This is a genomic window from Geodermatophilus sp. SYSU D00815, from assembly GCF_054050035.1.
This window is the reverse complement of sequence record NZ_JBJGYO010000006.1, coordinates 166604-220089: the sequence shown is the minus strand read 5'-3', so window position 1 is coordinate 220089 and position 53486 is coordinate 166604. Positions and strand designations below refer to the sequence as shown.

The following is a 53486-nucleotide window of genomic DNA, read 5'->3' as shown; positions in this document are numbered from 1 at the left end:
CGCGACGCAGGGTACGGCCCGGGACCGACGGCGGGTCAGGCCCAGAGCTGGCCCTCCAGCGCGGAGGTGGCCTCCTCGAGCGTGCCGGCGTAGGCGCCGGTGGAGAGGTACTTCCAGCCGCCGTCGCACACGATGAAGCAGATGTCGGCCTTGCGGCCCGCGGCGACCTCCTTGTCGGCGATGCCGAGCGCCGCGTGCAGGATCGCCCCGGTGGAGATGCCGGCGAAGATGCCCTCCCGCTCCACCAGCTGGCGGGTGCGGTGGACGGCGTCCTCGGGGCCGACCGAGAACCGCGAGTCGAGCAGCGAGGGGTCGTAGAGCTCGGGGATGAACCCCTCGTCGATGTTGCGCAGCCCGTACACCAGCTCGCCGTAGCGCGGCTCGGCGGCGATGACCTGCACGTCGGGCTTGTGCTCGCGGAAGTAGCGCGAGCAGCCCATGAGCGTGCCGGTGGTGCCCAGCCCCGCGACGAAGTGGGTGATCGAAGGCAGGTCGGCCAGGATCTCCGGCGCCGTCCCGGTGTAGTGCGCCTCGGCGTTGGCCGGGTTGCCGTACTGGTAGAGCATCACCCAGTCGTCGTGCTCGGCGGCCAGGCCCTTGGCCACGGCCACCGCCTGGTTCGACCCGCCCGCGGCCGGCGACGAGATGATCTGCGCGCCGTACATCTCCAGCAGCTGCCGCCGCTCCACGGAGGTGTTCTCCGGCATCACGCAGATCAGCCGGTAGCCGCGCTGGCGGGCCACCATGGCCAGCGAGATCCCGGTGTTGCCGCTGGTGGGCTCCAGGATCGTGTCGCCCGGCTTGAGCTTCCCCTCCTTCTCCGCCGCCTCGATCATCGAGATGGCGGCGCGGTCCTTGATGGACCCGGTGGGGTTGTGGTCCTCCAACTTGGCCCACAAGCGCACGTCAGGGGTCGGCGACAGGTTGGGCAGCCCGACGAGGGGGGTGCCCCCGAGGGAGTCGACGAGCGAGGCGAAGCGGGCCATGGATCTCTCCGGAGAAGGCGGGCGGGCGAGCGGCGAGCCGCTCAGCAGCCGCCCGCGACCGCCGGCAGGATCGTCACCGAGTCGCCGTCCTTGACCGCGGTGTCCAGCGCGCCGGTGAACCGCACGTCCTCGTCGTTGACGTACACGTTCACGAACCGGTGCAGCTTGCCCTCCTCGGTGACCAGGCGGTTCTTCAGGCCGGAGTGCTTGCTGTCCAGGTCGTCGATGAGCGCGCCCAGCGTGTCCCCGGCGCCCTCCACGGTCTTCGCACCGCCGGTGTGGGTGCGCAGGATGGTCGGGATCCGGACCTCGATGGCCATGGGTCGGTGTTCTCCTCGGGGGTGTCGGGCTCGCTGCTCCGGGCGCAGCGGTCTCGTACGTCTGCAGGGTGGCAACGCCTGCGCCGCGCCGTCGATTCCGGACGGCGCGGCGGCCCTCCTGCGGGCCCCGCCGCGAGCCTGCCGGCGGTGGGGGCAGGAGGGTCCTCGGTCAGTCGTAGACGACGGTGGTCGGCGTGTGGCCGAACTTGTAGGACTCGACGACGTCGACGTCCTCCTCGGTGACCTCGCCGTCGACGATCCGGAAGCTGCGGAACTCGACCTCGTCGCCGGCCAGGCCGGTCTGCGCGCCGTGGTGGCGGGTGGAGACCAGCACGTAGTGGGCGTTCGGCTCGGAGGCGTAGCTGATGTCGGTGCGCGAGGGGTAGGCCTCGGTGGCGGTGTGCGAGTGGTAGATCACCACCGGCTCCTCGTCCCGGTCGTCCATCTCGCGGTAGAGCCTGAGCAGGTCGCCGGAGTCGAACTCGTAGAACGTGGGCGAGCGCGCCGCGTTGAGCATCGGGATGAACCGCTCGGGGCGGTCGCTGCCCTCGGGCCCGGCGACGACGCCGCAGGCCTCGTCCGGGTGGTCCTCCCGGGCGTGGGCCACGATGGCGTCGTAGGTCGCGCGGTCGATGCGCAGCACGATTGCCCAGTCTAGGCGGCCGGTGCGGCGCCGTGCGGGCCGCCCCGGGTGGACACCGGCCGCCCCTGCGTGAACAGGGTGCGGCCGGCGGATGATCACCCGATACGGTGCGGTCTCGTGCTGATCGAGTTGCTCCTGGTGGCCGGCGTGGTGGCGCTCCCGCTGCCCGCGCTGGCGCTGGGGGTGCGCGGGGTCGGCCGGCGGCGCGGGCTGTCCGCCGACGACCGCGCCTCGATCGTCGTGCTGGTCGCCCTGCGGGTGCTCACCCTGCTGCTGGTGGTCGCGCTCTCCGGCGTCGTCCTGCTCTCCGCGGTCGGGGCGATGGTCCGCGACCTCGAGCTGCCCAGCCTCGTCTACACCTTCTTCGGCCTCGACCTGCTGCTGGGGCTGCTGATCCTGCTCACCTTCGGCCGCCGCGACCGGCGGCCAGCGCGTCGACCAGCGAACCCTGCAGCGAGGTGAGCCAGTAGTAGACGGCCAGCTGCTGGGCCTCCTCGCCGGTGAGGTCCTCGGGCGGCTCGGTGTCCTCGGTGATCTCCAGGCGGGTGCCCAGCGCCAGGCGCAGGTCGTTCGTGCTGCGCAGCCAGGCGGCCGCCTGGTCCGGGTCCAGCCGCACGTCGCCGCCGCCGGGCGGCAGGGTGGCGCGGACCGTGGCCAGGTCGTCGGCCTTGCCGCTGCGCAGCGACGACTCGGTCAGCTCGCGGTAGTCGGCGGCCAGGCGGGGATCGCCCCGGTGCCCGTCGGGCAGCAGCCGCGCCAGCACCGGGTCTCCCGCGACGTCGTCGGCGTCGGCGGTGAGCAGCTGCTCCAGCTGGTCGAGCAGCAGCCCGACGATGCCCGCCTCGGCCGGCTCCAGCCGCGCCACGACGTGCTCGCCCCTGCGCCGGAACGGCCTCACGAGTCGCGCTGGTAGCTGGCCCACAGCCCGTAGGCGTGCAGCCGGCTGGTGTCGTGCTCCATGCGTTCCTTGGGCCCCGAGCTGACGATCGCCCGGCCCTCGTGGTGGACCTGGAGCATGAGCTTCGTGGCGGTGGCCTCGTCGTAGCCGAACAGCTCCTGCAGGACGTAGGTCACGTAGGTCATCAGGTTGACCGGGTCGTTCCAGACGACGGTGACCCACGGCCGGTCGAGGTCGTGCTCCTCGTCGACCGTGGTGTCCGGGGTGCTGACAGGCGCGAGCGGTCCGGCCACGGGTCAACTCTAGGACGCCGAGCGCCGGACCGGTCCGGGTGCTTACGCTCCCGATCATGGCGATCCCGCAGGCCGCGCCCACCCACCCGGCGCTGCTCACCGACCGGTACGAGCTCACGATGGTCGCCGCCGCGCTGGCCGACGGCACCGCCGACCGGGACTGCGTCTTCGAGGTGTTCGCCCGGCGGCTGCCCCACGGGCGGCGCTACGGCGTGGTCGCCGGCACCGGCCGGCTCCTGGAGGCGCTCCCCCGCTTCCGCTTCGGCGACGAGGAGCTGGCCACGCTGCGGGACCAGGGGCTGACCGACGCCCGGCTGCTCGACTGGCTGGCCGGGTTCGAGTTCACCGGCGACGTGGAGGGCTACGCCGAGGGCGACCTGTACTTCCCGGGGTCGCCGGTGCTGACGGTGCGGGCGCCCTTCGCGCAGGGGGTGCTGCTGGAGACCCTCGCGCTGTCGGTGCTCAACCACGACAGCGCCATCGCCTCCGCGGCCGCCCGCATGGTGGGCGCCGCGTGCGACCGCCCGTGCATCGAGATGGGCTCGCGGCGCACCCACGAGGAGGCCGCCGTCGCCGCGGCCCGGGCGGCGTACCTGGTCGGCTTCGCGTCGAGCTCGAACCTGGAGGCCGGGCGCCGCTACGGCGTCCCCACGACGGGCACGAGCGCGCACGCCTTCACCCTGCTGCACGACAGCGAGCGCGCCGCCTTCGAGGCGCAGGTGGCCACGCTCGGCACGGGGACGACCCTGCTCGTGGACACCTACGACGTCGACCAGGGCATCCGGACGGCGGTGGAGGTCGCCGGCCCGGAGCTCGGCGGGATCCGGCTGGACTCCGGCGACCTGCCCACGCTCGCCTCCCACGCCCGCGAGCTGCTCGACTCCCTCGGCGCCACGCGGACGCGGATCATCGTGACCAGCGACCTCGACGAGTACGCGATCGCCGGCCTGATGGCCGCGCCGGTCGACGGCTACGGCGTGGGCACCTCGCTGGTCACCGGCTCGGGCGCGCCGACCATGGGCATGGTCTACAAGCTCGTCGAGCGGGACGGCGTCGCCGTCGCCAAGCGCAGCGAGGGCAAGAACTCGGTGGGCGGGCGCAAGCACGCCGTCCGTCGGCACGACCGCCACGGGACGGCGACCGCCGAGGTGATCAGCGCCGCGCCGATCGAGCCGCAGGACGGCGACCGCGACCTGGTGGTCCCGCTGGTGCAGGGCGGCAAGGTGCTCGGCGACGCCACGCCCGCCGAGGCGCTGGCGCGGGCGCGGGCGCACCACGAGCGGGTGCGCGCGACCCTGCCGCAGGAGGCGTGGGCGCTCTCGCGCGGCGAGTGCGCGCTGGAGATCATGACCGCATGACGCGTGCGCTGATCGTCGTCGACGTCCAGAACGACTTCTGCGAGGGCGGCAGCCTCGCCGTGGCCGGCGGCGCCGCGGTCGCCGCCGCCATCAGCGAGCACGTGCGCTCGGGCGCCGGCGGGTACGCGCACGTCGTCGCCACCCGGGACCACCACGTCGACCCCGGGGACCACTTCGCCGAGGAGCCCGACTTCCTGGAGACCTGGCCGGCCCACTGCGTCGCCGGCAGCGACGGCGTCGAGCTGCACGAGAACCTCGACCGCGGCGCGATCGAGGCGGTGTTCGACAAGGGCCACTACTCGGCGGCCTACTCCGGGTTCGAGGGCAACGCCGAGGGCGTCGAGCTGGTCGACTGGCTGCGCGAGCGCGGGGTGGACGCCGTCGACGTGGTCGGGATCGCCACCGACCACTGCGTGCGGGCCACCGCCCTCGACGCCGCCGGGCACGGCCTCGCCACCCGGGTCCTGCTGCCGCTCACCGCGGGCGTGTCGGACGCCTCGACAGAGGCCGCGCTGGAGCAGCTCCGGGCGGCCGGCGTGGAGCTGCAGGGCGAGCCCTACCGCCCTCGCTGACCGCCGCTGACCCCCGCGATCACGGCGCCGCGACCGCTCAGGCGCGCCTCGCGGTGGTCGGGACGCCGTGATCGTCGGTGGGGACGGCGTCCAGGACCTCCTCGCGGGTGAAGCCGAGCACCTGCAGGACGGCGTCGAGGTAGGGCTGGTTGAGCGCGGCGTGCGCCTGCTCGCGCACCACCGGCTTGGCGTTGAAGGCGATGCCGAGGCCGGCGGTGTTGAGCATGTCCAGGTCGTTGGCGCCGTCGCCCACCGCGACCGTCTGCTCCAGCGGGATGCCGTGCTCGTCGGCGAAGCGCACGAGCGCCTTGGCCTTGCCCGGCCGGTCGACGATCTCGCCGACCAGGCCGCCGGTGAGCCGGCCGTCGGCCACCTCGAGGGTGTTGGCCGCGGCGAAGTCGAGCCCCAGCTGCTCGGCCAGCGGGTCGGTGATCTGCGTGAAGCCGCCGCTGACGATGCCGCAGCGGAAGCCCAGCCGCTTGAGGGTGCGGATCAGCGTGCGGGCGCCGGGCGTGAGCACCAGCGCCTCGCGCACCTCGTCGAGCACCTCGACCGGCAGCCCCGCGAGGGCGGCCACCCGCTTGCGCAGCGACTCGGCGAAGTCGAGCTCGCCGTTCATGGCCGCGGCGGTGATCCGGGCGACCTCCGCCGCGCGGCCGGCGCGCGCGGCCAGCTCGTCGATCACCTCGCCGCGCACGAGGGTGGAGTCGACGTCGAGGACGATCAGCCGCTTGCTGCGCCGGGCCAGCCCGGCCTGCTCCACGGCGATGTCCGCGCCGGTGGCGGCCGCGACCGAGGCCAGCTGCGTGCGCAGGGCGGTGGAGTCGGCGCCCGAGACGGTGAGCTCGAAGCTGGTCACCGGGTAGTCGGACAGCCGCCGGATCGCGTCGATGTTGCCGCCGATGGCGGCGATCGCCTGCGCCGCGCCGGCGACCGCCCCGGGCGGGACGGGCCGGCCGAGGACGATCACGTGGTGCGGCAGCCCGGGCCGCTCCGGCTCCGGCCCGGACGCCGGCTCGACGCGGACCTGCACGCCGGTGGCCGCGGACACCTCGCCGGCCAGCCGGACCAGCCGGGCCAGCAGCGCGTCCTCGCCCTCCGGGTCGGCCCCGGCGGCCGGCAGCGCGCCGACGACGACGCCGAGCACCAGCTGCCCGTGCACGACGACCTGCTCGACGTCGAGCACCTCCAGCGGCGGGGCGGCTCCGTTCGCGGACCCGGCCAGCGTCCCGAACAGGCGGGCGGTCACGCCGGGGCGGTCGACCCCGGTGACGGTCAGCAGCGCGCGCGGGCCCGTCCCGGTCGCGGCGACCGGGGACGGCTGGTCAGGGTGCAGCGACACGTCGTCATCGTGCCGCACCGCCCCGTGGGCACCCGGCACCGCCCCGGGAACGCGCCCGCCCCGCCGGCCAGGCGGCCGGCGGGGCGGGGCGTGCGGGGAGGGTGGTCCTCCCTCAGCTCGGGTCGGGGTCCTTGGCGCCGGCCCGCGGGCCCTCGGTGAGCCCGATCTCGCTGACGCCGGCGTACGGCTTGTGCCGCTTGCCCATGTGGGCCTCGGCCTCCAGCCGGTCGACCAGGTGCGGGTAGTGCGCCTCGAACGCCGGGCGGATCGAGCGGATCCGCGGGATCTCCGTGAAGTTGTGCCGCGGCGGCGGCGACGACGTCGCCCACTCCAGCGAGTTGCCGTGGCCCCAGGGGTCGTCGCGCAGCGCCAGCTGCCCGTACTTCCAGGACCGCACCACGTTGTAGACGAACGGGATCGCCGAGGCGCCGAGCACGAAGCTGAAGATCGTCGAGATGGTGTTCAGCGTCGTGAACCCGTCGGAGGGCAGGTAGTCCACGTAGCGGCGCGGCATGCCCTCGTTGCCCAGCCAGTGCTGCACCAGGAAGGTGCCGTGGAACCCGACGAAGGTCAGCCAGAAGTGGACCTTGCTGAGCCGCTCGTCCATCATCCGGCCGCACATCTTCGGGAACCAGAAGTAGATGCCGGCGTAGGCGGCGAAGACCACGGTGCCGAAGACGACGTAGTGGAAGTGCGCCACCACGAAGTAGGTGTCGGAGATGTGCCAGTCCAGCGGCGGGCTGGCCAGCAGGACGCCGGTGAGGCCGCCGAGGAGGAAGGTGACCAGGAAGCCGATGCACCACAGCATCGGCGACTCGAAGCTGATCGAGCCCTTCCACATGGTGCCGATCCAGTTGACGAACTTGATGCCGGTCGGGACGGCGATCAGGTAGGTCAGGAAGCTGAAGAAGGGCAGCAGCACCGCACCGGTGGCGAACATGTGGTGCGCCCACACGGCCAGGGAGAGGAACGCGATGGACAGCGTCGCGAAGACCATGCCCTTGTAGCCGAACAGCGGCTTGCGGCTGAAGACCGGGATGACCTCGGTGATGATGCCGAAGAACGGCAGCGCGATGATGTAGACCTCGGGGTGGCCGAAGTACCAGAACAGGTGCTGGTACAGCATCGGGCCGCCGTTCTCGTCCGAGTAGATCAGCGCGCCGAGGTTGCGGTCGGCCAGCAGCGCGAACAGCGCCGCGGTGAGGATCGGGAACGCGAGCAGCACCAGGATGCTGGTGACCAGCGTGTTCCAGGTGAAGATCGGCATCCGGAACATGGTCATGCCGGGCGCCCGCAGGCAGACGATCGTCGCGACGAAGTTGACGCCACCGAGGATCGTGCCCAGACCCGAGACGGCCAGGCCGGCGATCCACAGGTTGGCCCCGGCCCCCGGGGAGTTCACGACGTCGGACAGCGGCGTGTAGGCCGTCCAGCCGAAGTCGGCCGCGCCGCCCGGGGTCAGGAAGCCCGAGACCGCCGTCAGGCTGCCGAACAGGAACAGCCAGTACGAGAACGCGTTGAGCCGCGGGAACGCCACGTCGGGGGCGCCGATCTGCAGCGGCATGATCAGGTTCGCGAAGGCGAAGAACAGCGGGGTGGCGAAGAACAGCAGCATCACCGTGCCGTGCATGGTGAACAGCTGGTTGTACTGCTCCGGCGACAGGAACTGCAGCCCCGGCCTGGCGAGCTCACCCCGCATGAGCAGCGCCATCAACCCGCCCACCAGGAACCAGGTGAACGAGGTGGCCAGGTACATCAGCCCGATGGTCTTGTGGTCCGTGGTCCGCAGCAGGTTCGAGAGCCGCGACCCCTTCTGGGCCACGTGAACCGGGCTGGGCCGGCTCACGATGGGCGCCGGTGCGATCGTCACAGCCGGAGCTTAAACGGTGCCCAGGACACAGCTGGTGGATGGCCCGTGGCACGCCGTGGTCGCGACCGGGTCGTTACGGCCGACGGCGGTAGCGTCCCCGGCCGTGACCCTCGCCGGCCTGGCCCTCGTCCTCGCGATCGGCTTCGTCGCCGGCCTCGTGGCCCGCGCCGTCGTGCCGGGCAAGCAGGACCTCGGCGTCCTCGCGACGCTGCTGCTGGGCCTCGTCGGGTCGGTGGTGGGGAACCTGCTCGGCGCGCTGCTGCGGGGTGAGCAGGCCCGCCTCGACGTCGGCGGCTGGTGGGCCTCGATCGCCGGGGCGGTCCTGGTCCTGGCGCTGTGGGTCCTCCTCGGCCCGGGCCGGGGCCGGAGGTCGCGCCGCCGCTGAGCGCGCCGCGCCGTCAGCGCGCCCACGTGGTGACGTCGACGGCGACCGTCACGCGCACCGGGTCGGGCAGCCGCGCCACCGCCGCCGCGAGCGCGTCCGGGGCGAGGTGGCGGGCGTGCGGGCCCATGCCCACCAGGGTGCGCACCGCCCCGGGGCCGAGCGCCAGCTCCTCGCGGTGGGACGCCGCGTCCACCGGCCGCAGATGCGGCTCCAGCGCGGCCGCCGTCCGAGTCCCCTTGTCGGGGTCGACGCGCAGCAGGCCGAGCGGCGCCACGAGCTCGGCGAGGTGGTCGGCGGCCGGGGTGACCACCACCAGCCGGCCGTCCGGGCGCAGCACGCGGGCGGTCTCCGCGCCGTTGCGCGGCGCGAAGACGACGAGCACCCGGTCGAGGGCGGCGTCGCGGACCGGCAGCCGGGCCCACGTGTCGGCGACGACGGCCATCGCCCGCGGGTGGGCCCGCGCCGCCCGCCGGGCGGCGTACGGGGAGGAGTCCAGCACCACCCCGGCGGCGCCGGGCAGCCGGTCGAGGACGGCGGCGAGGTGGTGACCGGTGCCCCCGCCCAGGTCGAGCAGCGTCTCGGGGAGGCCGTCGGCCAGGACGGCGGCGGTGAGCGCGGCCGTGACGCCGGCGTAGCCACCCGAGTCGAGGAACGCCACCCGGTCGGCGACCATCGCCGCGGAGTCGCCGGACGGCGGGCGGTGCCCCGGCGGGAGCAGGGTCACGTGCCCCTGCCGGGCTCGGTCGAAGGCGTGCCCGGCGGCGCAGCGCAGCCCGGCGGGCGTCGCGGACATGCCGGCGCCGCAGACGGGGCAGGCGAGCAGCCCGACCGCGCGTCCCGGGAACGGCTCCCGCCCGGCCATCTCAGCGCGGCACGGGGTGGAACGTGACGTCGCGCAGCTCCCCGTCCGCCGCGACGGCGGTGACGAAGGTGCCGTGCGGCTGGCGCCGCCGGTCCGTGGGCGAGCCGGGGTTGATCAGCCGCAGCCCGGTGCCCGCCCGGGTGTCCCAGGGGATGTGGCTGTGGCCGAAGACCAGGAGGTCGGTGTCGGGGAACCGCGCCGCGCAGCGCTGCTCGCGGCCCTTCCGGTCACCTGTCTCGTGCACGACGGCGATGCGGATGCCCTCGATCTCGGCCCGGGCCACCTCGGGCAGCCGCTCGCGGAGCGGGCCGTGGTCGTTGTTGCCGTGCACCGCCAGCAGCCGCCGGGAGCGCGCCTCGAGCCGCTCGAGGAGCGCGACGTCGACCCAGTCGCCGGCGTGCACGACGACGTCCGCGGCGTCGATCGCGGCCCACAAGGAATGAGGTAGGTCACGCGACCGCTTCGGGACGTGCGTATCTGCGGTCATCACCAGCGAAACAGGCACGACGGGATGCTCCCAGGCCGATACCTTCCCCGATCGGCCGAGACGGCCTCCGCGCCACCACGACGACGAGACGAGACGAGAAGGACGAACCGTGACAGACCCCGCATCCGCACCCCCGACCCCCGGCGCGGGCCCGCTCACCGACGAGCCCTACCCCCGGCGGTGGCTCGCGCTCGCGGTCATCGCCGTGACCGTGCTCATGATCATCCTCGACGCGACGATCGTGAACATCGCGCTGCCGGCCGTCTCCACCGACCTGGAGATCAGCGCCGCGGCGCAGCAGTGGATCGTCACCGCCTACACGCTGACCTTCGGTGGCTTCCTGCTGCTCGGCGGCCGGATCGCCGACTTCTGGGGGCGCAAGCGCACCTACCTGGTCGGCGCCGCCGGCTTCGCCGTCGCCTCCGCGCTGGGCGGCATCGCCCAGAACGAGGCGCTGCTGTTCGCCGCGCGGGCGCTGCAGGGTGCCTTCGGCGCGCTGCTCGGCCCGGCGTCGCTGGCCCTGCTCACCGTGCTGTTCACCGACGCCAAGGAGCGGGCCAAGGCGTTCGCCGTGTACGGCGCGATCGCCAGCGGCGGCTCGGCGGTCGGCCTGCTGCTCGGCGGCGTCCTCACCGAGTACGTGGACTGGCGCTGGTGCTTCTGGGTGAACGTGCCGGTCGCCGTCGTGGCGATCGCCGCGGCGATCCCGTTCGTGCCCGAGAGCAAGGCGCCCGGCGAGACCAGCTACGACATCCCCGGCGCCGTCCTCGTCACCCTCGGCCTGACCTCGTTCGTCTACGGCTTCACCCGCGTGGCCGAGGCCTCGCAGGAGAACGCCGCGGCGGGCAGCAGCGAGACCGGCTGGAGCGAACCCTGGGCGCTGTTCTTCATCGGCGCCGGCGTGCTGCTCGTGGCGCTGTTCGTCGTCGTCGAGCTGCGGGTGCGCAACCCGCTGCTGCCGATGCGGCTGGTCCTCGACCGCAACCGCGGCGGCGCGTACCTCACCTCCACGCTGGTGGGCGCCGGCCTGATCGGCGCCTTCTTCTTCCTGAGCCTCTACTTCCAGCAGGTGCTCGGGTACAAGCCGGTGGAGGCGGGCTTCGCGTCGCTGCCGTCGACGCTGGGCGTGCTGATCTCCGCCGGCGCGGCCAGCGCGCTGGTGCCCAAGGTCGGCCCCAAGCCGCTGATGGTGGCCGGTGGCGTGATCGCCGCGGCCGGGCTGTTCCTGCTGTCGTTCCTCGGCGTGGACAGCGGTTTCTGGGCCCTGGCCTTCCCGGGCCAGCTGCTGCTGGGCCTGGGCCTCGGGTTCACCTTCGTGCCGCTGGCCAACCTGGCCCTGGTCGGCGTCGGGTCGCACGACGCCGGCGCGGCCAGCGCGGTGCTGCAGGCCGTGCAGCAGGTCGGCGCCTCGATCGGCACCGCCCTGCTGGCGACCCTGTCGGTGTCGGCGATCACCGCCTCCTTCGCCGACCAGGCGGCCGAGGCGGCGGCGACCGGGACCGACCCGCGGGACCCGGCCGTGGCGCAGGCGATCAACCTCAGCGCGCAGGTCGAGGGCTACACGACGGCGTTCACCTGGGCCGCCGGCCTGCTCCTCGTGGGCGCGCTCGTCTCCGCGGTGCTCATCAAGGCCACCAAGGAGGACCTCCCCGCCGACACCGAGGCGATGGTCCACGCCGGCTGACGGTCGCAGCCACGATCAGCTGACCTGATCCCCAGGGGTCCTCCCTCACGGCCCGGCGCGAGGGAGGACCTCCCACGATCAGGTCAGCTGATCACGGCGGCGCGGAGGGAACGCGCGTCAGGGCCGGTTCTGGGCGGCGAGGGCGCGCAGGTGGGCGTTGTAGGCCTCGAGCTCCGCGTCGCCGTCGCGCCGGGCCTGCCGGTCCTCGCGCTGCCCGCGGCGCTCCTCGGAGCCGACCCACGAGAGGAACACGACCGCCAGCACCAGCACGGTGGGCAGCTCGGAGAACGCCCACGCGATGCCGCCGGCGGTGCCCTGGTCGGCCAGGGGGTCGACGCCCCACGACACCGGCGGTCGCGCGAAGGACTCGACCACCAGCGAGCCGGCCATCATGATCGCCACGCCGAAGAAGGCGTGGAACGGGACCGGGACGACCAGCTCGACGATCCGCCCGGCGTGGCCGAGCGTCCGCGGCCAGGGGTCCTGGCCGAGGATCGGCCCGAAGAACAGCAGCCCGGTGACCAGGAAGTGGGCCAGCATGAACTGGTGGCCCAGCGGGTCGGCCATCAGGTCGTCGAAGACCGGCGTGAAGTAGACGCCGTAGAGGCTGCCGAGGAACAGCGGCAGCGTGAAGAACGGGTGGGACAGGAACCGGGCCACCCGGCTGTGCAGCGCCTCGAGCAGCAGCGCGCGGGGGGCCCCCGCCGCCCCCCTCCCCCGCGGCAGCGCCCGCAGGGCCAGCGTGACCGGTGAGCCGCACAGCAGGAGCAGCGGCGAGATCATGGTCAGCACCATGTGCTGCACCATGTGCACGCTGAACAGGATCATCCCGTAGCCCGACAGCCACGTGCCGGTGACGGCGAACAGCGACACCGCGCCGGCGACGAAGGACGCCGTCCGCCACCACGGCCAGGCCACCCCCGACCGGCGCAGCCGCACGACCCCCACCAGGTAGGCCAGCAACGCCACCAGGCTCAGGACGGCGACGATCGACCAGCCGTCGAGGTGCGGCAGGAACACCCGCCCCCACGTCGGCGGCCGGTCCGGCATCCACATGCCCGAGTGGTCGTGCTCCACCGGCCCAGTCTCCCACCGGCGCGCGGGGCGGGAGGCGGCCGTGCCGCAGGGCCCGGCGCAGGGGCGGCAGGACCCCGGTCCTCAGTCGTGGACAGGGGCCTCGTGGGCGGCGTGACCGGCCGCCTCCAGCTGGAAGGTGCAGTGCTCGACGTCGAAGTGGTCGCCGAGGCAGGCGCACAGCGCGTCGAGCACCCGGCCGCCGTGCCCGGCCTCCAGCGCCTCGTCGGAGACGACGACGTGCGCGGAGAGGACCGGCAGCCCGGAGGTGATCGTCCAGGCGTGCAGGTCGTGCACGCCGACCACGCCCTCGACGCCGAGGATGTGCGCCCGGACGTCGTCGAGGTCCACCCCGCGCGGGGCGGCCTCGAGCAGCACGTCGAGCGCCTCGCGCAGCAGGCGCCAGGCGCGCGGCACGACGAGGAAGCCGATGGCGAGGGAGGCCAGCGCGTCGGCGTGGCCCCACCCGGTCGTGGCCACGACGACGCCGGCGACGAGGACGGCGACCGACCCGAGGGCGTCGCCGAGCACCTCGAGGTAGGCGCCGCGGACGTTCAGCGACTGCCCGCGGCCGCGGCGCAGCAGGGCGAGGCCGATCAGGTTGACCACAAGGCCGGCACCGGCGACGGCCATCATCAGCCCCGAGCCGACCTCCACCGGGTCGCCGATCCGCCGCACCGCCTCGACCAGCACGTAGCCGGCCACGCCGAGCAGCAGCAGCCCGTTGGCGACGGCGGCCAGGATCTCCACGCGCTGCCAGCCGAAGGTCCGCCGTCCGCGCGGCGGGCGCTGGGCCAGGGTGACCGCCCCGAGGGCGAGGGCGATCCCGGCCGCGTCGGTGGCCATGTGCCCCGCGTCGGCGAGCAGGGCCAGGGACCCCGACAGCACCGCCCCGACGACCTCGGCCACCAGGACGACGAGGGTCAGGACGAGCACCACCACCAGCCGCCCGCGCTGGGCGGCGCCGGCCGTGCCGGCGTGCGCGGCGTGGTCGTGGCCCATGGCCGCAGTGTGCCCCACGCACGACGCCCCCGGCCGCGAGGCGACCGGGGGCGTCGGGAGGGGGTCAGATCTGGACGCCGCGCTCCCGCAGCCACGGGACCGGGTCGACCTTCTCGCCGTCGATCCCGCCGACGTGCACCTCGAAGTGCAGGTGCGGGCCGGTGGACTGCCCGCGGTTGCCGAGCAGGGCGATCGTGTCGCCGGCCTTCACCACCTGGCCGGGCTGCACGAGGATCTGCTCCATGTGGCCGTAGACGGTCACGTCGCCGTTCGCGTGCTGGATGTAGACGACGTTGCCGTAGCCGGAGGCCGGGCCGGCCTCGAGCACGACGCCGTCCATCGCGGCGTACTCCGGGGTGAGCATCGGGGCGGCGAGGTCGATGCCGGCGTGCAGGGAGCCCCAGCGGAGACCGAAGCCGCTGGTGAGGCGGGCGCCGTTGACCGGCAGCACCGCCTTGGGCCGGTTGGCCTCGGCGATGGCCTCGGCGGCCAGCCGGTCGGCCTCCTGCTGGGCGGCGACCGCCTGCGACTGCTCGGCCTCGCGGGTGGCGCGGCTGGCCGCGAGCTCGCGGAGCCGCTCGGTGTCCTCCACGTCGGGCGCGGTGACCGTCTGGGACGAGATGCCCAGCTCGGCCGCCACGCTCATCGAGTGGCTGGGCTCCTCGGCGGGGTCGGCCTGGGCCGTCGACCCCAGGTGGATCGCGCCGACGCCCAGCGCGCCGGCCAGCGCGGCGGCGAGGTACAGGGCGGGCCGGCGGCGCAGCAGCCGCCGGGCGCGCCCGCCACGCGCGGCCGCGGGCGCCGCGTCGGCGTCCTCGGCGGGGTGGTCGAGGTCCTTGACGACGACGTCGGCGCCGTCGGCGCCGTCGGTGACCTCCCGGACCGCGGCCAGGCCCGCGGCCTCGCCGGCCGCGACGAGCTCACCGGCGTCCTCGACGTCGCGCACCTCGTCGGCGTCGACGACGGCGGCGACCGCGGAGGGCGCCTCGGCGGCCGGTTCGGCGGCCGGACGCGGGCGCGGGGTGGGGCGGGGGCGCGGGCGCGGTGCGGGCTCCGACGCGGCGGCCTGCTGCGGGGCGGCCGGCTCCGCGGCCGTCGTCCTCGTCGCGGTGGAGGTCGTGCGGGGGCGGGTGGACCGGGCCGGCTGCGCCTCCCCGTGGCGCGGCGCCGGAGCACCCTTCGGGGCCTTCTCCCCGGCGCGGGCGGCCGGCCGCCGCCGGGACCGCGTCCCACCGGCTGGAGCGAGGGAGGTCCCGGCGCGCTTGCGGCGCTCCGGGCCCTCGTCGAGGAGGCGGTCGTGGTCGTGCGAGGACATGCACCTGACTTCCGTCGGCGGACAAGTTCGTTCGCCCCGGGAAGGAGGGCGTGCGCCCAGCCGGCGGAGGCGGGCGGGAGCCATGTAAACACGTCGTGTCCGTTTCGTGATCTGGACGGCTGGGAATAGGGCCTCAGATCATGAGCTGGGTCACAAAGCCTCATCGATGTGATTCGGCGGAGAGTCGACCGGTGATTTACGGAGCGTGATCGACACGCCGACTCCGGCCGTCGGGGCGGGCGACGAGCGTCACGAAGGGGCAGGAGCCCTCCTCGGAGGCCGATCCGCGGCCCGATCGAGGGAGTACTCCTTACATGCGAGCAGTGACGTGGCACGGCCGTGCCGACGTCCGGGTCGACACCGTCCCGGACCCGACGATCCAGGAGCCGACCGACGTGGTCGTGGAGATCACCTCGAGCGGCATCTGCGGCTCCGATCTGCACCTCATCGAGGTCATGGCGCCGTTCATGACCGTCGGCGACGTCATGGGGCACGAGCCCATGGGCGTGGTCCGCGAGGTCGGCGCCGAGGTGACCGCGGTCAAGCCCGGTGACCGCGTCGTCGTGCCGTTCAACATCTCCTGCGGGACCTGCTGGATGTGCGCCCAGGGCCTGCAGTCGCAGTGCGAGACCACGCAGAACCGGGAGCAGGGCTTCGGCGCCTCGCTGTTCGGCTACACGAAGCTGTACGGGCAGGTGCCCGGCGGCCAGGCCGAGTACCTGCGGGTGCCGTTCGGCAACACGCTGCCGATCAAGGTCCCCGACGGCCCGCCGGACGACCGCTTCGTCTACCTCTCCGACGTGCTGCCCACCTCCTGGCAGGCCGTGCAGTACGCCGGCATCCCGAAGGGCGGCAGCGTGCTGGTGCTTGGCCTGGGCCCGATCGGCGACATGTCCGCGCGGATCGCCCAGCACCTGGGCGCCGAGCAGGTCTTCGGGGTGGACGACGTCCCCGAGCGGCTGGCCCGCGCCCGGGCCCGGGGCGTCTCCACGATCGAGACGACGAAGAAGGACGAGGTGGTGGCCGCCGTCCGCGACGCCACCGACGGCCGCGGGCCCGACGCGGTCATCGACGCCGTCGGCATGGAGGCGCACGGCTCGCCGCTGGCCACCATCGCGCAGAAGGCGACGGCGATCGTGCCGGACGCCGTGATGGAGAAGGTCATGCAGGTGGCCGGCGTCGACCGGCTGGCGGCGCTGAACACCGCGATCGAGGCCGTCCGGCGCGGCGGCACGATCTCGCTGTCGGGCGTCTACGGCGGGGCCACCGACCCCCTGCCGCTCATGCGGATGTTCGACAAGCAGATCCAGCTGCGGATGGGCCAGGCGAACGTGTGGCGCTGGGTGCCCGACATCCTGCCGCTGCTGGAGGAGGACTTCCTCGGCGTCGACGAGTTCGCCACCCACCACGTGCCGCTGGAGGAGGCGCCGCAGGCCTACGCCAACTTCCGGGAGAAGAAGGACGGCGCGGTCAAGGTGCTCCTCAAGCCGTGAGGTCCGGCGCCCGGGCCCGCTTGTCGCGGCCCGGGCGCACGGCCGGTTCTCCGGCCCCTGGCGCGCGGCCGGGATTTCCCGGCCCTGGCGCATGGCCCGGTCCGGGCGGGGCAGGAGCGGGGCATGACAGTTCCCGCGGAGAAGTCCGGCCAGTTCCCCCTCGGGGACCGCAAGGTCAACCGCATGGGCTACGGCGCGATGCAGCTGGCCGGCCCGCACGTGATGGGCCCGCCGCCGGACCGCGCCGCCGCGGTCGCCGTCCTCCGCCGCGCCGTGGAGCTCGGCGTCGACCACATCGACACCAGCGACTACTACGGGCCGCACGTCACCAACGAGATCATCCGCGAGGCGCTGCACCCCTACCCGGCCGAGCTCACCCTCGTGACCAAGGTCGGGGCCCGGCGGACCCCGGACGGCGCCTGGCCGGAGGCGCTCTCCCGCGACGAGCTGCGCCGGGCGGTGCACGACAACCTCGACCACCTCGGCCTCGACGCGCTGGAGGTCGTGAACCTGCGGATGCCCGGGTTCAGCGAACCGGTGCAGCGCTCGCTGGCCGAGCCCTTCGAGGCCCTCGCCGAGCTGCAGCAGGAGGGGCTGGTCCGGCACCTCGGGGTCAGCAACGTGACGCCGCAGATGCTGGCCGAGGCGCAGTCGATCGCGCCGGTCGTGTGCGTGCCGAACCACTACAACTTGGTGCACCGCGACGACGACCCGCTGGTCGACGCGCTGGCGCGGGAGGGCATCGCCTACGTGCCCTACTTCCCGCTGGGCGGCTTCAGCCCCCTGCAGTCGGCCGCGCTGGAGACGATCGCCCGGCGGCTGGAGACCACGCCGATGCAGGTGGCCCTGGCCTGGCTGCTGGCCCGGTCCCCCAACGTCCTGCTGATCCCGGGCACCCGGTCGGTCGCGCACCTGGAGGAGAACCTGCAGGCCGCCGCGCGGGTGCTGGGACCGGTGGAGCTGCAGGAGCTGGACCGCATCGGCGGCACCGGGGAGCCCGACGTCGACCTGTGAGGAGCCCCCTCGGCGCTAGCCCCGCTGCGGGGCCGGCCCGAGGACCCGGTCCAGGTACGCGTTGCCGAGCACGCCCCCGGGGTCGAGGCGGTCGCGGACCGCGGTGAACTCGTCGAACCGGGGGTAGCGCTGCCGCAGCGCGGCGGCGTCCAGGCCGTGCAGCTTGCCCCAGTGCGGCCGGCCGCCGACCTCGCCGGCGATCCGCTCCAGCGTCTCGAACCAGCGGCCGGGATCGGTGCGCGCCGGCACGTGCGCGGCGACGTAGGCGCTGTCGCGGCCGGACGCCGTCGACAGCGGGATGTCGTCGCCGGCGGCCACCCGCACCTCCACCGGGAACGCCGCGTGCCAGCCGCCGGCCTCGTGCGCGCGTCGCAGCTCGGCGAGCACGGCGGGGGCGGCCTGCCGCGGCACCGCGTACTCCATCTCGAGGAAGCGCACCCGGCGGCGGCTGACGAACACGCGGTGCGCGTGGTCGGTCCAGGCGCGCGGCCCCAGCGCCCGCGCCGAGATGCGGGCCAGCGGCGGCACGAGGGCGGGCAGCCGCCTGCCGGCGGCCACCACCCCCGCGAAGGCGACGTTGGAGAGCACCTCGTCGTCCCAGATCGCGCGCCAGCGGGGCAGCGGGTCGACCTCCTCGACCGGCACCCGGGTGTTGCGCTTGAGCAGCACCGCGTCGGTGTGCGGGAACCAGTAGAACTCCACGTGGTCGGTGGAGGTCATGAGTTCGTCGAACCCGGCCAGCGCCCGGGTCAGGGTGCCCGGGCCCTCCACGGCGCGCAGCGCGAACGCCGGCACGGCTTGCAGCGTCACCGCCGTCACCACGCCCAGCGCGCCCAGGCCGACGCGCGCGGCGGAGAAGACGTCGGGGTGCGTGGCGGCGTCGCAGCGCAGCACCTCGCCGGCCACGGTCACCAGCTCCAGGCCGCGCACCTGGGTGGCGAGGCCGCCGAAGCGGGCGCCGGTGCCGTGGGTCCCGGTGCTCAGGGCGCCGGCGACGGTCTGGCGGTCGATGTCGCCGAGGTTGGTCATCGACCAGCCCGCCCGGGCCAGCTCGGCGTTCAGCCGGTGCAGCGGGGTCCCGGCGCCGACGGTCACCAGCCCCGAGTCGGTCACCTCCCGGATCCCGGTCAGCCGGTCGGCGACGAGCTGGACGTCCTCGGGACGCCCGATGCCGGTGAAGGAGTGCCCGCTGCCGATCGGCCGCACCCGCCGGCCCTGCGCGGCGGCCCGGGCGAGCACCTCGGCGACCTCGTCGGCGGCCCGAGGGTGGACGACGTCGACGGTCGCCCGCTGGTTGCCCGCCCAGTTGCGCCACCGCGCCCGCTCGCTGCCCGGCACCGGCTCGCCTCCGTCCACGGCGCCGCACTCCAGCACGGCGGATGTCCCCGGGTCAACGGCCCGGCCGGTTGACCCGACGTGCCGCGGCCAGCACGCTGCGGCGTCATGGTCACCATGACGCGGGCGGAGGCGGATCCGGCGGAGGCGCGGCGGCGGCTCGACCGGGCGACCGCCGACCTCGACCCGCCGTTCGCCGTGGTCGACCTCGAGGCGCTCGACGCCAACGCCGCCGACCTCGTCCGCCGGGCGGGGGGCAAACCGGTGCGGGTGGCCAGCAAGTCGGTGCGCAGCCGGGCCGTGCTGCGCCGGGTGCTGGCCCGGCCGGGGTTCGCGGGGGTCCTCGCCTACACGCTGCGCGAGGCGCTCTGGCTGGCCGGCGGCGACGACCCCGTGAGCAGGGACGTCGTCGTCGGCTACCCCACCGCCGACCGCGGGGCGCTGCTCCGGCTCGCGGCCGACGTGCAGCTCGCCGCCCGGGTCGCGCTCATGGTGGACTCGGTCGAGCACCTCGACCTGGTCGACTCCGTCGTCCCGCCCGCGGCCCGCCCGCCGCTGCGCGTCTGCCTCGACCTCGACGCCTCGTGGCGGACGGCCGGCGGCCGGGTGCACGTGGGCGCGCGGCGCTCGCCGGTGCACGCGCCGGCGGACGCGGTGGCGCTGGCCCGCGCGGTGGCCGCCCGGCCCGGCTTCACCCTGGTCGGGGTCATGGCCTACGAGGCGCAGATCGCCGGGGTCGGCGACGCCCCGGCGGGCCGGCCGCTGCGCGGGCTCGCGGTCCGGGGGGTGCAGCTGCTGTCCGGCCGCGAGCTGGCCGGGCGGCGGGCGGCGGCGGTCGCCGCCGTCCGGTCGGTGGCGGACCTGGAGTTCGTCAACGGCGGCGGCACCGGGAGTCTGGAGCGCACGTCGGCCGAGGACGCCGTCACCGAGCTCGCCGCCGGCTCCGGGCTGTACTCCCCCGGCCTGTTCGACGGCTACCGCGCCTTCCGCGGGCGGCCCGCGGCGCTGTTCGCGCTGCCGGTGACCCGCCGGCCGGCGCCCGGCGTGGTCACCGTCGCCGGCGGCGGGTGGATCGCCTCGGGGCCGGCCGGCGCCGACCGCGTGCCGATCCCCACCCACCCGGCCGGCCTGCGGCTGCTCGCCTCGGAGGGCGCCGGCGAGGTGCAGACGCCGCTGCGCGGGACCGCCGCCGACCGGCTGCGGATCGGCGACCGCGTGTGGTTCCGGCACGCCAAGGCCGGCGAGCTGTGCGAGCACGTCGACGAGCTGCACCTGGTCGCCGGCAGCGGGGACCGCGCAGCCGTCGTCGACGCCGTCCCCACCTACCGGGGCGAGGGCAGGGCCTTCAGCTGAGACCCGCGACGATCACCGGCGGGTGGTCGACCCCGCCGGCGTGCCGCCCGGCCACCCACCGGTGGTCAACCCGGCTCGGGGCCCGCCAGCTCTCGCGCGGCGGCGGCGTCCTCGTCGTCGAAGCCGATCTCCCCGACGCTGCCGTGCCCGGCGGCCTGCTGGTCGATCCAGCGCCGGTGCGCCTCCCACGCCGACTGCCGCGTCGTCCCCAGCGCGCTGCCGATCGCCGCCCACGAGGCCCCGCGGGCGCGGGCGGTGCGCACGGCGAGCTGGCGCCCGTGGCCGGCCTTGCGGGCGATCACCTCGCCGAGCGCCAGCAGCTCCAGCGCCTCGTCGTGGCTCAGCGGCGGATCGTCCAGCGAGTCCCGCAACCCCAGGTCCGCGAAGCGCGCCACCGCAGCGGTCAGCGTGAACCGCCGCTCCAGCTCCCCGAGGTCGACCATGCAGCCAGTGTCTGTCAGGACAGCCTGACGTTCAACGGGCGCGTTGCACCCGCGTCTCGTCGAAGACCGGCTCGCTCGACTCGTACACCCGCCCGTCGGCGCCGAACACCAGGAAGCGGTCGAAGGACCGGGCGAACCAGCGGTCGTGCGTGACGGCGAGGACCGTGCCGTCGAAGGCGGCCAGCGCCTCCTCCAGCGCCTCGGCGGAGAGGACGTCGAGGTTGTCGGTGGGCTCGTCGAGCAGCAGCAGGGTGGCGCCGGAGAGCTCGAGCAGCAGGATCTGGAACCGCGCCTGCTGACCGCCCGACAGCGTGCGGAACGGCTGGTCGCCGGAGCCGGCCAGCCCGTAGCGGCGCAGCGCGGCCATCGCCCGGCCGCGGTCGACGCCCGGCCGCCCCGGCTCGCCGTGCCAGAGCAGGTCGACCAGCGTGCGGTCCAGCCACTCGGGGTGGGCGTGGGTCTGCGCGAAGAAGCCGGGGACGACGCGGGCGCCCAGCCGCCAGCCGCCGGTGTGCGCGACGTCCTGCCCGGCGAGCAGCCGGAGGAAGTGCGACTTGCCGGCCCCGTTGGCGCCGAGGACGCCGACCCGGTCGCCGTACCAGACCTCCAGGTCGAACGGCCGCATCAGCCCGGTCAGCTCCAGCTGCTCGGCGATCACCGCCCGCACCCCCGTGCGCCCGCCGCGCAGCCGCATCGCGACCTTCTGCTCCGGCGGACGGTCCGGCGGCGGCCCCGCCGCCTCGAACCTCGCCAGCCGGGTCTGCGCCGCGGCGTAGCGGGAGGCCATGGCCTCGGAGTTCTTCGCCTGCTGCTGCAGGGTGCGCACCAGGTCGACCAGCCGCTGGTGCTCCTCGTCCCAGCGGCGGCGCAGCTCGGCCAGCCGCTCGTGCCGCGCCGTGCGGGCCTCGGCGTAGCCGGCGAACCCACCCCCGTGCACCCACGCCGTCCCGCCCTCGACGGTGACCACCCGGTCGGCCACGCGGGCGAGCAGCTCGCGGTCGTGGCTGACGAACAGCACCGTCTTCGGGGTCTCCAGCAGCCGCTCCTCCAGCCACCGCTTGCCGGGGACGTCGAGGTAGTTGTCGGGCTCGTCGAGCAGCAGCACCTGGTCGGGCCCGCGCAGCAGCGCCTCGAGCGCCAGCCGCTTCTGCTCCCCGCCCGAGAGCGTCGACAGCTCGCGGTACTTGCAGCGCTCGTACGGCACGCCGAGGGCGGCGGTGGTGACGGCGTCCCAGGTGACCTCGGCCTCGTAGCCACCGGCGTCGCCCCACTGCGCCAGCGCGTGCGCGTAGGCCAGCTGCGCGGGCTCGTCGTCGGTCTCCATGAGGGCGAGCTCGGCGGCCTCCAGCGCGTCCCAGGCCGCGCCGACCGCCGGCGGCGAGAGGTCGACCAGGAAGCGCTGGACGGTGGTGTCGTCGCGGACCGAGCCGATGAACTGGCGCATCACCCCGAGCCCGCCGCTGCGGACGACGCTGCCGGCCTCCGCGGTCAGGTCGCCGCTGATGATCCGCAGCAGCGTGGTCTTGCCCGCCCCGTTCTCGCCGACGAGGGCGGCGCGGACGCCGTCCCCCACCCGGAACGACACGTCGTGGAGCAGCACCCGCCCGTCGGGCAGGGTGTGCCGCACACCGGAGACGTCGACCGAACCCACCCGGTCATCCTCCCGGCGCGGGCAACCGGTTTCCCCGGCCGTCGAGGGCCGAGAGGGCGTTCCGTGCACGCGACACCGCGGGACACGCCGCGCAGCCGTGCACGGATCGCGTGGTCGGCGGGGAGCGGCGACGCGGGTCCGGCCGGTCAGCCCGCGTAGTAGTCGTTGTCGCCGGCCTTCGTCACGGCGACGGCGTCGCGCAGGACGGCGGTGAGCGCGCCGGTGTCCACGGCGTCGAGCGAGGTGAACCGGATGCAGCTCTTGCCGCAGGAGACCTTGCCCAGCTGCTCGGCGCGCGACTCGGCGAGGTAGGTGCCCTGCACGACCGCGCAGACGTACAGGGACAGGTGCCGCTTCTGCGCCGCCAGCGCGATCAGCGGCCAGGGCGTGGCCTCCTTGGCGGACTTCGGCCTGTACGGCATCAGCCCGTACGCCAGCATCCGCTGCGAGCCGACCGGGAACAGCTGCCGGTCGATGCCCGGCGCGGCGGCCATCACCAGCTCGTCGACGCGGCGGAGCTCCTCCTCGCGCTGTCCCGCGGTGGAGAACCAGTCCTCGATCTCGTCGTCGGCCACCCGCTCGCCGTCCGTCACAGGCTCGAGACGAGGACGGCGGCCACACCCAGGACCAGCGCGAGCACGAGGACGCCGGCGACCAGCCGCCGGCGTCGCTCCGCGTCCCTGCCCCCGGTACCGCCCATCCCCATCACGGGCGGGACGCTAGCGCGACGACCGGCCGGGCGTCAGGCGATCGTCTCCTCCAGCCGGATGCGGGCGAGCCGCTCCACGAGCTCGGGCATCGCCCCCACCGGCGACCCGCCGAGGTCGCGCCGGCAGTCCCGCACGACCCGCACGATGAGCTGCGGGCGCAGCCGGTCGCTGAACTCCGCGGCCAGCCGCGAGACGGCGGACTCGACGGAGCTGTCGACGGACGTGTCGGAGGCAGGAGGGACGACCAGGGTCATGGGCTGTCCTTCGCGGCGAGAGGGTCGGGGGACGTGCGGTCCGGCCCCGTTCCGGATCGCGGAGACTGTGACCGATGGGACGGGGGGTGCGCCAGGGACCAAGGTCCAACGGCCAGGTCAGCTCCGGCGACGTCCCCACAGCAGCGTGTCGAGCGCGTCGCCCTCGGGGGTCGCCCGCCGGACCCGCTCCAGCCGGTCGACGTCGAGCAGCGCCGTCACCGGTGCGAGGCGCTCGGCGCTGTGCAGGATCGCCGCCTCCTGCGGCCCGCCGACGCCCTCGGTGAGGTTGGCGACGTCGTGGCCGAGCACGAGCAGCCGGCCGCCCGGGCGCAGCCAGCCCACGGCCCTCGTCAGCACCGCGACGGTCTCCGGCTCGGGCAGGTGCAGGTAGGCGACGAGGACCAGGTCGAGCGAGGACGCCGGGGCCGCCCAGGCGAGGACGTCGGCCGCCACCCACGTCACCCGCTCCGCCCCCGGCCGGGCCCTCCCGCGGTCGAGGCCCACCACCGAGAAGTCCACGGCGGTGACCCGCCAGCCGCGGGCGGCCAGCCAGCGCGCGTGCCGCCCCTCCCCCGCCGCCAGGTCGACGGCGTCCCCGGGCGGCAGGTCCTCCAGCAGCGACGCGACCAGCGTGTTCGGCCCGGTCGACCACTGCTGGCGCTCGGCGTACCTCCGGTCCCAGTCCGCGGCGCGCATGCCGCGGAGTGTGTCAGCGCATGCCACCGGTCACGTTGAGCGCGTCACCGGTCAGGTAGTCGGAGTCGCTGGAGGCGAGGAACAGCGCCGCGCGGGCGACGTCCTCGGGCTCGGCGAGGCGCCCGAGCGGCGACAGCGCCGACCAGGCGGCGACGCCGCGGGCCGTGCGGTCGGCGTCGCCCATGTCGGTGCGCACGTAGCCGGGGCACACGCAGTTGACGGTGATGCCGTGCGGGCCGAGCTCCTGCGCCGCGGCGCGGGTGAGCGCCATGACGGCGGCCTTCGACGCGGCGTAGTGGGCCTGCCCGCCCCCGCCGGAGGTCGCGCCCGGCCCGGCCATGTTGACGATCTTGCCCGCGCAGTCGTCGGCCGGGGACCGGAAGGCGATCATGGCCCGCGCCGCCATCTGCGTGGTCACCAGCATCGCCCGGGTGTTGACGGCGAAGACCTCGTCCCACTCCTGCGGTTCCAGCTCCAGCAGCGCGGCCGAGCGCAGGATGCCGGCGTTGTTGACCAGCACGTCCACCCCGCCGAGCCAGGCGATGGCCTTGTCCATCGCCTCCCGGGCGGCGCCGACGTCGGCGAGGTCGACCTCCCACGACCTGCCGCCGACGGCGGTGGCGAGGGCCCTGGCCTCCTCGCCGCGGCGGTCGAGGACGGCGACCCTCGCCCCCTCGGCGGCGAAGGTGCGGACGATGGCGGCGCCGACGCCCCGGGCTCCCCCGGTGACGACGACCCGGCGGCCGGCGAGACGCATCACGGGCCGCCCTCCTACCCACTGTGGCCCGCCCTGCACGGAACGGCGCGAGAAATCGGGCCGGATCCGTCGTCCCCGGCTGCCAGAGTGCGACGCATGACGACGCCGCACGAGATCGCGCTGCTGCGGCTGGTGGCCCAGCGCCTCGCCGGTCCCCCGCTGCCGACCGCGGCCGCGACCGTCCGGTGGCTCACCGCCGTCCAGGCGCAGGACTTCCCGGGCGCGCTCACGTCGGTCGCGCTGCGCACGGCGGCCGGCGACCGCGCGGCGGTCGAGGCGGCCCTCGACTCGGGCGAGGTGGTCCGGTCCTGGCCGATGCGCAGCACGCTGCACCTCGTCGCCGCCGAGGACCTCGGCTGGCTGCTCGAGCTCTGCGGGCCGCGGGTGCTGGCGGGCGCGGCCAAGCGCCGGGCCGGCCTGGGTCTCACCGAGGCCGACACCGAGCGCGCCCGCGAGCTGGCCGTCGCCGCCCTGTCCGGCGGCGGGCGGCTGCCCCGGGCCGCGCTGCTGCGCATCCTCGACGACGGCGGCGTGGCCACCACCGGCCAGCGCGGCTACCACCTGCTCTGGTACCTGGCCCAGACCGGCACGCTCGTCCTCGGCCCCACCGGCGGCGGCGAGCAGCTGTTCGTGCTCGCCGCCGAGTGGATCCCCGCGCCGCGCCGGCTCGACCGCGACGCGGCGCGGGCGGAGCTGGCGCTGCGGTTCTTCCGCGGCCACGGCCCGGCCACGGTGGCCGACCTGGCCCGCTGGTCGGGGCTCACCGTGACCGACGCCCGCGCCGGGCTGGCCGCCGTGCGCTGGCAGCTGGCCGCCGTCGACGTCGACGGCACCGAGCACGTCCTGGACCCGGCGACCCCCGACCTGCTCGCGCAGGCGCGCGCCCAGGCCCGCGGGGTGTTCCTGCTGCCCGGCTTCGACGAGTTCGTGCTCGGCTACGGCGACCGCAGCGCGGTGCTCGCGGCCGAGTTCGCCGAGCGGATCGTGCCGGGGGGCAACGGCGTGTTCCGCCCCACCGTGGTCTGCGACGGCCGGATCGCGGGCACCTGGCGCTGGACCGGCAAGGGGGCGAAGCGCGTGCTGGCCGCCGAGCCGTTCGAGGAGTTCGCCGACGACGTCCGGGCGGCGATCGACGCCCGCGCGGCCGCGCTCCCCTAGAGCACGCCGTTGCCGCGGAGCACGGCCAGCGCGGCGACCGTCGCGTACCCGCGCCACTCCACGGTCGCGGCCGGCGAGTACGACGCGAAGTCCACCGGCCAGCCGCCGTCGGGCTGCTGCGCCCCGGCCAGCCGGGCGAGGTCCGCCTCCACCACGCCCTCGCCGAACAGCCGGCGGGAGGGGGAGCCGGGTTCGGGGCTGAGGTCCAGGGGGCGCAGCGCCTCCCCCGGCGAGCCGCCGGCCACCGCCACCGCGCCGTCGGGCGGCACGAACCGGCCGAGCAGCTCGACCAGCTCGTCCGGGTCGGGCACCGCGTCGGCGAAGCGCAGCGCGAACAGCAGCTCGTAGGCGTGCGGCGCCTCCGCCGTGCCGCGGACGGCGGCCGTGCAGTACGCCGTCGCCGTCCGCAGCCAGGGCGAGGTCGCGAGCTCCGGTCGCACCCGGGCCAGCCGGTGCGCCTGGGCGGCCACCTGGGCGGTCATCTGCAGCGACGACGCGGTCGGGTCCCCGCCCACCCAGAAGGGGGCGCAGGCCGCCGGATCGCGCACGGGCAGCGCGAACGGCAGCCCGCCGTCGGGCAGGGTCACCCCCTCCAGCCACCTCAGCAGCGCGGGCGCCCGAGGCTCGGCCGGGTCGGCGGCCTCGACGAGCACCTCGAGGGCGTGCATGGCGCCGGCCGGCTGGCTCTCCGGCGCCCGCAGGTCGGGCTCGAGACCCCAGCCGTAGCCGCCGTCGGGGTTGGCGTAGCCGTCCAGCGCGGCGAGCAGCGCGCCGCGGTCACCCCCGCCCAGCAGCAGGTCGAGGCGGCGGCGGTCGAGGACCCGCGCGGACCCGGTGACGAAGGCGGTGGCGGCCCGCAGGTCGACGTCCATGCCGCTCACGTTGGCATCCCGGCGGGCGACCGACCAGGGTGGGGGCATGGAGTACACGCGCCTGGGTTCGACCGGCCTCGAGGTCTCGCGGATCTGCCTGGGGATGATGAGCTTCGGCGAGCCCGGGCGCGGCAACCAGCCCTGGAGCCTGCCCGAGGAGGAGAGCCGCCGGATCATCGAGAAGGCGCTGGCCAGCGGGATCAACTTCCTCGACACCGCGAACGTCTACTCGGCCGGGTCGAGCGAGGAGATCACCGGCCGGGCGATCCGCGACTTCACGAACCGCGACGACGTCGTGCTGGCCACCAAGGTGCACGGCCGGATGCACCCCGGCCCCAACGGCGCCGGCCTCTCCCGCAAGGCGATCCTGCGCGAGCTCGACGAGAGCCTGCGCCGGCTCGGCACCGACCACGTCGATCTCTACCAGATCCACCGGTGGGACCCGCACACGCCGATCGAGGAGACCCTGGAGGCGCTGGACTCGTGCGTGCGCTCCGGCAAGGTCCGCTACCTCGGGGCGTCGTCCATGTGGGCCTGGCAGTTCGGCAAGGCGCTGCACCTCGCCGGCGAGCGCGGCTGGCACCGGTTCGTGTCGATGCAGGACCACTACAACCTGCTCAACCGCGAGGAGGAGCGCGAGATGCTCCCCCTCTGCGCCGACCAGGGCATCGGGGTGATCCCGTGGAGCCCGCTGGCCCGCGGCCGCCTCACCCGCGACTGGGACGAGTCGACCACCAGGTCGGCCAACGACGCGTTCGGCAGCAAGCTCTACGACGAGCGCAGCGACCGGGCCGTCGTCGAACGGGTCGCCGAGATCGCCCGCGAGCGCGGCATCTCCCGCGCCCAGGTGGCGCTGGCCTGGGTGCTGGCCAAGCCCGTGGTCACCGCGCCGATCGTCGGCGTCACCAAGGACCACCACCTCGACGACGCCGTCGCCGCGGTGGACGTGCGGCTCACCGACGAGGAGATCGCCCGCCTCGAGGAGCCCTACACCCCGCACGCGGTGGTCGGCTTCTGAGGGCTCGGCTGCCGGGCGCACCGGCCGGCGTCGCCGCTCCCCTGCGCACGGGTGCGGTGATCCGCGCCGGGCATGCCGCGCCCATGCGCATCAGCGCGGCATCGGGCAGGCGCCCGCAGTCGGGAGGCGGCTGCCGTCAGCGGGAGAAGAGCCGGGCGAGGAAGCCCTTCTTCTCCGGCTGCCAGCCCGCCGAGGCCAGCAGGTCGAACAGCGGCTGCTTGATCCGGGAGGTCTCGAACTCGTAGCTCCAGGTGTGCCCCTCCTGGCCGTGCGAGGTCGCCCGGAGGGAGATGCCACCGCCCCACTGCTTGCCGACCGACCTGCCCTTGAAGAACTCCTTCTGCCCGCCGAACTCGAGCTTGCCGTCGCGGAACCGGACGTCGCTCTCGCTCTCGGTCTTGCGCTCGGTGAAGTCGTAGGTGCCCGAGCCCTCGTCCAGGGTGACGGTGATCGCGTAGTCCTTGTCGATCGTCCCGGCCGACAGCAGGCCCTGGTACGTGACGTCGGCGATGTCCCACGTGCCCACGATCTGGTCGCCCCGGGCGGTGTAGCGGAACGGCTGTCCCGGCAGGTTGAGCTCGGCGGCCACGCGGGCCTGGGTCTCGGCGATGCTGAGCGGCACGGGTTGCGTCCTCGGTCGGTCCGGATGGGTGCGGCCGGAGAGTGTGACCGCCCGCGACGCCCCGCGCCAGGGGTTCAGCCGCGCCGCTCGACGACGAAGACGGGGATCACCCGGTCGGTCCGCTCCTGGTAGTCGGCGTAGGCGGGGTAGGCGTCGACGGCGCGCCGCCACCAGGCCTCGCGCTCCTCGCCGGAGAGCTCGCGCGCCACGCCGTCCCACGGCTCCGGGCCGTCCTGCACGGTGACCTGGTCAGGGTGCGCCCGCAGGTTGTGCACCCACGCGGGGTCCTTGGGGGCGCCGCCCTGCGAGCCGACCATGGCGTAGGCGCCGTCGTGCTCGACCCGCATGAGCGCGTTCTTGCGGACCTTCCCGCTCCTCGCGCCGCGGGTCCAGAAGACCGCGACCGGCAGGCCCGTGTCGCGCAGCGTGTTGGCCTCCCGGCCGCCGGTCGCCTCGTAGCGCTCCACCTGCTCGCGGACCCAGTCCTCGGCGCTCGGCTCGTACTCACCTTCCAGTGGCATGGGTCCGACACTAGGTCGGCCGCCGGGCGCCGGCAGGCGGACGGCGGGGAGGATGGCGGCGTGCCCCCCTCCCCCGCTCCCGGGCTGGCCCGGCGGGTGCTGGGACCGTCGCCGCCGGGCGCGCGGGTGCTGTGGGCGGCGGGCGGCCGGCGGGCGGTCTCGGCGGCGGCCTGCGCGGCGCTGCCGCTGGCGCTGGGCGTCGCGCTCGGCCGGCCCGACCTCGGCTCGGCGGCCGGCCTGGCGGGCTTCACCGCGATCTACGGGCACGCGCTGCCGTTCCGCCGCCGCGCCGTCGTGGTCGCCGGCGTCGGCGCCGGCCTGCTGCTCGCCTTCGCCCTCGGCACGCTCGTGGGGCGCTCCCCGGTGCTGCTGGCCCCGGTGCTGGGGCTGCTCGTCGCCGCCACCGCCGCGGCCGGGGCGGTCTGGCGGATCGGCCCGCCCGGACCGCTCGGCGCCGTCCTGGTCGGCGGGGGCGCGAGCGCGCTCGCGACGACGCCGGAGCAGGTCAGGCCGCACCTGCTGGCGGCGGCCGGCGGCGTGCTGCTGTCGTGGCTGGTCTGCATGCTGCCGTGGGTGTGGGACCCCGCCGGCCCCGAGCGGCGCGCGGTGGCGGCCGCGGAGGCGGCGGTGGACGCGGCCGAGCGCAGCGCGCTGCCCACCGGCCGGCCCGACCCGGCGGCGCACGCCGTCCGCCTGGCCCACGCCGCCGTCGCCGGGGGCTCCCGGCGCCGGCCCTCCCTCGCCGGGCACCTGCTGGCGGTCGAGGAGCGGTTCTTCCGGGCGCTGCCGCACGGCGACGTCCCGCTCGAGCCCGTCGGCCTGGAGCGCGTCGTCGAACGGGTCGGCCCGCACCGCCGGTGGACGGCGCCGTGGCTGCCCGGCGCGGTGCGCGTCGGCGTCGCGGCGGCCGCGGCGGGGCTGCTCGCGGTCGCGCTCGGGCTGCCGAGCTCCTACTGGGCGGCGACGTCGGCGGTGGCGGTGCTGCTGGGCACCGACCTCCGGCAGACCCGCTCCCGGGCCGCGCACCGCACCGTGGGCACGCTGCTCGGTGTCGCCGTCGCGGCGGGCCTGCTGGTCCTCGATCCGCCCGTGGCGGTCCAGGTGCTGCTCGTCGGCCTGCTGCAGATGGCCGTCGAGCTGTTGATCGCCCACCAGTACGTGCTGGCGGTCTCGGCGATCACCCCGCTGGCGCTGCTCCTGGTGCACGTCGGCAACCCCACCCGGGCGGTCCCGGAGCTGCTGACCAGCCGGCTGGCCGAGACGCTGCTCGGCGTCCTCGTGGCGCTCGCCGCCGGCCTGCTGCTGTTCCGCCGGGCGGCCAGCCGCCGGCTGCCCGCGGCGGTGAGCAGGACGACCGCCCTGCTCCTGGACGACCGGCCCGCCGACAGCCGCGTCCTGCGCGACGCGCTCGTCGCCCAGTACGAGATCGCGACGGCGGCGCGCGGCGAGCTGTCCCCGGCCCCGGGGACGGCGGTCTGGCTGCGCCGCTCCCGCCGGGTCGCCGACCTCGGCTGGGCGCTGCTCGGGGCACGGGCGCAGCAGCGACCGGGGCTCGCCGCGCAGGTCGCGGCGGCCATCCGGGCCGACCTGCGCTGACCGCGGGGTTTCCGGGACGACGTTCCGGGAAGCCACCGCCCGTGAGGTTCAACGAGGGCGCCGACCTCGAGACGTCGGACGTCTCCGACATCCGGGGCAGCGGGGGCGGCGGCTTCGGCGGCCGCGGCCTGGCCGTCGGCGGCGGTGGCCTGGGGCTCGTCGGCGTGGTGATCGTCATCCTGCTCAACGTGCTCGGCGGCGGCGACGGCTCGTCCGGGGGCGGCGGGCTGGGCAGCCTCGCCGGGTTCGGCGTCAACCAGGGCCAGGCGGCCGACAACGGGGAACTCGAGCAGGACTGCCGCAGCGGCGCCGACGCCAACCGCGACGTGCAGTGCGCGGCCGTGGCGTCGATCAACTCGATCCAGGACTACTGGGAGCAGACCCTCGGCGGCCGCTACGTGCGCACCGACACCGTCTTCTTCACCAGCTCGGTGCAGACGCGGTGCGGCGGCGCGACGAGCGGCTCCGGGCCGTTCTACTGCCCGGCCGACCAGCTCGTGTACATCGACCTCACCTTCTTCGACACCCTCCAGCAGCAGTTCGGCGCCGAGGGCGGCATCTTCGTCAACGCCTACGTGCTCGCCCACGAGTACGGCCACCACGTGCAGAACCTGCTGGGCTTCAACCAGCAGGCGAACCCCGGCGAGACCGGCCCGACCAGCGGCACCGTGCGCCTGGAGCTGCAGGCCGACTGCTTCGCCGGCGTCTGGGCCAACCACGCCGAGACCGTCCCCGACGAGTCCGGCCAGCCGCTGATCAGCGACATCACCCAGGACGACATCGACCGCGCCCTCGACGCGGCCGGCCGGATCGGCGACGACTTCATCCAGCGCGAGCTCGGTGGCGGCACCGTGAACCAGGACGCCTTCACCCACGGGTCGTCGGAGCAGCGCCAGAAGTGGTTCACCACCGGCTACCAGACCGGCGACCCGAACCGGTGCGACACGTTCGCCACGGACGACCTCGGGTGAGCGGCCGATAGCCTCCGCCCGGTGAGCGACCTGCTGACCGTCGAGCGCGACGGCGGCGTCGCCGTCCTCACCATCGACCGGCCCGCGAAGCGCGACGCGATGACCGCCGCCATGTGGGTGGCGCTGCCCGAGCTGCTGGACGGTCTGGCCGGCGACCGCCGCGTGCGGGTCCTCGTGGTGACCGGCGCCGGGCCCAGCTTCTGCGCCGGCGCCGACATCGCCGACCTGCTCGGCGGCCCGACGCCGACGACCCGATGGCCGACGTGAGGCGGGAGACCTCGCCGCCCAGGCGGCGCTGCGTGCCTTCCCCCCACCCGACGGTCGCGGCGATCCGCGGGCACTGCATCGGCGGCGGGGTCGAGCTCGCCGCCGCGTGCGGCCTGCGGTTCACCGACCCCACCGGCGTCTTCGGCGTCACCCCGGCGAAGGTGTGCGTGGTCCACGCCCCGGCGTCGACCAGGGCGCTGCTCGACGTCGTCGGCCCGGCCACGGCCAAGTCCCTGTTGTTCAGCGGCGAGCTGATCGACGCGCCGACGGCGCTGCGGGTCGGGCTGGTCGACCGGCTGGTGCCGGCCGCCGACCTCGACGCCGAGGTGCGCCGGTTCGCCGACGTCCTGGCCTCCCGCTCGGCGCTGACCCAGCGGGCCACCAAGGAGGTGGTCGCGGCGCTCACCGCGGGCGGTGACGGCGAGGCCGAGGCGGCCCGCTGGTACCGCGAGACGATCGCCGGCGGCGAGCTGGCCGAGGGCGTCGCCGCGTTCGCCGAGCGCCGCCCGCGGCGGTTCCGCTGGACCGGCTGACCAGCGGGAATCCCCTGCGCCCGACGGCGTTGCACGCCGCCATGACCACACTCGGCATCATCGGCGCAGGCAACATCGGCACGGCGCTCGCGGAGGTCGCGCTCGACGCCGGCCACGACGTCGTCCTCTCCAACAGCCGCGGGCCGGAGACCCTCACCGACCTCGTCGCGGACCTGGCCGTCCGCCCCACGAACCGCGGCACCGTCCGGGCCGCGACCGCCGCCGACGCGGCGGCCGCCGCCGACCTCGCCGTCGTCACGGTGCCGCTCAAGGCCTACCGCGACGTGCCGGCCGAACCCCTGGCGGGCAAGGTCGTCATCGACACGAACAACTACTACCCCGCCCGCGACGGGCACATCGCCGAGCTCGACGCCGGCACGGCCACCTCGTCGGGCCTGCTGCAGCAGCACCTGGCCGGCGCGCGCGTGGTGAAGGCGTTCAACCACATCGGCGCCCGCGACATCGTCGGCCACCGGACCGCCCCGGACGCCCCGCGCCGCCGGGCGCTCGTCGTGGCCGGGGACGACCCCGGGGCGCGCGAGGTCGTGACCTCGTTCGTCCGCGAGATCGGGTTCGACGTCGTCGACGCCGGGCCGCTCGCCGACAGCTGGCGGATCGAACCGGGGACGCCCGGGTACGGACCCGATCTGGACGCCGACGGCCTCCGGGACGCGCTGGAGCGGGCAACCCGACCCGCGTGATCGTTCTCGTCCCGGTTTGCGCGCGTGACCGGTGGGGGTACCTGGCGTGTCGCACGACGACGCTCACCGCCCGATGCGCACGGATGCGCCGGGCGCTCGGGGAGCGCCCTCGTACGTCCCCGACACGCTTGCCGAGGAGGACCGATGACTCACAGCATCGACGCACCTTTCCCACCCCCCACGACCACCGGCACCAGCGGCGCCTACTCGACCGGCGGCGGCTCGCAGTCGACCACCGACGTGGCCAAGGACGAGGCCAAGAACCTCGGCCAGACCGCGCAGCAGGCCGGCGGCCAGGTCGTCTCGACCGCCGCCGACCAGGCCAAGGAGGTCGTCGGCGAGACCCAGCGCCAGGCGAAGGACCTGCTCCAGCAGGGCCGCTCGCAGCTGAAGGACCAGACGATCGCCCAGCAGCAGAAGGCCGCCCAGGGCCTGTCGTCGCTGGCCCAGGAGATGCGCGGGCTCGCCGACGGCAGCAGCCAGGGCGCCCCCGGCCCGGCCCGTGACCTGCTGCAGCAGGCCGCCGGGTTCGTCGAGAACTTCTCCGACAGGCTGCAGAACCGCGAGCCGGCCGACCTGCTCGAGGAGGTCCGGAACTTCGCCCGCCGCAAGCCGGGCACCTTCCTGATCGGCGCCGCCCTGCTCGGTGTCGCCGCCGGCCGGCTGACCAGCGGGGTCAAGGCCGCGCACACCGACTCCGGCTCGTCCGGCGGCCAGCACCGCGTGGCCGACACCGGTTACACGTCCAACTACGTGGACCCGACGCCGAGCTACTCGGCCGGCTACGCCGAGAGCGGGTACGCCGGCACCACCGCCGGCTACGCGGGCACGACCGGCTACGAGACCACCGGCACGACCGGCGGCGCTCCGCTGCCGCCGCCGCCGTACGGGACCGTGCCGCCCGCGGGCAGCGTCGTGCCGCCGACCACGCCGGCCGGGTGGGACGACCCGAACCGGACCCGGGGGGTCTGAGCGATGACGACCCCCTACAGCGGCTCCACCGGGTACGGCGCGCCTCCCGGTGACACGCAGAGCATCCCCACGGTGGGCGGCGCTCCGGAGCACGGCAACTACGCCGTCGGGCCGGAGAGCTACGGCGCGCACAGCGGCAACATGGGCACGCCGATGACCGACGAGGGGCGTCCGGACGTCGACGGCACCTCGGTCGGCCAGCTGATCGGCGAGGTCACCAAGGACCTCTCGACGCTGATGCGCCAGGAGCTCGAGCTCGCCAAGGCCGAGATGAAGGTCGAGGCCAAGAAGGCGGGGCAGGGCGCCGGCATGTTCGGCGCCGCCGGGTTCGCCGGCTACATGGTCCTGCTGTTCCTCTCCATCGCTCTCTGGTGGGCGCTGGAGAACGTGATGGACGCCGGCCTGGCCGCCCTCATCGTGGCCGTCATCTGGGGTGTCATCGGCGCGGTCGCCTACGTGATGGGCCGCAAGAAGTTCCGCCAGGTGAACCCGAAGCCCGAACGCACCGTGGAGACGCTCCAGCAGGTGCCCCCCGCCCTCAAGCCGAACTGACCAGGACGTGGAGGAACGAGATGACCAGCAGTGACCCGGACGTCATCCGGCGGCAGATCGAGGACACGCGGCGCGAGCTGAGCTACGACGTCGACGCCCTCAACGAGAAGGTCAACCCGGCCCGCGTCATGGACCGGCGGGTCTCCGCCGCCAAGGGCCGCATCACGAGCGTCAAGGAGAAGGTGATGGGCACCGCATCGAACACCACGTCGGACGCCCGGGGCATCGCCCAGAACGCGGCCGGCTCGGTGCAGGACGCCGCCTCCAGCGCCGCCGGCACCGTGCAGAACGCCGCGCAGACGGCGGTCGACACGGTGCAGCAGGCCCCCGACATGGTGGTGCGGCAGACCCAGGGCAACCCCCTGGCCGCCGGGCTGATCGCCTTCGGCGTCGGCTGGCTGGTGTCGAGCCTGCTGCCCGCGACGCAGAAGGAGCAGCAGCTGGCCCAGCAGGCCGAGCAGGCCCTGCGCGAGAACAAGGACGCGCTGCTCCAGCCGGCCAAGGAGGCCGCGCAGGAGATGGGCGAGCAGCTCAAGCCGGCCGCGCAGGACGCCGTGGAGTCGGTGAAGTCCACCGCCCAGGACGCCGCGCAGACGGTCAAGCAGGAGGGCCAGTCGGCCGCCCAGGACGTGCAGGGCCAGGCCCAGCAGTCCAAGGAGACGGTGCAGAGCCAGGCATCCGGCTCCTGACCTGACCCGACGGCGGCGCCGCCCTCACCCGCAAGGGGTGGGGGCGGCGCCGTCGTCCTGCAGCCGGGGGCGCGGCGGGTCGTTGCTCCTCCCGTGGAGGCCCAGGTCGCAACCCCGCGCGTGCTCGTCGCCGACGACGAGGACGACATCCGCGCGCTCGTCTGCCTCGCCGTGCGCAAGGCCGGCTGCACCGTCACCGCGTCGGTCGGCGACGGCGCCGCCGCGCTGACCGCCGCCCGCGCCGACGCTCCCCACCTCGCCGTCCTCGACGTCTCCATGCCCGGCCGCTCCGGCCTGGAGGTCTGCGGCGCGCTGCGCGCCGATGCCGCGACGGCCGGCATCCGGGTGCTGCTGCTCTCGGCCGGCGCCTCCCCCGACGACGTCGCCCGGGGCCTGGCCGCCGGCGCCGACGCCTACCTGGCCAAGCCCTTCGGCGTCGCCGCGCTCGCGACCCGGGTGCGGGAGCTGGTGGCATGACCGAGCTGGCCGATCCCGCGCACGTGGTCGCCGAGCTGCGCCGCACGCTCGCCCGCCAGGCCGCGCAGGTCGAGCGCCTCGAGGCCGAGCGGGCCGCCCTGCACGCCCGGATGCAGACCCGCGGCGAGGAGCTCGAGGTGGCCACCCGCATGCTCCGCGCCAGGGCCCGCACGATGACCAGCGTCATCGACGCGGTCACCGAGCAGTCGATCATCGGCACCGACCGCGACGGCGTGGTCCGCGTGTGGAACCCCGGCGCGGAGAAGATGCTCGGCCTGCCCCGGGCCGAGGTGGTCCGGCTGCGCTCGATCACCGAGTTCCACCTGCCGGAGGAGCTGGCCGAGGCCGCCGCGGCCGCCGGCGTCCCGGTGGGCATCGACGCGCTGGTGCACGCCGCGCAGGAGCACGGCAGCGACGTCCGCGACTGGACCTACGTCGCCGCGGACGGCGGCCGGCGCACGGTGTCGGTCGCCATCACCCCGCGCACCGACGACGACGGCGTGCACGCCGGCTGGAACTTCGTCGGCACCGACATGACAGAGGCCCGCGAGACCGAGCGGATGAAGGACCAGTTCGTGAGCCTCATCAGCCACGAGCTGCGCACGCCGCTGACGTCGATCCTCGGCTACCTCGAGCTGGTGCTGGACGACGAGGACGAGCCGCTGACCGAGACGCAGGCCGGCTACCTGCGCACGGTCGAGCGAAACGCCCAGCGCCTGCTGGGCCTGGTCGGCGACCTGCTGTTCACCGCGCAGGTCGAGGCCGGCCGGTTCACGCTCACCCCGCAGGACGTCGACCTCGCCGCCATCGCCCGGGCCGCGGAGGAGACCGCCCGCGTCACCGCGGCCACCGCCGGCGTCGAGGTGCGCGTCGACGTCCCGGACGACGGGCTGGTCGTGCGCGGGGACGCGATGCGGCTGGGGCAGGCGTGCGACAACCTCGTCTCCAACGCCGTCAAGTTCACGCCGGCCGGCGGGCGGGTCACCATCGCCGTGCGGGCCGACGTCGACGCCGACGGCGCCCCGGTGGCCCGGCTGTCGGTGAGCGACACCGGCATCGGCATCCCCACCGGCGAGCAGGGCAAGCTGTTCACCCGCTTCTTCCGGGCCTCCACCGCGCAGCGCAGCGCCGTGGCCGGCGTCGGGCTGGGCCTGTCGATCACCAAGGCCATCACCACCGCGCACGGCGGCACGCTGGACCTCACCAGCGCCGAGGGCCGCGGCACCACCTTCACGCTCACGCTCCCCCGCGCCTGAGCGCCACCCCCTCCCGCGCCGCGCACGCCCGGCGGGGGCCCTGACAGGCGGCCCTCGCGTGCTCCGCCGCTGATCTGCGGGTTTCCCGCACGAGCCTTGCGGATCCCTTGCGGATTCCGGGCGGGTGCCCTGCGGTTGCCCGCCCAGAGTTCTCCCTGTCGCCGCCGACCCGGTGGCGCAACGGACACAGGGAGAAGCACGGACATGAGCACCAAGACCCGCCGCAGCAACACCCGCAAGGTCGTCGGCTCGCTGGCCATCGCCGGCACCGCCGCCGCCGTCGCCGGTCTCGGCACCTTCGGCACCTTCACCGACAGCACCACCCCGGTCGCCACCACGGTGCAGACCGGCACGCTGGACATCAACCTGAACCAGCCGAACGGCGCCTACTCGATCCCGGTCACCACGAGCAACTTCGTCCCCGGCGACTCGATCACCCGCGCGGTGACCCTGTCGAACGACGGCAGCACGCAGCTGTCCTCGGTGACGCTGACCTCGGTCGCCACCGGCGCCACCAGCGTCCTGACCACGGACACGGTCAAGGGCCTGCAGCTGGCGGTCAAGGCCTGCACCGTCGCCTGGACCCAGGGTGGCAGCGAGAGCGCGCCGTCCTACACCTGCTCGGGCACCGAGCGCAGCCTGTACGCTGGCCCGGCCGCCGGGGTGAGCACCCAGCTGAGCAACCCGGCCAGCCTGAACCCCGGTGGCGTGGACCACCTGGTGTTCTCCATCTCGCTGCCCACCGCGGCCGACAACACCTTCCAGGGCAAGAGCGCCTCGCTCAGCCTGACCTTCACCGGCACGCAGCGCGCCGCTGCCGCCAAGTGATCGCGGCCCGACGACTCCTCAGGGAACTCCGATGACCGCCGTGCTCCCCGTCCGCCGCCCGGGGGCAGCCCTCGCGCTGCCCCCGGAGGCGGGGACCCTCGCCGCCCGCCGGGCCGGCGTGGCGCGCACGATCCTCTCCGGCCTCGTCCGCTGGTCCGTCCGCGGGCTGGTCGCGGCGGCCGTGCTCGCCTTCGCCGTCCTGGCCGTCGGGCCGCACGTCCTCGGCTACCGCACGATGACGATGCTGACCGGCTCCATGGCGCCGGCGATCGAGGCCGGCGACGTGGTGGTCTCCACCCCCCTCGACGTCGAGGACGTCACCGAGGGCATGGTGATCAGCTACCACATCCCGATCGACGACCACCGCGTCGTCACCCACCGGGTCGTCTCCGTCGAGCACGGCGACGACGGCAGCGTCACCGTCCAGACCAAGGGCGACGCGAACGCCGGGGTCGACCCGTGGCAGGCGACGCTGCAGGGCGACACCGCCTACCAGGTGCGGGCCGTGATCCCCGAGCTGGGCACCGTGATCCAGTTCCTGCGCGAGCCCGCCGTCTCCAAGGCCCTGGTCTGGGGCGCCCCGGCCCTGCTGGCCGGCTGGCTGATCCTCTCGATCTGGCGGCCGGCGCGCGACGAGGAGGACGAGGCGTGACCCGCACCGTCCCGGACGCCGAGTCGCAGGACCTCCTGCTGCTCGTCGACGCCGACGACCTGCACGAGGCCGACCTCGACGCCGACCTGTGGAACCGCCTGCCGGAGGCGCCCGCCGCCGGCCCCGCCCGCTGACCCACCGCACACTTCGAGGGGAGGACCCCGGACATGACCCGCATCCGCCGCATCGCCGTCCTGCTGGGCACGGCCGCCGCCGTGCTCCTCGGCACCGCGCTCCCGGCCGGCGCCCAGTTCTCCAACGGCGCCTCCGCGCCGACCATGGCCGTCGCCACGGTGACCGTGGAGGCCCCCACCAACCTGAACTTCGGGGGCACCAGGTGCACGACCACCACCAACCCGGACGGGACCACCCGGACCACCCTCCACGCCAAGCTCAACTGGAAGGCCAGCCCCTCCCGGGGAGTCAGCGGGTACCGGGTCGTCGCCCTGGTCAACGGCTACCCCTACCCGATCGACGAGGTGCCGGCCTCCGCGACCTCGCTGACCGGCACCTACGACGCCTCGGTCGTCAACAACAACAACATCACCGTCACCGTCACGACCCTCACGTCCTACGGCTGGACCAAGCAGAGCCAGCAGGTCGGAGTCATCAAGTGCTGACCGCCCTCGTCGTCGACCCCTCGCCGGACGCCCGCCGCCGCGTCGGCGCCCTCCTCCACCTCGGCGGGTGGCACGTGGTCGAGGCCGCGGACGCCGCCACGGCCCTGCGCATCGCCGCCACCCGCCCGCTGGACCTGATCGTCACCGACGTCCTCCTGCCCGGCGAGACCGGCCTGTCGATGCTGGCCCGCCTGCGCAAGGCCGGCTGCCGGGCCCGCTTCCTGGTCGTGACCGCCGACCCCACCGACCGCATCCGCGCCGCCGCCGCCGGCGTCGGCGCGCTGGCCTGCCTGGCCAAGCCGATCGACCCGCGGGCGCTCGTCGACTTCCTGCGCCGCCGCACCGGGGCGCCGGCCGCGCGCCGACCCGGGCCGCGGCGGCACCTGCAGGTGGTCCGGGAGACCGAGGACCAGCACCAACCCGACGCCGCCACCATGGCGCGGCTGCAGGAGATGTACCTCAGCGCGCTGCCGCACCGCCTGTCGCTGATCGCCGACGCCGCCCGCGCGGGCGACGCGATCGCGGTGGCCGCGGCCGCGCAGACCCTGGCCGGCGCCAGCGGGCAGCTCGGCCACCCGCAGATCGGCGCCGTCTGCCAGGCGATCGCGGCGGAGGCCCGCCGCGGGATCGTCTCGCAGAACCGGCTGATGGAGCTGCAGGTGCTGAGCCTGCGGGCCACGCGCGGCAACCAGGCGGCCGCGGGCGCCCTCCTCGCGGAGGTGTGACCCGGAACCGGCCGGGATCAGCTCAGCTGATCATGACGGCTCCTCCCCCACGTCCGGACGTGAGGGAGGAGCCGTCACGATCAGGTGGGCTGATCGTGGCCCGGGTCGTCAGGCGACCAGGCGGTAGCCGACCCCGCGGACGGTCTTGATCTCCGGCGAGCTCAGGCCGGCCGCCTGCAGCTTGCGGCGCAGGTTGGACATGTGCGCCTCGACCAGCCGCAGGTTGCCCTCCCAGTCGGTCTGCCAGACCTCGCGCAGCAGCGTCTCCCGCTGCAGCACGCGGCCGGGGCGGGAGGCCAGCGCGGCCAGCAGGTCGAACTCGGTGCGGGTCAGGTCGACGACCGCGCCGTCGACCCGCACCTCGCGGCTGTCCTCGTCGACCTCCAGCTCGGCCAGCCGCCGGACGGTCTCCTCCACCGGCTCCCGCGGGGTGGGGACGGCGGCGGCGCGCGGACGGCGCAGCAGCGCCTGGGCGCGGGCGACGAGCTCGCGCGGGGAGAACGGCTTGGCCATGTACCCGTCGGCGCCGACGGCCAGGCCGATCAGCAGGTCGACCTCCTCGGCGCGCGCGGTGAGCATGAGGACGTAGCACTCGGACTCCGCACGGATCTGCCGGCAGACCTCCGTGCCGTCGGCGTCCGGCAGCCCCAGGTCGAGCACGACCAGGTCCGGGGCCCGCCGGCGGACCTCCGCCAGGCAGTCCGCCCCCGTGCTCACGGTGCGGACGTCGAAGCCGGCCTTGCCGAGGACCGTCGCGACGAGCTCACGGATCTCGTCGGTGTCCTCCACGACGAGCACGCTCTGGTCGGGCAACGACCTCTCCTCCTCACTGCGGCGGTCACCGGTGCCCGGGCCCGGCGCCCAGGCGTCACCTGGTCGGGTGATCGGCAGCGGGCGCCGCGGGCTTGAGCCGCGGACCGCCGGCGCCGTGGCGCACCTCACCCGGAGGGGTGGGTAGCCGACCGAACGGTCGGGTAGGTGAATCCGGTCACACGGACACCGCGCTGACCTGGGGAGGGAGACGGAGAGCACCCGGGCGCCTCCGCCGAGCCCTGCGAGCGCCAGCGCACGCTCTTAGCGTCGATCAACGATGCCTTCGATCAGCGGACACCGCACCGCCCCCGCCGGGAACGCCACCGCGAAGGGTCGACGGCTCGACCTCGACGTCGTCCGCGGGATGGCCATCCTGCTGGCCCTCGGCTGGCACTTCTCCGGTCCCAGCGGCTCCTGGGCCGTCGACGTCCTCCAACTGCCCGGGCGCATGTTCGGCTGGGCCGGCGTGGACCTGTTCTTCGTCCTCAGCGGGTTCCTCATGGGCCGGCTGGTGCTGGCGGAGCACGCCCGCACCGGAACGTTCGACGGACGGCGGTTCACCGTCCGGCGGGTCCTCAAGCTCTGGCCGGTGCTCTACGTCTTCCTGCTGGTGCACGCCCTCTTCGGCAGCGAGCCGCTGGGCTCCTACCTGTGGCAGAACGCGCTGCACGTGCAGAACTACGCGGGCACCTCGCTGGCCCACCTGTGGTCGCTCGCCGTCGAGGAGCACTTCTACCTCGCCCTGGCGCTGCTGTTCCCGCTGCTGGTCAAGCGGCGCGGCCGGCTCGAGGTGTTCGCCGGCGTCCTCGTCGGCGTCCTGGTCGCCGCCCTGCTCCTTCGGATCACCGGCGGGCTGTCCGGGGTGAGCGAGACCCGGCTGCAGTGGCGGACGCACTTCCGGGTCGACTCCCTCGCCGCCGGCGTGCTGCTCGCCGTGCTCAGCGTCCGCTGGCCGGAGCGGTTCGACGCGCTGCAGCGGCAGCGGCGGCTGCTGGTCGCGGTGCTCGTCGCGGGCGTCGTGTTCCTCTGCGCCGTCGGCAAGCGGGGGCTGGTCGGCAGCACGCTGGGCTTCACCGTCGCCTACCTCACCGCGGCCGCCGTCCTGCTGCTGCTGTACCGGGCGGCGTGGGTGTCGCGGGCCCGCTGGGTGAGCGCGCCGGTGGCCGCGCTCGGCCGCTACTCCTACGGCATCTACATCTGGCACCTCTTCGCCGCGCACACGGTGCTCGGGTGGCTGGGCTGGAGCGCCGACGACGCCTCCCCCACCGCGCTGGCGGTCAAGTACGGCTCCGCCGTCGTGGTCGGGATCGCGGCGACCGTGCTGGTCGAGCGCCCGGTGCTGCGGCTGCGCGACCGCCTCGTGCCGGCCACCCCGACCGAGAAGGTGCTCACCGACCCGGTGCTCGAACCCGAGCGGCACGCCCGGCCGCTGCACCCGTCGGTGCTCGAGGCCCCGGTGCTCCCGGTCCGCCTGCTGGCCAGCTAGTCCGCACGCCCCCGCCCGGGCGGCGACCCGGTCCCGCGCGGATGCGCACCGGCGCGGCGTCCCCGGTCCTGGTTCCCGCACCCGTGCGCACGTGCGCGGCGACGCCGAGTCGGCCGGACGACGGCTAGTTCAGGTTCCGCGTCCCCGGCGGCAGCGCCCCGCCGGCCACCAGCTCGGCGGTGGCGTCCTGCAGCGCGGTCAGCGCCACCCGCTGGGTGAACGGGCCGGTGGAGACGCGGGCCACGCCGAGCTCCTGCAGCTCGCGCACCGGCAGCGACGCGCCCGGCACCGCGATGACGCTGAGCCGGCGCGGGCCCAGGCCGTCGACCAGGGCGGCGATCTCGTCGCGGGCCACGGCGCCGGGCACGAACACCACCGGCGCGCCGGCCTCCAGGAAGGCCCGCCCGCGCCGCACCGCCTCGGCCACCAGCTCGCCCCGGTCGGCGTCGCGACCCGCGCGCAGGAGCGCGTCGGTGCGGGCGTTGAGCACGAACTCGACGCCGGCGTCGCGGCCGGCCCGGACGACGGCCTCCACCGCGGCGACCGCGTCGTCCAGCGGCTTCATCTGGTCCTCGAGGTTGCCGCCGGCGGCGCCGGCGGCGATGGCGCGGCGCGCGGTCTCCCCCGGATCGCCGTACCCGGCCTCGAAGTCCATCGTCACCGGCAGGTCCACCGCCGCGGTGATCCGGCCGACCATGTCCAGGTGCAGGTCGAGCGGGATGTTCTCGCCGTCCTCGTAGCCGAACGTGGCCGCGACGGAGTGGCTCGCCGTGGCCAGCGCCCGCACACCTCCTGTGCCCGCGACCACCCGCGCCGAGACGACGTCCCAGACGTTGGCCAGCACCAGGATCTCCGGTGCGGTGTGCAGGTCGAGCAGCGTGCGGGCGCGGGCGGCGAGGTCGGGCATGCCCCGCAACCTAGGCCAGCAGCCGGCGGAGGTCGTCGAGCACCAGCCCGGCCGCGGTGAGCCCGATGCCGGTGTAGAAGACGTCGTCCTCCACCTGGTGGGCGTCGCCCGCCGCCACCGCACCCAGCCGCGGCCACAGCGGCCCGGCCACGACCGACTCCTCGCCGGAGCGCTCGGCGTCGCCGTACGAGGAGTACAGGACGACGTCGGCGTCGGCGCTGGTGAGCTCCTCGGGGCTGAGCTCGGCGAAGGTCGGCACCTCCTCGGCGGGCAGCTCCACCAGCGGCAGCCCGACGTCGGTGAGCACGGTGCCGAGGAACGACTCCCCGGTGTAGACGCGGATCGTGCCCTCGACGAAGCGCAGCGCGCTCACCGTGGGGGCCGGTTCGCCGAGCTCCTCCCCCAGCGCGGCGGCGTCGGCCGCGTACTCCTCCAGCGCGGCCCGCGCCTGGTCCTCCAGGCCCAGCGCCTCGCCGGCCAGCAGGAAGTTCTCCTTCCATGCGGCCCCGACGCGCTCGGCGAAGACCGTCGGCGCGATCGCGGACAGCTGGTCGTAGAGGTCCTCGTGGCGCACCTTGTTGGACAGGATGAGGTCGGGCCGCAGCGCGGCGATCGCCTCCAGGTTCGGCTCGGCGATCGTGCCGACCTGCTCGACGCCCTCGGCGTCCTCGGCCAGGTAGCTGAGGAAGCCGGTGGCGACGTCGGTGGTCACCGCCCCGACCGGGGTCACGCCGAGGGCGGTGACGGAGTCGAGCTCGCCGGTGTCGAGGACGACGACCCGCTCCGGCCGCGCGGGGATCTCGGTCGACCCCATCGCGTGGTCCACGGTGCGCGGGAAGGCGGCGTCGGCGGCGGCAGGGGACCCGTCGGCCGGCTCCGCCGCGTCGTCGGCGCCGCAGCCGGCGAGGACGAGCGCGGCGAGGAGGGCCAGCGCGACCGGGCGGAGCAGCCGGGTCACTGCGCGTTCGCGACGGCGGTGGACAGCTCGCCGACGAACCGGTCGAGCACCCACGGGATCGACAGCACGCTGACCGCGCTGGTCCCGAACACGAAGCTCGCGTCGTCGACGACCACGGCCGACCCGCGCTGGATGGCCGGCACCTGCGCGTAGATGGGCAGCGAGGTGACCTCCTCCGCCGCCCCGGCGGTCCAGGCGATCAGGACCTGGGAGGTGAGCTGCGGGGCCTGCTCCAGGGACAGCGTCGAGTAGAAGCTGGTCTGCTCGCCGGTGCCGGCGAGGGTCTGCACGGCCGGGTCCAGGGTGAGGCCGAGGCCCTCGACCAGCTGCACCCGCGGGTCGTTGGGGAGGTAGACGAACACTGACTCCGCGCCGAGGTTGGCGTAGCTGAAGGTCACGCCCTCGAACTCGGGGTGCTCCGCGGCGACGTCGGCGATGCGCTGGTCGGTGTCGGCGATCAGCTGCTCGGCCTCGTCGCTGCGGCCGAGCGCCTCGCCGATGATCCGGGTCTGCTCCTGCCACGGCGTCGACCAGGCCTCGTCGGGGTAGGCCACGGTCGGCGCGATGCCGCTCAGGCCGTCGTAGACCGACTCGTCGAAGCCGTCGTACGGCGCCAGGATCACGTCGGGCGCGAGCGAGGCGATCTGCTCGAGCGGGTACCCGTCGGTGGTGTCGATCAGCGTCGTCCGCTCGGGGTCGTAGTGCTCGGCGTTCCACGGCAGGACGCCCTCGTCGTCGCCGCCGTAGGAGTAGGCCGGCATGCCGACGGGCGTGACCCCGAGGGCGTAGACGACGTCCTGCGCGCTCCACCCGAGGACGACGACCCGCTCGGGCTCCTCCTCGATGGTGGTGTCGCCGAAGACGTGGTCGATCGTCACGGGGAACGCGCCGTCCGCGGCGCCGGAGCCGGTCGCCTCCTCGGCGGGCTCCTCGGAGCTGCCGCAGCCGACCAGGAGGGTCAGGGCCGCGAGGGCCGACAGGGTGGCGCGGATGCGCATCGGACGGTTCTCCTCGACCTGGTCGCGGGACTCCCCCGCGAGAGGAAGGGAAGGCTACCCTTACCACCTGCGCGCGCCCACCCCGGGTGGCGCCGCGGTCGACGCGGCGCTCCCCCCTCCGGTCACCCGCACGGGTGGACGGCGCCCGCGGCGCTGGAGCACCTCCCCCACCGGGTCGATGGGAGGAGTGCCCACCGGGGACGCCGACGAGAGGGGGCGCACGTGATCGCGCTCACGCGCACCACCGGGGAGCGCTGCTGCCTGGACCCCGCCCAGATCGAGCGGGTGGAGCAGCAGCCGGAGACCGTCCTGTTCCTGACCGACGGGACGAGGTACGTCGTGGCCGAGACCCCGGACCAGGTCGTCGGCAAGGTGCGCGCGTACCGGGCGGCGGTCATGGTCAGCGCCTGGCGGCTCATCGACACCCCCACCCACCGGGCGGAGGTCACCGGGGCGGCGGTCGTGCCCTTCCCCGCGCGCTCCGACCGCTGAGCGCCGGCCGGGCCGGGCGCGTGCTTTGCGATCCCGTGACGGCGCCCATCGCCACGGGAGCGCACGGGTAGGCATCGGAGGGAACCCGACCCCTCCGAGAGGAGCGACGATGAGCGCCCGGCGAGCAGTGCGCGGGCAGCACCTCCGGGGCCGCGCCGGCGCGGTGGCCGGCCTGGCGGCCGTGACCGTCCTGGCCGGCTGCGGCGCGGCCGACCCGAAGCCCGGCCCCGAGGTGGCCGGCGGCAACGCCGGGGTGGACGAGCGCGTGGACGACGCGGTGAAGGTGCTCGACGTGGAGCTGGAGTTCCCGCTCGACGGCAGCTACCGCCCCGGTGACGACGCCCGGCTCCACCTCGCGATCAGCAACACCGGTGAGGACGCCGACGAGCTCGTCGAGGTCACCGGGCCGGACTTCGCCGACGTGGTCGACGGGACCCCCGCGGACGGGCTGGGGATCGACGTGCCGGCGAACGACACCGTCCACGTCGGCGCCGAGGACGAGCCGTCGCTGGTCCTCGTCGACCTCGACCGGGAGCTGCACTCGTCGGAGTCGGTCGAGGTCACGTTCCTGTTCGCCGACGCCGGCAGCGTGACGGTGGCCGCCGTCGTCGCCGCCCGCGGGCAGACGCCCGCGCCGACCTACGACTTCCCCGACCCCGACGAGGACCCGTCCGACGCCGGCTGAGCCGCGGCTGCGGTGAGCAGCGGCATCACCACCTGGTCCACGACGGCGGTGACGGCGTCCGCGTCGGGCGTGCGCCCGGCGACCAGCCACCGCTGGACGACGATGGCCGGCCCCGCCTCCGCCGCGAGCGAGGCGCCGGCACCCGGCGCCACCTCACCGCGGGCGACGGCCCGCTCGAACGCCTCCGCGAACGCGCGCTCCCAGCGGGCCAGGGGGCCGCGCCGGTACGCCTCCGCCAGCAGCGGCTCGTCGTCCAGGGCGCCGAGCAGCGCCCGGCTGGCGCCCCCGCCGGGGCCCGCGAGGATGTCGGCCAGCGCGCCGAGCAGGGCGACGAGGTCACCGCGCAGCGAGCCGGTGTCGGCGCGCACGAGCGTGTCGTCGCTCGCGGCGTCGATGACGTCGACGAGCAGGTCGATCTTGCCCGGCCAGCGGCGGTAGATCGTGGCCTTGCTGACCCCGGCCGCGAGGGCCACCTCGTCCATGGTGAGCCCGCGGTAGCCGCTCTCGGCGAGCACCTTGAGGACCGCGGTGCGGATCGACTCGTCGAGCGCCCGGTCGAGCGGGCGCCCGCGTCGGCGCGCGGCGCCGGGCGGGTCGGCGGTCATCCACCGACGGTACCGGCGTCCCCGCGACGACGTCCTGGCCGAGCAGCGGCCCTATCGGGCCGCGCGGGCTCCTGGCATCGTGTACGGCGCAGATGATCTCGTGAGCCCCCACGGGTGGCGTCGACGGGCGGAGAGCTGATGGCGAGCCCGCACCCGCGCACGGCTCGGCTCCGGGTGCCGTGGCGGCTGGTCCTCCTCGTGGCCGCGGGCTACGCGGTCGGGGCGATGACCTCGTTCCTGCTGTTCGAGTCCTCCCCCACCGGCGCCGTCCTGTTCCTGCCCGCCGGCGTCACCCTGGCCGCGCTCGTGCTCAGCGAGCCGGGCCGGTGGCCGTGGGTGCTCGGCACGGCGGCGCTGGTCGAGGTGGGCGTCGACCTCAGCCAGGGTCTCGAGTTCCCGTGGGTCCTCGGCTTCGCCCTGGCGAACACCGCCGAGCCGCTGGTGGGCGCGACGCTGCTGCGCCGCTTCGTGCGCGGTCTCGACCTGAGCCGGCGCCGCGACCTGGGGTACTTCCTCCTCTGCGGCGGGGTGGCCGGCCCCTTCGTCGGCGGGCTGATCGGCTCGACGACCATCCACCTGTCGCAGGGGCCCGCGGTGCTCGACGGGCTGCTCCCGTTCTGGACGGGCGACGGCCTCGGCGCGATCACCGCCGGCGGGGCGGTGCTCTCCTGGCACCTGGAGCGGGGGCGGCCGACCGCGCCGAGCGTCGTGCACCGCCTCGGCCTGGTCGCCGTCACCGTCGCGGTCACCATCGCCACGTTCTGGCCGACGTCGGCGCCGGTGGCCTACCTGCCCCTGCCGCTGCTGCTCTGGTTCGCCGTCCGCCACGGCGTCCCGGTGGTCACCGAGGCCGGCCTGGCGCTCGCCGTGACCGCCAACGTCATGACCGTGACCGGCCACGGCCCGTGGGCCACGTTCGAGCAGTCCCCGCGCGTCGAGGCGGCCGCCCTGCAGCTGTTCGTCGCCGTCGCGGTGCTGACCGCCTGGCTGCTGGCGGTCGAGATCGCCGAGCGGGAGCGGGCGCGCTCCGTCTCGCGCCGGGAGAGCGACGCCCGGCGCCGCATGGAGGCGCTGCAGGAGGTGACGGCCGGCCTGGCGACGGCGGCCACGACCGACGCCGTCGCCGAGGTCCTGGTGCGGTCCGGCACCGGCCTGGTCGCCGACTCCGGGGCGGTCGGCGTGCGCACCGCGGACGGCGCGCGGCTGCGGGTCTGGACCACAGGACGCCCGTCCGCCCCGGTCGAGGTGCCGCTGGACGACTCCTCGACCGTGGCGACGGCGGCGCTGACCGGCGCGGAGGTGCGCAGCGGCCGCGAGCTCGCCGTCCCGGCGCGGGCCGGCGGCGCCACCGTCGGCGCGCTGGCCTTCGCCTGCGACACCGACGACGCCGTCGAGGACGTGGCCGCGGTGGCGCGCACGCTGGCCGAGCTGATGGCCCAGGCGCTGCACCGCGCCCGGCTGTACGAGTCCGAGCGCGAGGCCGCCCACCAGCTGCAGCAGGCCTTCCTGCCCTCGGTGCCCGACGAGCTGCCCGGCGCGCTGGTCGCCGGCTGCTACCGGCCGGCCGACCAGCAGCACGACATCGGCGGTGACTGGTACGACGCCTTCCCGCTGGCCGACGGCCGGATCGGGTTCGTCGTCGGCGACGTCGTGGGGCACGACCTGCGGGCCGCCGCGGCGATGGGCCGGCTGCACTCGGCGCTGCGGGTCGTGGCCGCCGCGCCGCACGACGGGCCGGCCGCGGTGCTCGAGGCGCTGGACCGGGCCTCCGCGGCGATCCCCGGCGCGCGGTTCGCCACGATCGGCTACGGCGAGTACGACCCCGCGACCGGGCGGCTGCGCTACGCCTGCGCCGGGCACCCGCCGCCGCTGCTGGTGGCCGACCACCGGGCGGAGTTCCTGCCCGGCGGCCGCTCGCGCCCGCTGGCGGTGGTGCCCGAGGCGCGCACGGAGGCGCAGGTCGACGTCCCGCCCGGGGCGGTGCTCATCTGGTACTCCGACGGCCTGGTGGAGCGCCGCGGCGCCGACCTCGACGCCGGGCTGGCGCGGCTCGCCGCGGTCGCCGAGCGGCTCGACGGGCCGCGGCCGGCCGACTGGTGCGGCGGGGTGATGCGCGAGCTGACCGGCGGCCGGCGGCTCCACGACGACGTCGTCCTCATCTGCCTGCGGCTGGAGGGCGTGCCGGTCGCCGCCGAGGAGGCCGCCGCGCCGGGCGAGGGCCGCCGGCCCTAGTGCGCGAACTCGTGCCGGCGCCGCAGCAGCGGCACCGCCATCGCCGGCAGCATCAGCACGTGCCCGGCGGTGAACACGAACCCGGCGCCGACCACGCCCGCCCAGTACGGCACCAGCAGCACCAGGAACGGCACGTACATCGCGGCGGACATCTCCGCGATCGAGCCCCAGGAGTGCCGGCGGAAGGCCATCCACGCGGCCATGCCGATCGCCATGTTCGTGGCCATGAGCAGCACGTGGACCTCGGTCGTCGCCGTCCAGCCGGGCCAGACCAGGCTCCAGACCGGGCCGAGGGCGACCATGCCGACCAGCATCGCCACGACCATCTCCAAGTAGTGGCGGGTCAGGTGCCAGGCCGTGCGGCGGCGGGACGGGGTGTGCAGGGTCTCGGTCGTCATGCGGGAGAGGGTCGCGGCGGCGCGCTCCGACGGGATGTGCCGGAGGTCATGGCCGCGGGTCACGTCGCGGCGTGACCCCCGTCAGAGCAGGTCGAGGGCCCGGGCGCGCAGCGCCGCCTGGGTGCGGTCGCGGGCGCCGAGCTTGGCCAGCACGTTGGTCACGTGGTTCTTGACCGTGCCCTCGGCGAGGAACAGCTCCCGCGCGATCTCGCGGTTGCTCCGCCCGCCGGCGAGCAGCCGGAGCACCTCGAGCTCGCGGTCGGAGAGCGGGACGACCAGGGGCTGCGGCCGCGGCCCCGGCTCGGCGGAGAGCCGCGCGAACTGCGCCACGACCTTGGCGGCGACCGACGGCTGCAGCGCCGACTCCCCGCGGCGAGCGGCGAGCAGCGCCTCGACCAGCCGGTCGGCGGAGACGTCCTTGAGCAGGTAGCCGAGGGCACCGGCCCGCAGCGCCGCGAAGACGTCCTCGTCGTCGTCGAAGGTGGTCAGCGCGAGCACCCGGACGCCGGGCTGCTCGGCCCGCAGCCGCCGGGTGGCCGCCACGCCGTCGAGCACCGGCATGTGCAGGTCCATGAGGACGACGTCGGGGGACAGCGCGGCCGCCCGCTCGACCGCCTCGGCGCCGTTGCCCGCCTCCCCGACCACCTCGACCTCGGGCCGTGCCGCGAGCAGCGTGCCGAGGGCCTCGCGGAACAGAGCCTGGTCGTCGGCGAGCAGCACCCTGACCGGGCCGGTGGTCATCCCGGCACCTCGACGAGCAGCGTCGTCCCGCCGCCGGGTGGGGAGCTGACGTCGAGCCGGCCGCCGACCCGGACCGCCCGCTCGCGGATGCCCAGCAGACCGAAGCCGGTCCCCTCGGCGGCCGGCAGCCCGCGGCCGTCGTCGCAGACCTCCAGCCGCACGGTGGCCGGGCCGCGGAAGTCCAGCACCACCCGGGCGGCGGAGGCGCCGGCGTGCTTGCGCACGTTCGTGAGCGCCTCCTGCGCGGCGCGGAACAGCGACTCCTCGGCCTCGACCGGCAGCGGCCGCACCTCGCCCTCGACGTCGAGCCGGGTGGGCACCCCGGCGGCCGAGGCCTCGGCGGCCAGCGCCTCCAGCGCGGTGCGCAGCGGCGGCCGCACCCGCTGCTCGCGCAGGGCGGCCACCGAGCGGCGCACCTCGGCGAGCGCCTCCCGCGCCTGCTCCTGGGCCTTGGCCAGGACGGCGTCGGCCCGGGCGGGGTCGGTGGCCAGCACGGCCCGGGCGGCCTGCACCTGCATCTGGACGACGGTGAGGTGGTGGCCCAGGCCGTCGTGGATGTCGCGGGCGAGCCGGTTGCGCTCCTGCGTGGTGGCCAGCTCCTCGGCCTGGGCGGCGTACCCGCGCAGCCGCTCGTGGGCGGCGGCCAGCTCGGCCCGCGACCGCTGCTCCCGCCGCAGCAGCTCGGTGACGACCGCGGTGAAGACCGCCGCGCCGAGCATGCCCAGGGCGTTGCGCACGAAGTCGGCCCACCCCATGGGCAGGTGCACCAGCGGCACGACCGCGGTGACCAGCACGGCCGCGGGCAGCGGCAGCAGCAGGTAGGCCTGGCTGACCAGGACGAGCAGGAGGAGCGTGCCGCCCACGCCGGCGGCGCCGAGCCCGAAGACCAGGAAGCCCAGCGGCAGCGCGAGCAGCACGTAGGCGACCGCGAGCCACCGCCGCCGCGCCGCGGGCTGCCGGTCGACCCACGCGAAACCGGCCGTGGCCAGCAGCGCGTAGCCGGCGCCCACCGCCACCGCGGGCACCGCGTGCGCCTCGCCCACGGCCTCCGCCACCAGGGTCAGCAGCGCGAGGCCGGTCAGCACCGCCAGCGCACGCCTCACCGGGCCACTGTGCGATCAGGGCCCGCACGGGTCAACACCCCGCCCCCGACCGTTCCCCGTCGCCCGCCGCTCGGCGGCTCCCGATGACGACGACACGGTGGAGTGCCGGATCGGTTGCCCGCTACGGTCGGCGGCGTGTCCGACGACACCGACCGACCGGACCGGGCGCCCGCCCTCCGCGCCTCCGACGCCGACCGCCAGGCCGCGGTCGACCGGCTGCAGGCGGCGCTCGGCGAGGGCCGCCTCGACGTGGACGAGTTCGGCGAGCGCGCCGCGGCCGCCTACGCCGCGGTCACCGTCGCCGACCTGGCGCCGCTGGTGGCCGACCTGCCGGCGCCCGGCACGCCCGCGGTCCCCGGTGGCGACGTCGTGGGCACGCGGCTGCCCGAGGACACCCGCTCCTTCTTCGGCGACCTCCGGCTCACGGGCCCCGTGCCCAGGGCGCGGACGGTCTTCGGCGACGTGCGCGTCGACCTGCGCGGGCTGCGCACCGGCGAGCCCCGGGTGGAGCTGGAGCTGCACACCGTGTTCGGCGACGTCGAGGTGATCGTCCCCGAGGGGGTCGAGGCCGAGCTGCACGGCTGGACCGTGTTCGGCGACCGCCGCACCGAGCTGGCGCCGGTGCCCCGGCTCGCCGGGACGCCGGTGGTCGTCGTCCGCGCGTCGGCGGTCTTCGGCGACCTCCGGCTGCGCAGCCTCGCCCCGGGTGAGTCGCCCAGCCGCTGGCGGGCCCTGCTGGACCGGCTCGGCGAGGGGCGGCGGGAGCCGTAGTCCCCTGGAACTAAGGGAAGGCTAACCTGGGTGGCCGGAGATCCTCGAGGAAGGCGGTCGCATGACCCAGGCCCGACGCCCCCGTACCCCGCGCGTCGCCGAGGTGCTGCGCACCTCCCGGGTGACGCCGCACATGATCCGCGTGGTGCTCGGCGGCGAGGGGCTGGCCGGGTTCCCGGCCGGCGCCTTCACCGACCACTACGTGAAGCTGCTCTTCCCGCCGGCCGGCGCGCCCTACGGCGTGCCGTACGACGTCGAGCAGGTGCGCGAGCAGTTCCCGCGCGAGCAGTGGCCGGTCACCCGGACCTACACCGTGCGGAGCTGGGACCCCGGCGCCGGCGAGCTGACCATCGACTTCGTGCACCACGGCGACCAGGGGCTGGCCGGCCCCTGGGCCGCGGCCGCGCAGCCCGGTGACCTGATCCAGCTGCTCGGCCCGGGCGGGGCTTACGCCCCGTCCCCGGACGCCGACTGGCACCTGCTGGCCGGCGACGAGAGCGCGCTGCCGGCCATCGGCGCCACGCTCGAGCGGCTGCCGGCCGGCGCCCGCGCCCTCGTCTTCGTCGAGGTGGCCGACGGCACCGAGGAGCAGGCCGACCTGGTCGTCGGCGACGGCGTCGAGCTCGTCTGGGTCCACCGCGGCGGCCGGGCCCCCGGCGTGGCGCTGGTGGCCGCCGTGCTCGCCGCGTCGCTGCCGGAGGGCACCGCCCACCTCTTCGTCCACGGCGAGGCCGGCGCGGTCCGGGAGCTGCGCCGGTACCTGCGCGCGCAGCGGGGGCTGCAGCCGGAGTTCACCTCGATCTCCGGGTACTGGCGGGTCGGCGACACCGAGGACCGCTGGCAGGCCGGCAAGCGGGAGTGGAACGCCGCCATCGAGGCGGAGGAGGCTCCCGTCGCCGTCTGACGTGCGAGGAATCACACCGCTGTCTTCCCGCAGGTCAGGGGCGTGCTGAGCGGGGGGAGCGACGCGACGCCGGGCCGCCGGGTCTCGTAGCCTCGAACCGGTGGCCCGGCCTCGCCGGGCCCTCTTCCCCCGCACGTGCACGTCCACCCCGGAGCTCATGACTTCCCCGCGTCCCACGTCCGCAGCCGAGACCGACGACCCGAAGGCCGAGGAGGCCGACCAGCCGAAGGGCACAGGCATCAACGTCGTCCAGGTGGCGGCGGGCGCGCTCGCCGCGGTGTCGTCGGCGGTGCTGCTGTCGTTCTTCGGCGTCGCCGGGACCCTCATCGGCGCCGCGCTGGCCAGCGTGGTGAGCAGCGTCGGCGCCGCGCTTTACAGCAGCTCGCTGGCCAAGACCAACGAGCGGCTGCGCAAGGCGCTGGCCGGCGGCCGGACGCACCGGCCGGCCGCCGTCGCCGCCGACCCCGACGCCACCGCCGTCCTGCCGGCGCGGCTCGACCCGCGCCGGGCGCCGGCCCGGCGGTTCCAGCCGCGCTGGGGCCGGGTGGCCGCCTACGCCGTCGGCG

At 75.3% G+C, this 53486-nt stretch carries 63 protein-coding genes (2 of these 63 running past the window's edge); 32 read left to right on the top strand and 31 right to left on the bottom strand.

The window, feature by feature from the left end; translation table 11 throughout:
* The 4 genes from ACI78S_RS09885 to ACI78S_RS09870 form a co-directional block, all read right to left on the bottom strand.
* Position 1, bottom strand: partial view of a 3-keto-5-aminohexanoate cleavage protein gene (locus ACI78S_RS09885; RefSeq protein WP_456972684.1) — a 1-nt sliver only. Its footprint begins 731 nt before the window's first position; only 1 of the gene's 732 nt is visible here; the start codon is cut by the window's left edge — 1 of its three bases falls inside, at position 1; its stop codon lies beyond the left edge, outside the window.
* A 34-nt stretch (positions 2–35) separates the two neighbouring features.
* Complete coding sequence (locus tag ACI78S_RS09880) at positions 36–986, bottom strand: PLP-dependent cysteine synthase family protein (RefSeq protein WP_456972682.1); 951 nt, start codon at positions 984–986, stop codon at positions 36–38.
* Between the two features lie 41 nt (positions 987–1027).
* Entirely contained in the window at positions 1028–1306 is a 279-nt protein-coding gene (locus ACI78S_RS09875; protein WP_456972680.1) for a MoaD/ThiS family protein, read from the bottom strand.
* A gap of 169 nt (positions 1307–1475) precedes the next feature.
* Positions 1476–1949, bottom strand: a complete 474-nt coding sequence (locus tag ACI78S_RS09870; protein WP_456972678.1) for a Mov34/MPN/PAD-1 family protein — start codon at positions 1947–1949, stop codon at positions 1476–1478.
* Between the two features lie 117 nt (positions 1950–2066).
* Here ACI78S_RS09870 and ACI78S_RS09865 point away from each other — a divergent pair, with 117 nt between their 5' ends.
* Positions 2067–2411 (top strand): hypothetical protein, encoded by a 345-nt coding sequence (locus ACI78S_RS09865; protein ID WP_456972676.1) that lies wholly within the window; start codon positions 2067–2069, stop codon positions 2409–2411.
* Here the strand turns inward: ACI78S_RS09865 and ACI78S_RS09860 are convergent.
* Positions 2350–2847 carry a DUF2017 family protein gene (locus ACI78S_RS09860; RefSeq protein WP_456972674.1) on the bottom strand — a complete coding sequence of 166 codons (498 nt, stop codon included), beginning with the start codon at positions 2845–2847 and terminating at the stop codon, positions 2350–2352. The two genes, ACI78S_RS09865 and ACI78S_RS09860, sit on opposite strands and share 62 nt — an antisense overlap.
* A complete protein-coding gene (clpS, locus tag ACI78S_RS09855) occupies positions 2844–3140 on the bottom strand; it encodes an ATP-dependent Clp protease adapter ClpS (RefSeq protein WP_456972672.1) in 297 nt (98 codons plus the stop codon). The genes ACI78S_RS09860 and clpS overlap by 4 nt, the downstream gene beginning before the upstream one ends.
* Before the next feature lie 56 nt (positions 3141–3196).
* Between clpS and ACI78S_RS09850 the strand changes: the two genes are divergently transcribed.
* Together ACI78S_RS09850 and ACI78S_RS09845 are read left to right on the top strand one after the other, a co-directional pair.
* Positions 3197–4498 (top strand): nicotinate phosphoribosyltransferase, encoded by a 1302-nt coding sequence (locus tag ACI78S_RS09850; protein WP_456972670.1) that lies wholly within the window; start codon positions 3197–3199, stop codon positions 4496–4498.
* Positions 4495–5070 carry an isochorismatase family protein gene (locus ACI78S_RS09845; RefSeq protein WP_456972668.1) on the top strand — a complete coding sequence of 192 codons (576 nt, stop codon included), beginning with the start codon at positions 4495–4497 and terminating at the stop codon, positions 5068–5070. Before ACI78S_RS09850 ends, ACI78S_RS09845 begins: the two co-directional genes overlap by 4 nt.
* Positions 5071–5107: 37 nt before the next feature.
* On the opposite strand, the gene serB is transcribed toward ACI78S_RS09845, so the two are convergent.
* Together serB and ctaD are read right to left on the bottom strand one after the other, a co-directional pair.
* A complete protein-coding gene (gene serB / locus ACI78S_RS09840) occupies positions 5108–6412 on the bottom strand; it encodes a phosphoserine phosphatase SerB (RefSeq protein ID WP_456972666.1) in 1305 nt (434 codons plus the stop codon).
* 112 nt (positions 6413–6524) lie between these two features.
* Positions 6525–8282, bottom strand: a complete 1758-nt coding sequence (ctaD, locus tag ACI78S_RS09835; RefSeq protein WP_456972664.1) for an aa3-type cytochrome oxidase subunit I — start codon at positions 8280–8282, stop codon at positions 6525–6527.
* A gap of 103 nt (positions 8283–8385) precedes the next feature.
* Here ctaD and ACI78S_RS09830 point away from each other — a divergent pair, with 103 nt between their 5' ends.
* Positions 8386–8667 (top strand): GlsB/YeaQ/YmgE family stress response membrane protein, encoded by a 282-nt coding sequence (locus ACI78S_RS09830; protein WP_456972662.1) that lies wholly within the window; start codon positions 8386–8388, stop codon positions 8665–8667.
* A gap of 13 nt (positions 8668–8680) precedes the next feature.
* Here ACI78S_RS09830 and ACI78S_RS09825 read toward each other — a convergent pair whose 3' ends face one another.
* Positions 8681–9529, bottom strand: a complete 849-nt coding sequence (locus ACI78S_RS09825; protein ID WP_456972660.1) for a putative RNA methyltransferase — start codon at positions 9527–9529, stop codon at positions 8681–8683.
* 1 nt (position 9530) lies between these two features.
* Positions 9531–10016 (bottom strand): metallophosphoesterase family protein, encoded by a 486-nt coding sequence (locus tag ACI78S_RS09820; protein WP_456972767.1) that lies wholly within the window; start codon positions 10014–10016, stop codon positions 9531–9533.
* A 109-nt stretch (positions 10017–10125) separates the two neighbouring features.
* Here ACI78S_RS09820 and ACI78S_RS09815 point away from each other — a divergent pair, with 109 nt between their 5' ends.
* Positions 10126–11700: an MFS transporter gene (locus ACI78S_RS09815; RefSeq protein WP_456972658.1), complete on the top strand. Its 1575-nt coding sequence runs from the start codon at positions 10126–10128 to the stop codon at positions 11698–11700.
* A 117-nt stretch (positions 11701–11817) separates the two neighbouring features.
* Here ACI78S_RS09815 and ACI78S_RS09810 read toward each other — a convergent pair whose 3' ends face one another.
* The 3 genes from ACI78S_RS09810 to ACI78S_RS09800 all read right to left on the bottom strand — a co-directional run bounded on the left by ACI78S_RS09810 (position 11818) and on the right by ACI78S_RS09800 (position 15091).
* The gene (locus tag ACI78S_RS09810) at positions 11818–12777 is read right to left on the bottom strand and encodes a cytochrome c oxidase assembly protein (RefSeq protein WP_456972656.1); all 960 of its coding nucleotides are present in this window, start codon (positions 12775–12777) and stop codon (positions 11818–11820) included.
* Between the two features lie 81 nt (positions 12778–12858).
* Positions 12859–13776 (bottom strand): cation diffusion facilitator family transporter, encoded by a 918-nt coding sequence (locus ACI78S_RS09805; RefSeq protein ID WP_456972654.1) that lies wholly within the window; start codon positions 13774–13776, stop codon positions 12859–12861.
* A gap of 64 nt (positions 13777–13840) precedes the next feature.
* Entirely contained in the window at positions 13841–15091 is a 1251-nt protein-coding gene (locus tag ACI78S_RS09800) for a M23 family metallopeptidase (protein WP_456972652.1), read from the bottom strand.
* A 314-nt stretch (positions 15092–15405) separates the two neighbouring features.
* Between ACI78S_RS09800 and ACI78S_RS09795 the strand changes: the two genes are divergently transcribed.
* Together ACI78S_RS09795 and ACI78S_RS09790 are read left to right on the top strand one after the other, a co-directional pair.
* Complete coding sequence (locus ACI78S_RS09795; protein WP_456972650.1) at positions 15406–16584, top strand: zinc-dependent alcohol dehydrogenase; 1179 nt, start codon at positions 15406–15408, stop codon at positions 16582–16584.
* Positions 16585–16707: 123 nt separating this feature from the next.
* A complete protein-coding gene (locus tag ACI78S_RS09790; RefSeq protein WP_456972648.1) occupies positions 16708–17598 on the top strand; it encodes an oxidoreductase in 891 nt (296 codons plus the stop codon).
* 15 nt (positions 17599–17613) lie between these two features.
* Here the strand turns inward: ACI78S_RS09790 and ACI78S_RS09785 are convergent, their stop codons facing one another.
* Positions 17614–18954: a D-arabinono-1,4-lactone oxidase gene (locus ACI78S_RS09785; RefSeq protein WP_456972646.1), complete on the bottom strand. Its 1341-nt coding sequence runs from the start codon at positions 18952–18954 to the stop codon at positions 17614–17616.
* 87 nt (positions 18955–19041) lie between these two features.
* Here ACI78S_RS09785 and ACI78S_RS09780 point away from each other — a divergent pair, with 87 nt between their 5' ends.
* Entirely contained in the window at positions 19042–20286 is a 1245-nt protein-coding gene (locus tag ACI78S_RS09780; protein WP_456972644.1) for an amino acid deaminase/aldolase, read from the top strand.
* Positions 20287–20351: 65 nt separating this feature from the next.
* Here ACI78S_RS09780 and ACI78S_RS09775 read toward each other — a convergent pair whose 3' ends face one another.
* The 6 genes from ACI78S_RS09775 to ACI78S_RS09750 all read right to left on the bottom strand — a co-directional run bounded on the left by ACI78S_RS09775 (position 20352) and on the right by ACI78S_RS09750 (position 24797).
* Entirely contained in the window at positions 20352–20729 is a 378-nt protein-coding gene (locus ACI78S_RS09775) for a hypothetical protein (RefSeq protein WP_456972642.1), read from the bottom strand.
* Positions 20730–20760: 31 nt separating this feature from the next.
* Positions 20761–22380, bottom strand: a complete 1620-nt coding sequence (locus ACI78S_RS09770) for an ABC-F family ATP-binding cassette domain-containing protein (RefSeq protein WP_456972640.1) — start codon at positions 22378–22380, stop codon at positions 20761–20763.
* A gap of 146 nt (positions 22381–22526) precedes the next feature.
* Positions 22527–22973, bottom strand: a complete 447-nt coding sequence (locus tag ACI78S_RS09765; RefSeq protein ID WP_456972638.1) for a DUF1801 domain-containing protein — start codon at positions 22971–22973, stop codon at positions 22527–22529.
* A 149-nt stretch (positions 22974–23122) separates the two neighbouring features.
* Positions 23123–23344: a three-helix bundle dimerization domain-containing protein gene (locus ACI78S_RS09760; protein WP_456972636.1), complete on the bottom strand. Its 222-nt coding sequence runs from the start codon at positions 23342–23344 to the stop codon at positions 23123–23125.
* Positions 23345–23461: 117 nt separating this feature from the next.
* Positions 23462–24040, bottom strand: a complete 579-nt coding sequence (locus ACI78S_RS09755) for a class I SAM-dependent methyltransferase (RefSeq protein WP_456972634.1) — start codon at positions 24038–24040, stop codon at positions 23462–23464.
* Positions 24041–24053: 13 nt separating this feature from the next.
* Complete coding sequence (locus ACI78S_RS09750) at positions 24054–24797, bottom strand: SDR family NAD(P)-dependent oxidoreductase (protein WP_456972632.1); 744 nt, start codon at positions 24795–24797, stop codon at positions 24054–24056.
* A 96-nt stretch (positions 24798–24893) separates the two neighbouring features.
* Between ACI78S_RS09750 and ACI78S_RS09745 the strand changes: the two genes are divergently transcribed.
* Positions 24894–25955 carry a winged helix DNA-binding domain-containing protein gene (locus tag ACI78S_RS09745; protein ID WP_456972630.1) on the top strand — a complete coding sequence of 354 codons (1062 nt, stop codon included), beginning with the start codon at positions 24894–24896 and terminating at the stop codon, positions 25953–25955.
* Here ACI78S_RS09745 and ACI78S_RS09740 read toward each other — a convergent pair.
* Entirely contained in the window at positions 25952–26827 is an 876-nt protein-coding gene (locus ACI78S_RS09740) for a hypothetical protein (RefSeq protein WP_456972628.1), read from the bottom strand. The two genes, ACI78S_RS09745 and ACI78S_RS09740, sit on opposite strands and share 4 nt — an antisense overlap.
* A 46-nt stretch (positions 26828–26873) precedes the next feature.
* On the opposite strand from ACI78S_RS09740, the gene ACI78S_RS09735 reads away from it, so the two are divergent.
* Positions 26874–27845 carry an aldo/keto reductase gene (locus ACI78S_RS09735; RefSeq protein ID WP_456972626.1) on the top strand — a complete coding sequence of 324 codons (972 nt, stop codon included), beginning with the start codon at positions 26874–26876 and terminating at the stop codon, positions 27843–27845.
* Between the two features lie 136 nt (positions 27846–27981).
* Here ACI78S_RS09735 and ACI78S_RS09730 read toward each other — a convergent pair whose 3' ends face one another.
* Positions 27982–28467, bottom strand: a complete 486-nt coding sequence (locus ACI78S_RS09730) for a hypothetical protein (protein WP_456972624.1) — start codon at positions 28465–28467, stop codon at positions 27982–27984.
* 74 nt (positions 28468–28541) lie between these two features.
* Complete coding sequence (locus tag ACI78S_RS09725; protein WP_456972622.1) at positions 28542–28988, bottom strand: nitroreductase family deazaflavin-dependent oxidoreductase; 447 nt, start codon at positions 28986–28988, stop codon at positions 28542–28544.
* Between the two features lie 60 nt (positions 28989–29048).
* On the opposite strand from ACI78S_RS09725, the gene ACI78S_RS09720 reads away from it, so the two are divergent.
* From ACI78S_RS09720 to ACI78S_RS09650, 15 genes are all read left to right on the top strand, one after another.
* Positions 29049–30584: an FUSC family protein gene (locus tag ACI78S_RS09720; RefSeq protein WP_456972620.1), complete on the top strand. Its 1536-nt coding sequence runs from the start codon at positions 29049–29051 to the stop codon at positions 30582–30584.
* Positions 30585–30625: 41 nt separating this feature from the next.
* On the top strand, positions 30626–31555 hold the full coding sequence (gene ypfJ / locus ACI78S_RS09715; RefSeq protein ID WP_456972618.1) for a KPN_02809 family neutral zinc metallopeptidase: 930 nt from the start codon (positions 30626–30628) through the stop codon (positions 31553–31555).
* A gap of 21 nt (positions 31556–31576) precedes the next feature.
* On the top strand, positions 31577–31822 hold the full coding sequence (locus ACI78S_RS09710) for an enoyl-CoA hydratase/isomerase family protein (RefSeq protein WP_456972616.1): 246 nt from the start codon (positions 31577–31579) through the stop codon (positions 31820–31822).
* A 32-nt stretch (positions 31823–31854) separates the two neighbouring features.
* On the top strand, positions 31855–32355 hold the full coding sequence (locus ACI78S_RS09705; protein ID WP_456972614.1) for an enoyl-CoA hydratase/isomerase family protein: 501 nt from the start codon (positions 31855–31857) through the stop codon (positions 32353–32355).
* 41 nt (positions 32356–32396) lie between these two features.
* Complete coding sequence (locus ACI78S_RS09700; protein ID WP_456972612.1) at positions 32397–33056, top strand: NADPH-dependent F420 reductase; 660 nt, start codon at positions 32397–32399, stop codon at positions 33054–33056.
* Positions 33057–33200: 144 nt separating this feature from the next.
* Entirely contained in the window at positions 33201–34028 is an 828-nt protein-coding gene (locus ACI78S_RS09695) for a hypothetical protein (protein ID WP_456972610.1), read from the top strand.
* 3 nt (positions 34029–34031) lie between these two features.
* Positions 34032–34580, top strand: coding sequence for a phage holin family protein (locus ACI78S_RS09690; RefSeq protein ID WP_456972608.1), 549 nt, complete (start codon positions 34032–34034; stop codon positions 34578–34580).
* A 20-nt stretch (positions 34581–34600) separates the two neighbouring features.
* Positions 34601–35269: a DUF3618 domain-containing protein gene (locus ACI78S_RS09685; protein ID WP_456972606.1), complete on the top strand. Its 669-nt coding sequence runs from the start codon at positions 34601–34603 to the stop codon at positions 35267–35269.
* A 93-nt stretch (positions 35270–35362) separates the two neighbouring features.
* Positions 35363–35746, top strand: coding sequence for a response regulator transcription factor (locus ACI78S_RS09680; protein ID WP_456972604.1), 384 nt, complete (start codon positions 35363–35365; stop codon positions 35744–35746).
* Complete coding sequence (locus ACI78S_RS09675; protein WP_456972602.1) at positions 35743–37002, top strand: sensor histidine kinase; 1260 nt, start codon at positions 35743–35745, stop codon at positions 37000–37002. Before ACI78S_RS09680 ends, ACI78S_RS09675 begins: the two co-directional genes overlap by 4 nt.
* Positions 37003–37206: 204 nt before the next feature.
* Positions 37207–37830 (top strand): TasA family protein, encoded by a 624-nt coding sequence (locus ACI78S_RS09670; RefSeq protein ID WP_456972600.1) that lies wholly within the window; start codon positions 37207–37209, stop codon positions 37828–37830.
* A 31-nt stretch (positions 37831–37861) separates the two neighbouring features.
* A complete protein-coding gene (locus ACI78S_RS09665; protein WP_456972598.1) occupies positions 37862–38482 on the top strand; it encodes a signal peptidase I in 621 nt (206 codons plus the stop codon).
* A complete protein-coding gene (locus tag ACI78S_RS09660) occupies positions 38479–38616 on the top strand; it encodes a hypothetical protein (protein WP_456972596.1) in 138 nt (45 codons plus the stop codon). The genes ACI78S_RS09665 and ACI78S_RS09660 overlap by 4 nt, the downstream gene beginning before the upstream one ends.
* 33 nt (positions 38617–38649) lie before the next feature.
* Positions 38650–39102 (top strand): hypothetical protein, encoded by a 453-nt coding sequence (locus tag ACI78S_RS09655; RefSeq protein WP_456972594.1) that lies wholly within the window; start codon positions 38650–38652, stop codon positions 39100–39102.
* Positions 39096–39827 (top strand): response regulator, encoded by a 732-nt coding sequence (locus ACI78S_RS09650; protein ID WP_456972592.1) that lies wholly within the window; start codon positions 39096–39098, stop codon positions 39825–39827. The genes ACI78S_RS09655 and ACI78S_RS09650 overlap by 7 nt, the downstream gene beginning before the upstream one ends.
* A 108-nt stretch (positions 39828–39935) precedes the next feature.
* Here ACI78S_RS09650 and ACI78S_RS09645 read toward each other — a convergent pair whose 3' ends face one another.
* Positions 39936–40640: a response regulator gene (locus ACI78S_RS09645; RefSeq protein ID WP_456972590.1), complete on the bottom strand. Its 705-nt coding sequence runs from the start codon at positions 40638–40640 to the stop codon at positions 39936–39938.
* A 277-nt stretch (positions 40641–40917) separates the two neighbouring features.
* Between ACI78S_RS09645 and ACI78S_RS09640 the strand changes: the two genes are divergently transcribed.
* The gene (locus ACI78S_RS09640; RefSeq protein WP_456972588.1) at positions 40918–42126 is read left to right on the top strand and encodes an acyltransferase family protein; all 1209 of its coding nucleotides are present in this window, start codon (positions 40918–40920) and stop codon (positions 42124–42126) included.
* 124 nt (positions 42127–42250) lie between these two features.
* On the opposite strand, the gene ACI78S_RS09635 is transcribed toward ACI78S_RS09640, so the two are convergent.
* Genes ACI78S_RS09635 through ACI78S_RS09625 form a run of 3 tightly spaced genes read right to left on the bottom strand, consistent with a single transcriptional unit; the run spans position 42251 to position 44989 of the window.
* A complete protein-coding gene (locus ACI78S_RS09635) occupies positions 42251–43033 on the bottom strand; it encodes an isocitrate lyase/PEP mutase family protein (protein ID WP_456972586.1) in 783 nt (260 codons plus the stop codon).
* A 10-nt stretch (positions 43034–43043) separates the two neighbouring features.
* Complete coding sequence (locus ACI78S_RS09630; protein WP_456972584.1) at positions 43044–43991, bottom strand: ABC transporter substrate-binding protein; 948 nt, start codon at positions 43989–43991, stop codon at positions 43044–43046.
* Positions 43988–44989: an iron-siderophore ABC transporter substrate-binding protein gene (locus ACI78S_RS09625; protein ID WP_456972582.1), complete on the bottom strand. Its 1002-nt coding sequence runs from the start codon at positions 44987–44989 to the stop codon at positions 43988–43990. The genes ACI78S_RS09630 and ACI78S_RS09625 overlap by 4 nt, the downstream gene beginning before the upstream one ends.
* Positions 44990–45211: 222 nt before the next feature.
* On the opposite strand from ACI78S_RS09625, the gene ACI78S_RS09620 reads away from it, so the two are divergent.
* Positions 45212–45481, top strand: coding sequence for a flagellar FlbD family protein (locus ACI78S_RS09620; RefSeq protein ID WP_456972580.1), 270 nt, complete (start codon positions 45212–45214; stop codon positions 45479–45481).
* A gap of 109 nt (positions 45482–45590) precedes the next feature.
* Positions 45591–46166 (top strand): hypothetical protein, encoded by a 576-nt coding sequence (locus tag ACI78S_RS09615; RefSeq protein ID WP_456972578.1) that lies wholly within the window; start codon positions 45591–45593, stop codon positions 46164–46166.
* On the opposite strand, the gene ACI78S_RS09610 is transcribed toward ACI78S_RS09615, so the two are convergent.
* On the bottom strand, positions 46121–46771 hold the full coding sequence (locus ACI78S_RS09610; protein ID WP_456972577.1) for a TetR/AcrR family transcriptional regulator: 651 nt from the start codon (positions 46769–46771) through the stop codon (positions 46121–46123). The two genes, ACI78S_RS09615 and ACI78S_RS09610, sit on opposite strands and share 46 nt — an antisense overlap.
* A gap of 138 nt (positions 46772–46909) precedes the next feature.
* Here ACI78S_RS09610 and ACI78S_RS09605 point away from each other — a divergent pair, with 138 nt between their 5' ends.
* Positions 46910–49003, top strand: coding sequence for a SpoIIE family protein phosphatase (locus ACI78S_RS09605; RefSeq protein ID WP_456972575.1), 2094 nt, complete (start codon positions 46910–46912; stop codon positions 49001–49003).
* Here ACI78S_RS09605 and ACI78S_RS09600 read toward each other — a convergent pair.
* The 3 genes from ACI78S_RS09600 to ACI78S_RS09590 form a co-directional block, all read right to left on the bottom strand.
* Positions 49000–49401: a hypothetical protein gene (locus tag ACI78S_RS09600; protein WP_456972573.1), complete on the bottom strand. Its 402-nt coding sequence runs from the start codon at positions 49399–49401 to the stop codon at positions 49000–49002. The genes ACI78S_RS09605 and ACI78S_RS09600 overlap by 4 nt on opposite strands.
* Before the next feature lie 81 nt (positions 49402–49482).
* A complete protein-coding gene (locus ACI78S_RS09595; protein ID WP_456972571.1) occupies positions 49483–50142 on the bottom strand; it encodes a response regulator in 660 nt (219 codons plus the stop codon).
* Complete coding sequence (locus ACI78S_RS09590) at positions 50139–51245, bottom strand: sensor histidine kinase (RefSeq protein WP_456972569.1); 1107 nt, start codon at positions 51243–51245, stop codon at positions 50139–50141. Before ACI78S_RS09590 ends, ACI78S_RS09595 begins: the two co-directional genes overlap by 4 nt.
* 135 nt (positions 51246–51380) lie before the next feature.
* Here ACI78S_RS09590 and ACI78S_RS09585 point away from each other — a divergent pair, with 135 nt between their 5' ends.
* From ACI78S_RS09585 to ACI78S_RS09575, 3 genes are all read left to right on the top strand, one after another.
* Positions 51381–52016 carry a DUF1707 domain-containing protein gene (locus tag ACI78S_RS09585; protein WP_456972567.1) on the top strand — a complete coding sequence of 212 codons (636 nt, stop codon included), beginning with the start codon at positions 51381–51383 and terminating at the stop codon, positions 52014–52016.
* 61 nt (positions 52017–52077) lie between these two features.
* Positions 52078–52920 carry a siderophore-interacting protein gene (locus ACI78S_RS09580; protein ID WP_456972565.1) on the top strand — a complete coding sequence of 281 codons (843 nt, stop codon included), beginning with the start codon at positions 52078–52080 and terminating at the stop codon, positions 52918–52920.
* A 157-nt stretch (positions 52921–53077) separates the two neighbouring features.
* Positions 53078–53486 carry the 5' portion of a hypothetical protein gene (locus ACI78S_RS09575; RefSeq protein ID WP_456972563.1) on the top strand. The gene runs 464 nt beyond the window's last position, so the window shows 409 of its 873 coding nt (coding positions 1–409); it begins with the start codon at positions 53078–53080; the stop codon falls past the right edge of the window.

Bases quoted from the DNA above. Each gene is read 5' to 3' on its own strand.
- ACI78S_RS09880 (WP_456972682.1), bottom strand. From the start codon at position 986: ATGGCCCGCTTCGCCTCGCTCGTCGACTCCCTCGGGGGCACCCCCCTC.
- ACI78S_RS09875 (WP_456972680.1), bottom strand. From the start codon at position 1,306: ATGGCCATCGAGGTCCGGATCCCGACCATCCTGCGCACCCACACCGGC.
- ACI78S_RS09850 (WP_456972670.1), top strand. From the start codon at position 3,197: ATGGCGATCCCGCAGGCCGCGCCCACCCACCCGGCGCTGCTCACCGAC.
- ACI78S_RS09845 (WP_456972668.1), top strand. From the start codon at position 4,495: ATGACGCGTGCGCTGATCGTCGTCGACGTCCAGAACGACTTCTGCGAG.
- ACI78S_RS09825 (WP_456972660.1), bottom strand. From the start codon at position 9,529: ATGGCCGGGCGGGAGCCGTTCCCGGGACGCGCGGTCGGGCTGCTCGCC.
- ACI78S_RS09820 (WP_456972767.1), bottom strand. From the start codon at position 10,016: ATGACCGCAGATACGCACGTCCCGAAGCGGTCGCGTGACCTACCTCAT.
- ACI78S_RS09805 (WP_456972654.1), bottom strand. From the start codon at position 13,776: ATGGGCCACGACCACGCCGCGCACGCCGGCACGGCCGGCGCCGCCCAG.
- ACI78S_RS09800 (WP_456972652.1), bottom strand. From the start codon at position 15,091: ATGTCCTCGCACGACCACGACCGCCTCCTCGACGAGGGCCCGGAGCGC.
- ACI78S_RS09795 (WP_456972650.1), top strand. From the start codon at position 15,406: ATGCGAGCAGTGACGTGGCACGGCCGTGCCGACGTCCGGGTCGACACC.
- ACI78S_RS09790 (WP_456972648.1), top strand. From the start codon at position 16,708: ATGACAGTTCCCGCGGAGAAGTCCGGCCAGTTCCCCCTCGGGGACCGC.
- ACI78S_RS09780 (WP_456972644.1), top strand. From the start codon at position 19,042: ATGGTCACCATGACGCGGGCGGAGGCGGATCCGGCGGAGGCGCGGCGG.
- ACI78S_RS09775 (WP_456972642.1), bottom strand. From the start codon at position 20,729: ATGGTCGACCTCGGGGAGCTGGAGCGGCGGTTCACGCTGACCGCTGCG.
- ACI78S_RS09760 (WP_456972636.1), bottom strand. From the start codon at position 23,344: ATGACCCTGGTCGTCCCTCCTGCCTCCGACACGTCCGTCGACAGCTCC.
- ACI78S_RS09755 (WP_456972634.1), bottom strand. From the start codon at position 24,040: ATGCGCGCCGCGGACTGGGACCGGAGGTACGCCGAGCGCCAGCAGTGG.
- ACI78S_RS09750 (WP_456972632.1), bottom strand. From the start codon at position 24,797: ATGCGTCTCGCCGGCCGCCGGGTCGTCGTCACCGGGGGAGCCCGGGGC.
- ACI78S_RS09745 (WP_456972630.1), top strand. From the start codon at position 24,894: ATGACGACGCCGCACGAGATCGCGCTGCTGCGGCTGGTGGCCCAGCGC.
- ACI78S_RS09740 (WP_456972628.1), bottom strand. From the start codon at position 26,827: ATGGACGTCGACCTGCGGGCCGCCACCGCCTTCGTCACCGGGTCCGCG.
- ACI78S_RS09735 (WP_456972626.1), top strand. From the start codon at position 26,874: ATGGAGTACACGCGCCTGGGTTCGACCGGCCTCGAGGTCTCGCGGATC.
- ACI78S_RS09725 (WP_456972622.1), bottom strand. From the start codon at position 28,988: ATGCCACTGGAAGGTGAGTACGAGCCGAGCGCCGAGGACTGGGTCCGC.
- ACI78S_RS09700 (WP_456972612.1), top strand. From the start codon at position 32,397: ATGACCACACTCGGCATCATCGGCGCAGGCAACATCGGCACGGCGCTC.
- ACI78S_RS09695 (WP_456972610.1), top strand. From the start codon at position 33,201: ATGACTCACAGCATCGACGCACCTTTCCCACCCCCCACGACCACCGGC.
- ACI78S_RS09690 (WP_456972608.1), top strand. From the start codon at position 34,032: ATGACGACCCCCTACAGCGGCTCCACCGGGTACGGCGCGCCTCCCGGT.
- ACI78S_RS09685 (WP_456972606.1), top strand. From the start codon at position 34,601: ATGACCAGCAGTGACCCGGACGTCATCCGGCGGCAGATCGAGGACACG.
- ACI78S_RS09675 (WP_456972602.1), top strand. From the start codon at position 35,743: ATGACCGAGCTGGCCGATCCCGCGCACGTGGTCGCCGAGCTGCGCCGC.
- ACI78S_RS09670 (WP_456972600.1), top strand. From the start codon at position 37,207: ATGAGCACCAAGACCCGCCGCAGCAACACCCGCAAGGTCGTCGGCTCG.
- ACI78S_RS09665 (WP_456972598.1), top strand. From the start codon at position 37,862: ATGACCGCCGTGCTCCCCGTCCGCCGCCCGGGGGCAGCCCTCGCGCTG.
- ACI78S_RS09655 (WP_456972594.1), top strand. From the start codon at position 38,650: ATGACCCGCATCCGCCGCATCGCCGTCCTGCTGGGCACGGCCGCCGCC.
- ACI78S_RS09640 (WP_456972588.1), top strand. From the start codon at position 40,918: ATGCCTTCGATCAGCGGACACCGCACCGCCCCCGCCGGGAACGCCACC.
- ACI78S_RS09635 (WP_456972586.1), bottom strand. From the start codon at position 43,033: ATGCCCGACCTCGCCGCCCGCGCCCGCACGCTGCTCGACCTGCACACC.
- ACI78S_RS09625 (WP_456972582.1), bottom strand. From the start codon at position 44,989: ATGCGCATCCGCGCCACCCTGTCGGCCCTCGCGGCCCTGACCCTCCTG.
- ACI78S_RS09615 (WP_456972578.1), top strand. From the start codon at position 45,591: ATGAGCGCCCGGCGAGCAGTGCGCGGGCAGCACCTCCGGGGCCGCGCC.
- ACI78S_RS09610 (WP_456972577.1), bottom strand. From the start codon at position 46,771: ATGACCGCCGACCCGCCCGGCGCCGCGCGCCGACGCGGGCGCCCGCTC.
- ACI78S_RS09605 (WP_456972575.1), top strand. From the start codon at position 46,910: ATGGCGAGCCCGCACCCGCGCACGGCTCGGCTCCGGGTGCCGTGGCGG.
- ACI78S_RS09600 (WP_456972573.1), bottom strand. From the start codon at position 49,401: ATGACGACCGAGACCCTGCACACCCCGTCCCGCCGCCGCACGGCCTGG.
- ACI78S_RS09595 (WP_456972571.1), bottom strand. From the start codon at position 50,142: ATGACCACCGGCCCGGTCAGGGTGCTGCTCGCCGACGACCAGGCTCTG.
- ACI78S_RS09580 (WP_456972565.1), top strand. From the start codon at position 52,078: ATGACCCAGGCCCGACGCCCCCGTACCCCGCGCGTCGCCGAGGTGCTG.